This window comes from Planomonospora sp. ID91781 (genome assembly GCF_015711595.1).
In the GTDB taxonomy this organism is placed as follows: domain Bacteria; phylum Actinomycetota; class Actinomycetes; order Streptosporangiales; family Streptosporangiaceae; genus Planomonospora; species Planomonospora parontospora.
The window spans coordinates 562,663-620,333 of sequence record NZ_JABTEY010000001.1 but is presented as its reverse complement, the minus strand read 5'-3'; the positions used below and the strand labels follow the sequence as shown (position 1 = coordinate 620,333).

Genomic DNA, 57,671 nt, shown 5'->3' with positions numbered 1-57,671 from the left:
CGGGAGATCCCCGTGGTCGCCTCCGCGGCCCCGAGGGGACACGGCCGCGCAGGGGTGCCGACGAGTCCGAGGACGCCGGTGCCCACGGGGAACCCCGCATCCCCGGAGACCTCCGACCGGGCGGTGCGCGTCCTGGTCGTCGACGACCAGCGGCTCATCCGGGAGGCCGTCGCCTCGCTGCTCGGCATCCAGCCCGGCATCACCGTGGTCGGCACGGCGGCGGACGGGCACGAAGCGGTGGAGCAGACGGTCGCGCTGGCGCCCGACGTGGTGCTCATGGACGTCAGGATGCCCGGGATGGGCGGGGTCGAGGCCGTCGCCGCCCTGCGTGACCGCGCCCCCGGCATCCGGGTGGTCATGCTCACCACCTTCGACGACGAGGAGTACGTCGTCCAGGCGCTGCGCGCGGGCGCGACCGGCTACCTGCTCAAGGACGTGCCGGCCCGGGAACTGGCCGCCGCCGTACGGCTCGCGCACGCCGGCATCGCCCAGCTCGACCCGGCGGCGGCGGCGCGGCTGGCGTCGGTCCTCGCGGTCCGGCCCGGCGCCGGGCCGGACGCCTCCCTGACCGCCAGGGAGCTCGACGTGCTCCGGCTGATCGCCCGGGGCTCGACCAACCGGGAGATCGCCGAGCGCCTGTTCCTCAGCGAGGGGACCGTGAAGAACCACATATCGCGCATCCTCCACCGGCTCGGTCTCCGCGACCGCACCCAGGCGGCCGTCTACGCCCGTGACCACGGCCTGGGGTGACGCCGGGCGCCGTCCTCCGAACCAGGCCCCCGGCAGCGGCGTCCGCGCCGGGCTCCGGCGCCGTCCTCCGCACCGGGTCCCGGCGCCGCCCCTCGCATCAGGCTTCGGCGATGGCGTCCGCACGGGCCCCGGCGGCGGGCCCGGCATCGGCCCCTGCACCGGACCTCGGTGGCGGTGCCCGGTGCCCGGCGGGCCACGCGGCGGATCCCCAGCCAGTGATCTTTCCTATTGATTACATGATTACAGATCATGCATAGTGGACCGGAGGATTCGATCCCGCCCTCCGGAGGACGACCATGATCGTGGAGTACATCCGCTACCGCATCCCCGACGACCGGTCGGCCGCGTTCGAGGAGGCCTACGGCAGGGCGGCGCTCCTCCTCGCGCGGGCGCCGCAGTGCGCGGACTACGAGCTCAGCCGCTGCGCCGACGACCCCGCCTCCTACATCCTGCGGATCACCTGGACCTCGGCCAAGGACCACCTGGAGGGGTTCCGGGGAGGCGAGCTGTTCCCCGGCTTCCTCGCGGAGGTCCGGCCCTACGTCGGCATGATCGAGGAGATGCGCCACTACGAGCCGGCCGCGGTGCGCGGCACCGGCGGCGCCGTCCCCACCCTGTACGACTGGATGGGCGGGACCGAGGCGCTCGAACGCCTCACCGAGCGGTTCTACGAGACGGTCCGGGTCGACGACGTGGTCGGGCCGCTCTTCGCGCACATGGACCCCGGCCATCCCCGCTACGTCGCCATGTGGCTGGCCGAGGTCTTCGGCGGCCCGGCGCGCTACACCGGCGAGCGCGGCGGTTACGCGCACATGCTGGGCATGCACCTGAACCGGGCGATCACCGAGGCCCAGCGCCGCCGCTGGGTGAGCCTGCTGGCCGACGCCGCCGACGAGGTCGGCCTGCCCGACGACCCGGAGTTCCGTGCGGCGTTCATGGGTTACATCGAGTGGGGCACCCGCCTGGCCCTCGCCAATTCCCAGCCCGGGGCCGCACCCGTGCGGCAGGCGCCGGTGCCGCGGTGGGGCTGGGGCGTCGCGCCGCCGTACCAGGGCTGAGACGCCGCGGGACCCCCGCGGGAATTTTCCGCGGGGGTCCCGCCGTGTGGTGCCGGCGGCGGTCGGCGCGTCACCGCCGGGTGCGTGCGACGGGCTCCGGGCGGAGGGGCGAGGGGGAGCGGCTCGGCGCCTCAGGTGAGGGCCGTGGCCGTCAGGGCGAGGACCGATGCGCCGAACACCACGGTGTGCCGCAGGTTCTGCAGGGTCCAGGTCCAGGCGGGGAAGTCGTCCTCGGCCGCCTTGAGGAGGGCGGGCACGTCGATGCGGGCCAGCGCCGGGTCGCCCTTGCGCCGGAAGGCGGTCTGCACGGACTTCGCGGCGGTCAGCTGGCTGTACAGGATGAGGCCGTTCGCGACCAGGACCAGCGACTGGAAAATCCAGGTCAGGGGCCGGGCCCAGTCGCCGCCGGACAGGTTGAGCGCGGCCAGCGCCGCCATCACCGCGGCCACCGCGGCCGGGGCGGCGGTCTCGTGCCCGCCGGCGTCGAACCGCATCCCGTTCTCGGCCAGGACCGTGGTCCGCACGCCCTGACGGGCCAGTTCCGCCTGTGCGCCGGCCATCGCGACGGCTCCGTAGCGGTGCCGGACCAGCGGGATGCTCAGAAAGGCCGCGGCGACGAGCGACTGCATGACGGCGGTGAAAACGCTCACGGAAGCTCTCCTTCATCGGGCGCCCCGGAGGCGCCGTCTTTACTTTCACTAAGTTCAAGTGAACCGTAACCCGCCGATTGAACTAAGTGCAAGACGCTTCTTGAACTTTGTGCAAGAACGGTTGGATGCCCTATCGTGAGCCCATGCCGCGCGACACGCTGACCAAGGAGCAGATCGTCCGGACCGCGATCGAGCTGCTCGACGACGAGGGTCTGGACGGCCTGAACATGCGCAGCCTGGGCAGGCGGCTGGGCGCCGCGGCCACCGCGGTCTACTGGCACGTCAAGAACAAGGACGACCTCATCCTGCTCGCCGGCGACCGGGTCTGGGACGAGATCGACCTGCCCGACCCGGATGCGGCCGGCTGGCGCGCCGCGGCCACCGCGATGGCCACCGGCCTGCACGCCATGCTCAGCCGGCACCCGTGGCTGGTGCAGGCCTTCGGCACCCATCTCTTCCACGGTCCCGGCAAGGCGCGCCACGACGACCGCAGCCTCGCCGTCTACGAGGCGGCCGGCTTCACCGGGGAGCAGGCCGACCGCGCCGCCGCCGCCGTCTTCACCTTCGTGCTGGGCGACGTCCTGGGCGCCTCGGCCATGGTCTCCCTGACCCGGCGGCTGAGCCGCGACGGCGCGGACGCCGAGGCGCTCATCGCCGACACGATGGTCAGGGCACGCGAGGTCGCCATGGACTTCCCCCGGCTGCGCGCCCGCCTCGAGACCCCGATGGCCACCGACTACGCCGCCGCCCCCGAGCGGACCTTCGAGTACGGCCTCCAGGCCCTCCTCGACGGCCTGGAGGGCCGGCTCGGCGGCCTCCACCCGGACGCCTCCCGGGCATAGCGTGCCGGACCGGCGACGCTAGGCGGCGGGTTCGAGGAGCACGCAGCAGTTGTCCGGGCAGGGCCGCAGCCGGGCGGTGAACCGTTCCGAGGCGTTCAGGCCGTCGAGGCAGCCCCGGGCCAGGGCGGCGTTCACCGAGCAGACCAGCTCGGTGTCGACCGCGCGCATCCGCTGGAACGGGCAGTTCGTCAGCAGCACGGAGCCGCCGTCGGCGGCGGGCTCGTAGCCGAGCCGGCCGAGGAGGTCCCAGAGCGCGTCGGGGGCGCCGGAGGCGGCCTGCTCGGCGGCCAGCCCGCGGCCGAGCCGTACGGCCGCGCGGACGGCGGCCTCGGTGAACGACTCGGAGGGCAGGTGCTCCCGGGCGGCGCGGAGCAGGATCTCGGCGAGCAGCTCGTAGCGGCGCGGCGGCACCGAGGCGTTCAGCTCGCGCCGGGCGGCCCGGTAGCGCTGGGCGGGACGGCCGCGGCGGCCGGTGCCCGCCGGTTCGTCGACCGTCGTGACGAGCCGGGCCTGTTCGAGCTTGAGCAGGTGGAACGCGACCAGGGTCCGGCCCATGCCGAGGGCCTCGCAGACCTCCTGGCGGGTGCACGGCCCGTTGGCGGCCAGGAACTCGTAGAGGCGGGCCCGTTGCGGCTCGGACAGCAGGCCGAGTGCCTCGAGGTCCCCCGACGTCGCGTCCATGGACTCCACCGTAGCCGAATCTCAAATTTCGCCAATTCTGGTTGACGTAATTGGGGGCCGACGGAATATTGAGCACGGCAGTTGGCGGAAATGGCACGAGCGATGGGGGAAGCGATGCGTCCGACGCACCGGGGACGAGAGGTGAGCCGATGAGGGACGAACCGATCGGCGCCGGACCGGCGATGGGGCTCGACCGGTTCTGCGGGCCGGTGCTCTCGCTCTTCCGCGCCGTGACGGGCCTGCTGTTCCTGTTCCACGGGCTGGCGTCGATCTTCGGCGTCCTCGGCGGCAACCGCGGCACCGGCCAGGCCGTGGAGTTCGGCGCCTGGCCCGGGTGGTGGGCGGCGCTGATCCAGCTGGTCTTCGGGGCCCTGGTGCTCACCGGGCTCCTCACCCGCATCAGCGCGCTGATCTGCTCCGGCTCGATGGCGTACGCCTACTTCGTGGTGCACCAGCCGGACCACCTCCTGCCGCTGCTCAACGGCGGAGAGCTCGCGGCGCTGTTCTGCTGGTCGTTCTTCCTCGTCGCGGTGCTCGGCCCGGGGCCGTGGGCGCTCGACGCGCTCCTGCGCCCCCGGGGCCGGAGCGGGCCGGCGGTGGCGGTGGTCGCGCGGGACGGCCGGTCCGCCGCGCGGTTACGGGCCGGCGGAGGCGGGCGGCGTCCTGACGGTCCCGGGACGAGTGACGGAGGTCACATCTGAGACCGTGAAAGCGGATCGGCGGATCGGGCGATAAGAAGCGACCGCCGATCCGTCTTCGAGAGGGTGCACATGCCGGGGAGACCATCGTGACCGCGCCGCCCCGGGCCGCCCTGTCCGCGGAGGGGACCGGTCGGACCCTGCCCGCGGTGGAGGCCGGTCGGACCCCGCCCGCGGAGGGCACCGGGACCGGCCCGTTCTCCCTCGACGACCCGGAGGCGTTCGGCGCGGTCTTCGACGCCTGCTTCGCAGAGATCCACCGGTACGTCGCCCAGCGCCTCGGCCCCGACCACGCCGAGGACGTCGTCGCCGAGACGTTCCTCACCGCGTTCCGCAAGCGGGCCTCCTACGACCCCTCCCGGGCCGGCGTGCGGGCGTGGCTGTACGGCATCGCCACCAACCTCGTCGGCAGGCACCGCCGCCTGGAGGTGCGCACGCTGCGCGCGCTCGGGCGCCACGGCCCGGACGCCGACGCCCCCGGCCACGACGAGCACGTCGCCGCGCGGGTCAGCGCGCAGAGCCTGCGGCCGGAGCTCGCGGCGGCGGTGGCCGGGCTCGACCGGCGCGACCGCGACGTCCTGCTGCTGGTCGCCCTGGCCGGGCTGAGCCACGAGGAGATCGCCACCGCACTGGGCATCCCGTACGGGACCGTCGGGTCCCGGCTCAGCCGGGCCAGGAAGAAGCTGCGCGCCGCGCTGGGCGGCGGCAACCCGATGCTCGACCCTGAGGAGACCGGCCGTGGATGAGCTGAGGACGCTCCGCGAGCTGTACGGCGAGCCGCAGGCCGACCCGTTCCTCAAGGCCAGGGTCCGCGGCCGGGTCGAGGCAGGGGTCCGCGACCTGCCGGACGCCGGTGCCCGCCGGGGCCCGGTGGCCTGGTTCCGCCGGGGCCGGGGGGCCGGGCGTCCGGGCGTCGGACTCCTCCGGGGCCGGGGGACCGGGAATCCAGCGGTCGGACTCCGCCGGGGCCGGGGGGCCGGGCGTCCGGGGACCGGACTCCTCCGGGGTCCGGGGGCGGGATCGGGACGGAGCCGTCTGCGGCGGCCGTGGGCGCCGGTCGCGGCAGGGCTCGCCGCCGCCGTGGCGGTGGCGCTCGTGGTCCCGGGGGCGACCGGCGGTGAGCCGGGCGGCCCGGGCGGGCCGGACCGGATCACGACGGTCTCCGGGCGGTCGGTGCTGCTGGCGGCGGCGAGCACGGCCGCCGCCGAGCCCGCGGCGACCGGCGCGTACTGGAGGGTCAGGAAGCTGCACCGGCAGACCCATCCGGAGCCGCTCGGCCGGGGCGGGAACCGCTACCGGCTGGTGGAGTCGCGGGTCACCGAGCAGTGGGTGGCCAGGGACGGCCGGGTCTGGTCGGGTTCCCGGGCGCTGGGGGCGCACCCGGCCGACGAGGACGCCTGGCGACGCGACGGCTCGCCCGCCGAGTGGTCCAGCCGGGGACGCCTGCTGTCCACCGCGGCGGAGGAGGGGCGGCTCACGGCGGCCACGGGCAGGGTGCCGTTCAGCATGGCCGGCCGCGCGATGACCTTCGAGCAGATCCAGGGGCTGCCGACCGATGCCGCCGCGCTGAAGGAGTGGGTGAGCGGGGCGGTGCGGGAGGGACGGGCGGCCGGCGCCTCCGGGGCCGATCCGCTCGACTCGTTCGACGGCGTCGTCGCCGACGCGCTGAGCGGCCTGCTGTGGAGCAAGCCGTCGCCGCCGGCCGTGCGGGCGGCCGCCTACCGGGCGCTGGCGGAGCTGCCGAACGTCCGCTACCTGGGCGAGGCGACGGACGAACGGGGCCGCAGGGGCGCCGCGTTCTCGTTCGACCTGCGGGCCGCTCCCGCCGTCCGGCGGACGCTGATCATCGATCCCGGCGACTCGCAGGTGCTCTCCGCCACGGTCGCGGGCCCGCCGGGGTCCGGAGGAGACCAGGTGGAACTGGTGCTGGAGGCGGGCTGGACCGACGACGAACCGGCCGCGCCCGGCCTGCCGTAGCCCGCCTCACCGGGTGGTCTCCGGGGCCGGCCCGTCCCATCGGGCCGTTCCCTCGTCCCGGCCCGCCCGTGCGGACCCCCGGCGACCCGCGGGCACGCGGGCGCAGTCCGCGAGCGCGCAGGGGCCGCTCGCGCCGTTCATTGGAGCAAGCATTTGTTCAAGCACGTCATCACGGTGCCCGGCCCCGCCGTGTACCGGCCCGCCGTACCGGTCCGGCTGCGCCGCGCGGGCGCGGCCTTCCTACGGGCCTTCCCGCGGGCCTCCGGGCAGCGGTCCGCGCTGCCGTCCCTCCGGGCGGGCGAGGGCCCGGCCGTCTGCGTGCCCGGCGGTTTCCCCGCGATCGACGCCGCGGAGGTCCTGCGGGGCCGGGTCGTGTTCGCCGGCCTCCCGCCCGTCGACCTGGGCACCGGGGGGATCGACTGGCTCGCCGACCCGCACCGGAGCCGCTCCTGGGCGCTCAACCTGCACGCGCTGCGCTGGATGGGCGGCCTGGTCGTGGAGTACGAGCGCTCCGGGAACCGGGAGTTCCTCGACCGCGCCGCCGCGATCGCCGAGGACTGGGTGCGCGGCAACCCCCAGGGCGGGGCCGGGGTCAGCCCGTGGGCCTGGGCCGAGCACCCGGTCGCGCTGCGCGGCCCGGCGCTGGTCTGCCTCAGCGCGCACGTGCGCGCCGGCTGGCTGCGCCGGAGCCTGGCCGAGCACGGCCGGGTCCTGGCCGATCCGGCGCTCTACCGCCGGGGGCACAACCACGGCCTGGACCAGGACATCGCGCTGCTGACGGTCGGACGCCGCCTCGGCCACCGGCCCTGGCAGGATCTGGCCGTCCGGCGGATGACCGCCTCGGCCCTGCTCGCGATCGACGGGCAGGGCGCGCTGCACGAGCAGGCGCCGCGGTACGGCCTCTACGTCCACCGGCGGCTGGGGGTCGCGCTGGAGACGATCACCAGGTGCGGGATGGAGGTCCCGCCCGCCCTGGCCGCGCGGCGCGCGGCGCTGGAGTCCTACGTCGCCCACGCCACCCAGCCCGACGGCAGCCTGGTGCCGATCGGCGACGGCCCGGCCGGGGTGCGCCCGGTGGGATTCCCCGCCCGGCGGGAGACGGTGCGGGTGTTCGACGCCGGCTACGTCTTCGCCAGGACCGCCTGGGACGACCCGGCCTCGGCGTACTACTCGATCAGGTTCGGCCCCGGGCGCAGGCTGCACGGCCACGAGGACCACCTGGGCGTCACCTACCACGCCCGGGGCCGCGCGGTCCTGGTCGAGGCGGGCTTCCACTCCTACGAGCGCACGCCGTACCAGCGGTGGACGGCCTCGCCCGAGGCGCACAACGTCCCGGTCGTGCCGGGAGCGACGTTCCGGGAGGGTACGGCGACGCACCTGGTGAGCGCGTCCACCGGCCCGGAGCGGCAGTGCTTCCGGCTCACCGACGACGCGTACGGCGTCCGCCGCACCCGCTCGGTCCTGGTCGTCCACGGCGCCGACCTGATGGCCGTGCTCGACGAGGTCCCGGCCGGGTCGGCGCTGCGCAGCCTCTGGCACTTCGACCCGTCGCTCACCGTGGTCTCCGTCCGCGACGGGCGGGTGGTGCTGGCCGACGGGGAGCGGCGGGTGACGCTGGTCCAGCTCTCCCCGGCCTCGGGCCTGCCGCTCGGCGGGCAGGAGGTGGAGCACCGGGAGATCGCGACCGGGCACCTCCGGACGGCGCGGTCGGCGACGGTGCTCTCGCCCGCGGCGCGCTCCGTGCTGACCCTGATCGTCCCCGGCACCGGTGATCCCGAGGTCACCTGCGCCGGCGGCCGGGCGACCGTCCGGACCCCCGGCGGCCCGGTCTCCTTCCCGCTCTCGCTCGACCGGTGACGGCGTCCGGCCGGAGCCCCGGGAACCTCGACCGGTGACGGCGTCCGGCCGGCACCCCGGGAACGAGGACGTCCGGGCCGGCCCGCGCGGGCCGGCCCGGACGCCGGGATCATCAGGCGAGGTCGAACCGGTCGAGGTTCATGACCTTGTCCCATGCCGCCACGAAGTCCTTCACGAACTTCTCCTTCGCGTCGTCGCTCGCGTAGACCTCCGCGAGCGCGCGCAGCTCGGAGTTCGCCCCGAAGACGAGGTCGGCGCGGGTGCCGGTCCACTCGATCGAGCCGGCGGCGTCGCGGCCCTCGAAGGTGCTCGCGTCGTCCGACGCCGACGTCCACTCCGTGCCCAGGTCGAGCAGGTTGACGAAGAAGTCGTTGGTCAGCACCCCGGGCGTCTTGGTGAAGACGCCGAACGGCGACTGCCCGTGGTTGGCGTTCAGGACGCGCAGGCCGCCGACGAGGACCGTCATCTCGGGGGCGCTCAGGGTCAGCAGGTTCGCCCGGTCGAGCAGGAGGTACTCGGCCGGCAGCCGGTTGCCCTTGCCGAGGTAGTTGCGGAACCCGTCGGCCGCCGGCTCGAGCGCGGCGAACGACTCCACGTCGGTCTCCTCCTGCGAGGCGTCCACGCGGCCCGGCGTGAAGGGGACCTCGACGTCGAAACCGGCGTCCCTGGCGGCCTTCTCGACGGCCGCGCAGCCGCCGAGCACGATCAGGTCGGCGAGCGAGACCCGCTTGCCGCCGGTCTGGGCGGCGTTGAAGGCCTCCTGGACCCCCTCCAGGGTGCGCAGCACCGGCGCGAGCCGGTCGGGGTCGTTGACCTCCCACCCGTTCTGCGGCTCGAGGCGGATGCGGGCGCCGTTGGCACCGCCGCGCTTGTCACTGCCGCGGAAGGACGAGGCCGACGCCCACGCGGTGAACACGAGGTCGGACACGGTCAGGCCCGAGGCGAGGATGTCGCCCTTGAGGGAGGCGACGTCGGCGGCGTCGACGAGCTCGTGGGTCCGCTCCGGGAGCGGGTCCTGCCAGATCAGCACCTCGCTCGGGACCTCCGGGCCGAGGTAGCGCGCGACCGGGCCCATGTCGCGGTGGGTCAGCTTGAACCACGCGCGGGCGAAGGCGTCCGCGAACTCGTCGGGGTTCTCCAGGAAGCGCCGCGAGATCTGCTCGTAGATCGGGTCGAACCGGAGTGCGAGGTCGGCCGTGGTCATCCCCGGGGCGTGGCGCTTCGACGGGTCGTGCGCGTCCGGGACGGTGCCGTCACCGGCGGCGCCCTTCGGCTTCCACTGGTGGGCGCCGGCGGGGCTCTTGGTCAGCTCCCACTCGTAGCCGAACAGGATCTCGAAGAAGCTGTTGTCCCACTGGGTCGGGGTGTTCGTCCAGGTGACCTCGATGCCGCTGGTGATCGTGTCGCCGCCCTTGCCGGTGCCGAAGGTGCTCTTCCAGCCCAGGCCCTGCTGCTCGATCGGGGAGGCCTCGGGGTCGGGGCCGACGTGCTCGGCCGGGCCCGCGCCGTGGGTCTTGCCGAAGGTGTGGCCGCCCGCGATCAGGGCGACCGTCTCCTCGTCGTTCATCGCCATCCGGCGGAAGGTCTCACGGATGTCGCGCGCCGAGGCGAGCGGGTCCGGGTTGCCGTTCGGGCCCTCCGGGTTGACGTAGATGAGGCCCATCTGCACCGCGGCGAGGGGGCTCTCCAGCTCCCGGTCGCCGCTGTAGCGCTCGTCGCCGAGCCAGGTGGTCTCGGGGCCCCAGTAGACGTCCTCGTCGGGCTCCCAGACGTCCGCGCGGCCGCCGGCGAAGCCGAAGGTCTTGAAGCCCATCGTCTCCAGGGCGACGTTGCCGGTGAGGACCAGGAGGTCGGCCCAGGAGATCTTCTGGCCGTACTTCTTCTTGACCGGCCAGAGCAGGCGGCGGGCCTTGTCGAGGTTGGCGTTGTCCGGCCAGCTGTTGAGGGGGGCGAACCGCTGCTGGCCGGCCCCGGCGCCGCCGCGGCCGTCGGTGATCCGGTAGGTGCCGGCGCTGTGCCAGGCCATCCGCACCATGAGCGGGCCGTAGTGGCCGAAGTCGGCCGGCCACCAGTCCTGCGAGGTCGTCAGGACCTCCGCGATGTCCCGCTTCACGGCCGCGAGGTCGAGGCTGTTGAACGCCTCGGCGTAGTCGAAGTCCTCACCGAGGGGGTTGGCCACGGCGGGGTTCTTCGCGAGGATCTTCAGGTTGAGCCGCTCAGGCCACCACCGGTGGTTCCCGCCGCCCTGGGCGGGGTGCGAGGCACGGCCGTGCGCGACCGGGCAGCCGCCGCCCTCCTCCGCCTTCGGGTCGGTGACGATCGCGTCGTGGTTCTCGGACATGGAAATCCTTCCGGACTGAGGGACGAGAGGTGTTCAGGAGTCGCTGGTGGAACAGGCGGGGCACAGGCCCCAGTAGATGACCTCGGCCTCGTCGATCGAGAAGCCGTGGGCATCGGACGCGGTCAGGCAGGGCGCCTCGCCGACCGCGCAGTCGACGTCGGCGACGACGCCGCATGACCGGCACATGACGTGGTGGTGGTTGTCCCCGACGCGCCCCTCGAACCGGGCCGGGCTGCCGGCCGGCTCGATGCGGCGCAGGAGTCCCGCCGCGGTGAGCGCGTGGAGGGCCTCGTACACGGCCTGGAGGGAGATGTGGCCCACACGGTCGCGCACCCCGGAGGCGATCGCCTCGACGTCGAGGTGGTCGCCGGCTCGGACGGTCTCGAGGAGCGCGACGCGGGCGGCCGTGACCCGCAGGCCCACCCCGCGCAGCTCCTCGGCGGTGGTCGGAGTCTCGGGTGCGGTCATGGCGCCAAACCTACCTCCATAAACACGAATGACTCAAGAGAGCGAATGACTTAAGTCTAATGTCCAACCGAGCGGGGTTCGTCCCGTTCCGCTGAGCGGGGTTCATCCCGTCCCGTCCCGTCCCGTCCCGTCCCGTCCCGTCCCACCGCGGCGCGGTACGGCACGGCGCGGTGCGGCTACGATCGTGGCGGCGGTGACGTCCCGGACCGCCTCCCCCCGCCCGCGGCGACCTCGCGGCGCCTCATCCCACCCGCACGTGCCTTAGGAGAGCCTCGCCCATGGGCGCCGACCATTCCCACGGTTCGCACGGCCACCTCCCGGCGGGTTCGCGGGCGACGGTCCGGGCGATCCTGGCCGTGATCATCCCGTTGGCGGTCGTCACCGTGGCGGCGCTGGTCTGGCTGTGGCCGGCCGGACCGGTCTCCACCGCGCAGCAGCCGGCACTGCAGCGGGTGAACGGGACCATCACCGCGATCACCCTCACCCCCTGCCCGGAGGAGCCGCCCATCGAGGGGGAGCCGCAGGCCGCGCCGCCCGCGCCGGACCCGGCCACCTGCGGCGACGCCCGCGTCCGGCTGACCAGCGGCCCGCAGGCCGGCGGGGACGTCGTCTCCCCGCTGCCCAGCGGCCCGGGCGCGCAGCGCTTCGCCGCCGGCGACGACGTGGTGCTCATCCACACCCCCGACAGCGAGCTGGAGGTGCCGCCCTACCAGATCTCCGATCACGACCGGTCCTCGCCGCTGCTGCTGGCCGGCGCCGCCTTCGCGCTGGCGGTGATCGCGTTCGGCCGCTGGCGCGGGGTGATGGCCCTGGTCGGACTGGGCATCACCTTCGTGCTCCTGCTGGCGTTCGTCATCCCGGCGATCCTGGCCGGTGAGCCGCCGCTGCTGGTGGCCGTCGTCGGCGCCGCGGCGATCATGTTGACCGTGCTGTATCTCACCCACGGGTTCACCGTCACCACCTCGGTGGCGATCGTGGGCACCGTGGCCAGCCTGACCCTGACCGGCGCGCTGGCCTACGCCGCCATCGGCGTCGTCCAGCTCAACGGCATCACCGACGAGAGCTCCTTCTACCTCGACACCAGCCACCGCATCAACACCCAGGGACTGCTGCTGGCCAGCATCATCATCGGGTCCCTGGGCGTACTGGACGACGTCACCGTCACCCAGGCCGCCACCGTCGCGGAACTGGCCCACGCCAATCCCGGGTACGGGTTCGCCCGGCTGTACCGGGCCGCGGCCCGGGTCGGCCGCTCCCACATCGCCTCGGTGATCAACACGATCGTGCTCGCCTACGCCGGCGCGTCGCTGCCGCTGCTGCTGCTGATCAGCGTCGGCGAGCAGCCCCTGGGCGAGGTGCTGACCAACCCGGTGCTCGCCCAAGAGATCGTCCGCAGCGTGGTGGGCACCCTCGGGCTGATCGCGGCCGTGCCGATCACGACCGCGCTGGCCGCCCTGACCGGCGCCCGCCGCGCCGACTCCGACCACGACCACGGCGACCCGCCGCGCCGGGCCCGTCACCGGCGGCCGCCGCAGCCGCTGTCCGACCCGGTCACCTGAGCCGGTCCGGCCGCCGGACGGGTTCCGGAACCGTACAGGACGTGCCGGAGGCCGGGCCGTACAGGACGCCCGGAAGGCCGGCCGGGCGGTTCACCGGGTGTCCGGCCCGCCGCGGGGGCGGGCGGAAAACCGCTCGCTTCCTCCTCGTACGCTGCGGCAACATGGCCACGGTGGGGTCGGCGTTCGGGAGGGCTGATGACTGTGCTCGGATCGCCGGAGGGCTCCGGAGACGGCCCGCCCGTGCGGAGATCGGCGGTTCTGCTGGCGCTGCGCCACTACTGCGGTGAGCTGAGGCGTCAGTGGCGGGTCGCGGTTCCCGCGCTGACGCTGCCGGCGATGGGGAACATCTGCCTGTATTACCTGGCGCCGCTGGCGGTGGCCGGGCTCGTGGGGCACCTGTCGGGCGGCGGGGACGGCTCCGTCGACGCGCTGCTGCCCTACGTGCTCGGGTTCGGCGCGCTGCTGCTGGCGGGCGAGGTGCTGTGGCGGGTGGGGCTGCACTTCCTGAACCGCACCGACGCCCGGGGCATCGAGAGGCTCGGCGTGGTGGGCATGGACGCGCTGCTGGCCAAGGACGCCGCGTTCTTCCACGACAACTTCGCCGGATCGCTGACCAAACGGGTGCTCGGATTCTCCTCCAGGTTCGAGGACTTCGCCGACACGCTCACGTTCTCGATCATGGCCAAGGTGGTCCCCCTGGCCTTCGCCTCGGTGGTGCTGTGGCGGTACCACCCGCTGCTGGTCGTCGTGCTCCTGGGCCTCATCGTCTTCACCGCCGTCCTCGTCGCCCCGCTCATCCGCCGCCGCCAGGCGCTGGTCGACGAACGCGAGGCCGCCAAGGTGCGGGTGTCGGGCCACGTCGCCGACGTGCTGTCCAACATGGACACGGTCCGCGCATTCGCCGCGGAGGAGCGCGAAGCCGTCGAGCACCGGGCCAGGCTCGCCGAGCAGCACCGGTTGTCCCTGCGCTCCTGGGACTACGGCAACCTCCGGGTGGACACCGTGGTCGCCCCGCTGTCGGTGCTCACCAGCACCGCGGGCCTGCTCCTCGCCGTGGCGCTCCGCGGCGGCCTCGGTGTGGAGGCCGTCGTGGTGACGTTCACCTACTACTCGAACGCGATCAACATCATGTTCGAGTTCAACCAGATATACCGGCGCATGGAGAGCGTGCTCACCGAGGCGGCCCAGTTCACCGAGCTGCTCCTCGTGCCGCCGACCGTGGTGGACCCCCCCGACCCGCAGCCGCTGCGCCCGGCCGACGCGGGCGTCCGCTTCGAGCGGGTGAGGTTCGCGTACGCCGACGGCCCGCCGCTCTTCGAGGACCTGGACCTGGACATCCCCAGCGGGACCAAGATCGGCCTGGTCGGCCAGTCCGGCGGCGGCAAGAGCACCCTCACCCGGCTGCTGCTGCGTCTCATGGACGTGGACGGGGGCAGGATCCTGGTGGGCGGGCAGGACATCTCCCGGCTGCGCCAGGCCGACCTGCGCGGCCTCATCGCCTACGTCCCCCAGGAGCCCGCCATGTTCCACCGGTCCGTGCGGGACAACCTCGCGTTCGCCCGGCCGGGCGCCACCGACGCCGAGATCCTCCGGGCCGCGCGGGCGGCGCACGTCACGGAGTTCGTCGAGTCCCTGCCGGACGGGTTCGACACCCTGGTCGGGGAGCGCGGCGTCAAGCTCTCCGGCGGCCAGCGGCAGCGCGTCGCGCTCGCGCGCGCCATCCTGCGCGACGCCCCGATCCTGGTGCTGGACGAGGCGACCAGCGCCCTGGACTCCGAGAGCGAGATCCTCGTCCAGGAGGCCCTGTGGCGCCTGATGCAGGACCGCACCGCGCTCGTGGTCGCGCACCGCCTGAGCACCGTCGTCCGGATGGACCGGCTCGTCGTCCTCAACCGGGGGCACATCGTGGAACAGGGCAGCCACGCCGAGCTGCTCCAGGCCCGGGGCCCCTACGCCCGGCTCTGGCACCACCAGTCCGGGGGCTTCCTGGCGGAGGACGACGCTCCGGACGCGGTCCACCGCTGACCGGCACCGTGTCAGTACAGCTTCGCGGCGGTGCGCTGGACGACGGCGGGGGCCAGGCGGACGCGTCCCGCCGTGGCCCGGCGCCCGTGGGTGTCGGTGACCCGCAAGGTGAAGGGACCCCGGCCTGCGCCGGAGGCGGCGATCCAGTGGTTGTGGTCGGCCCGGGCCAGTCTGCGCCACGCGCCGCCGGCGGCCTTCACCTCCACCGAGGCGAGCGGGTTGCCGTGGTCGATGACCAGCACGGCCAGCCACCACCGCGACGACCCCTCCTTGACACGGAATGAGAGCGGTCTGCCGATCCGCGGGTCGCGGACCGGGCGGTAGGCGACCCGCGCCGTGCCCCTGCCGGAGCCGGCCACCCGGGTGAAGGCCCTGCGGCTCAGGTCGATGTGCCCCACCGGGCACTCCGGGCACTGGTCGACGACCTTGACCCGGACGGAGCCCTTCGGCCCGGTGACGTCCAGATAACCGCCGCAGGAGGCGGCGGCGGCGTACTCGCGGGGGGAGAGCGCCACGTAGAGGCCGTCGGCCGGAGGCGAGGGATACGAGCAGTTTCCCCCTCCGGACCGCAGTTCGTAGAAGGTCGCCTTCCCCCTGACCGCCTTCCCTTCGATCGCTTCTCCTCCGATCGCCTGCACCGGTCCGCGGGCGGTCGCGGTGCTCTCCCCGCTCCGGGCGGACTGCGCCAGGACGGGGGACGGGAGGAGCGAGCTCGCGGCGAGCACGGCTACGAGGGCGGGGGGCAGGCGTCGCATCCGGGGTTTCCTCTCAAGGGGGACGGAGAGGACGGTAGCGAATCGGCCCCGGGCGCCGCGCGCCCGACCGGTGCCCGCTCTGCCCCGGCACCCGTGGGCCTGAGGTTCGCCGGCCGCGGGTTCACCAGGGGACGGCGGGCCCGGAGCCCGGCGCCGCCGGCGTTAGGCGAGGTTGCGGTGGGCCCGCGCGTGCAGGGCGATCCCCACCGAGACGGAGACGTTGAGGGACTCGGCCTCGGGGTTCATGGGAATCGACGCCGACTCGGCGGAGATGCCGGAGAACTCGCCCGACGCGCCGGTCTTCTCGCTGCCGAACATGAGGACGAGGCGCTCGTCGATGCCGCCGAGGTCCCTGACCGTGAGGGCTCCGCCGGCCTCGAAGGCCATCAGGCGCATGCCGTTGTCCTGGAAGTGGCGGAGCGCCTCGGCGCGGGAGGCGAGGACGATCGGGAGCGAGAACACGTAGCCGCGGCTCGCCCGGATCAGGCGCCGGTCGGCGATGCTGACGAGATCGCTGTCCACGAGCACGATGCCCGAGGCGCCGAGTGCGAAGGAGGTCCGCACGATGGCGCCGATGTTGCCGACGATCTTCACCCCGTCCAGCAGGACGAGGTCGCCCTTCCGGCCGGTCAGGTCGGCGAAGCCGCAGGGACGCGGGACCCGGCAGATGCCGAACGCCTTGGGCTTCTTCTCGGTCTTGAAGACCTGGTTGGCGATCGCGGGGGAGAGCAGGCGGACCGGGACGCCGCGCTGCTCGCACGCGGCGAGCAGGTCACCCGGCAGGGGAACGGTCTCCAGGCCGTAGACCTCGATGAGCTCGACCCCGGCGCGGATGCTCTGCATGAGCGGCTCGGAGTCCTCGATCAGCGCCGTGCGGACGACGGACCTCGAAGGCTTCGTGACATCGATGATCCGTTGTACGGCGGGATCGGAGCGCTCGGTGATGACGTCAAGGCTGGTCACGGCGAAGAGGCTAACACGAGTGTCACCGGGTCTCCGGGCCGGTCAGGACGGTGCAGGGAAGCGCGGTGCAGGGGAGCGCAGTGCAGGGGAGCGCAGTGCAGGGCGCTGCGGTGCGGGGTGCAGGGGCGAGCGGTATCCACCGTTCGGTGGATTTCCGGATCAGCACCATCCGCCGCCGATCACGACCGGCAGGTCGATTCGCCCCGGGCGCGGGCGGAAGATGCTTGAGCCATGGCAGTCATCGAAGTCACAGACCTCCGCAAGCGGTACGCGGACCTGACCGTGCTGGACGGGGTGTCGTTCTCGGTGGAGGAAGGCGAGATCTTCGGCATCCTCGGGCCGAACGGCACCGGCAAGACCACCACCGTGGAGTGCGTGGAGGGTCTGCGGCGGCCCGACGGCGGGACGATCAGGGTCCTCGGGCTCGACCCGGTCGAGGACGCGCGCAGGGTGCGTGAGCAGATCGGGGTGCAGCTCCAGCAGACCCAGCTGCCGGAGAACATCAAGGTGTGGGAGGCCCTCGACCTGTACGCCTCCTTCTACGCCGCCCCGCGCGACTGGCGGGAGCTGCTGGAGGAGTGGGGGCTGGCGGACAAGCGGAACGCCCGGTTCGGCAAGCTCTCCGGCGGCCAGAAGCAGCGGCTCTTCATCGCGCTGGCGCTGGTCGGCAACCCGCGGGTGGCCTTCCTGGACGAGCTGACCACCGGGCTGGACCCGCAGGCCCGCCGTGCCACCTGGGAGCTGATCAAGCAGGTCCGGGCGGGCGGTGTGACGGTGGTCCTGGTCAGCCACTTCATGGACGAGGTGGAGGAGCTGTGCGACCGCGTCGCCGTCTTCAACCGCGGCAGGGTCGTGGCGATCGACACCCCGGCCGGACTGGCGGGGGGCGAGCACCGGATGCGGTTCACGCTGATGGCGGGGGACCCGGCCGGCGTCGAGGGGCTGCTCGGGGTGACCCGTGTGTCCAGGGAGGGGAACCGGATGGTCGTCACCGGGACGGGTGACTTCGCCACGGCGGTCACCGCGCACCTGGCCCGCCACCAGGTCCTCGTCAGCGACCTCCGGATCGACAAGCGCACCCTGGAAGACGCGTTCACCGCCCTGACCGGCCGGTCCTTCGACTAAAGGAACACGATCATGATGAAACTCGCCTTCGTCGAGACCAAGCTGCTGACCCGGGAGCCCGGGGCCCTCTTCTCCCTGCTCATCCCGCTGTTCATCCTGGTGGTGTTCGGAAGTTCGATCGAGCCGGGCGACACCGTGCTGCTGCCGATGGCGCTGGCCATCGCCGTGGGGCTGGTGGCCCTGTACATGCTGCCCACCACCCTGGCCACCTACCGCGAGCGGGGCATCCTGCGGAGACTGTCGGTCACGCCGGTGCGCCCGGGCAACCTCCTGGCGGTTCAGCTGCTGCTGCTCCTCGTCCTCGCGCTGGCCGCCTGCGGGCTGCTGCTGGCCGTCGCGGGCACCGTCCTCGGCGCCCGCCTGCCCGCCGGGGGGCTGCCCGCCGCAGCGGTCTTCATCCTCGGTACGGCGAGCATGTTCGCGGTCGGCCTGCTGATCGCGGCGCTGGCGCCGAACGGCCGGGCCGCCAACGGGATCGGGGTCCTGCTGTACTTCCCGATGGCCTATCTCGCCGGGCTCATGCAGCCCGTCCACCTGATGCCCGATATGTTGATCCGCATCGGGGAGTTCACCCCTCTGGGTGCTTTCGCGCAGAGCATGCGGGAGGTCTGGGCGGGCGGTGCCCCCAGCCCCCTGCTGCTCGGTGTGATGGCCGTCTACGCCCTGGTCGTCAGCATCGCGGCGGCCAAGTTCTTCCGCTGGGAGTGACGGATGACCGGCCGGCTCGACCGATGGGAACGGCTGCTGGAGCGCCAGATGGCGGCTGCGCCGTACGTCCTGCTGGTGATCTCCGCGGTGCTCTCCCTGGCCGCCGGCGGCAGCCCGTGGATCACGTCCGGCCTGACCGCGCTCGCGGCCGCCTGGATGTGGCTGGCGCCGCGGGGCGCGGCCGGCGGTGCGGTCTACGTGGCGGGGCTGGTGGTCCTGATCGGCGCGCTCTGCACGCAGGGCGTGTGGTTCGCGAGCTTCTTCGGCTTCACCGGCTATCTCCACTCCTGGCAGTACCTGAAGGGGAAGTGGCGGGCGGCCGGGGTGACCGCCACGGCGGCGATCAGCGTCACGGCCTACGGCGGCGGCCTGCCCGAGCCCACCCCGTCGGAGATCCTCACCCGGCTGTTCTTCACCGCCGCCATCGTCGCGGCGGTGAGCCTGTTCAGCTTCGTCGGAGAGGTCACCGCCGAACGGAGCACCGAGCGCAAGCGCATGGTGGCGCGGCTCGAGGAGACCATGCGGGAGAACGCCGGCCTCCAGGCCCAGCTGCTGGTCCAGGCCCGCGAGGCGGGCGTGCTGGACGAGCGGCAGCGCATGGCGGCCGAGATCCACGACACCCTCGCCCAGGGGCTGACCGGCATCATCACCCAGCTCCAGGCGGCCAAGCAGGCCGAGGACTGGCAGGGCCACGTGGACAACGCGGTACGGCTGGCCCGGGAGAGCCTCGCCGAGGCCCGGCGCTCGGTGCACGCGGTGGGCCCCGGCCAGCTGGAGGCGGCGCCGCTGCCCGAGGCGCTGGAGGGCGTCGTGGCCCGGTGGGGCGAGCTCAACAAGGTTCGTGCGGATTTCACCGTCACCGGTACGGTTCGTCCCATGCATCCGGAGGTCGAGGAGACGTTGCTGCGCACGGCGCAGGAGGCCCTGGCCAACGCGGCCAAGCACGCCGGCGCGTCCCGGGTCGGGCTGACCCTGTCGTACATGGAGGACGTGGTCACCCTGGACGTGCGTGACGACGGCGCCGGGTTCGACCCGGAACGCGTCCGCGACGGCGGGGGGTTCGGCCTGACCGCGATGCGCAAGCGGGTGAGCCGGCTGGCGGGCACGCTGGAGGTCGAGTCAGAGCCCGGCACGGGCACCGCGATCTCCGCGAGCGTCCCGGCGGTGGCCCGTGGCTGAGCCCTCCACGACCCCCATCCGGCTGCTGATCGCCGACGACCACCCCATCGTCCGCGACGGCATCCGCGGCATGTTCGCCGGCGACCCGGACTTCGAGGTGCTCGGCGAGGCCGCGGACGGCGCCCGGGCCGTCGAGCTCGCGCGGGCGCTGAGCCCCGACGTGATCCTCATGGACCTGCGCATGCCGGGGACGGACGGCGTCGCGGCCATCAAGGAGCTCGCCCGGCTGGGCAGCGCGGCCCGCGTCCTGGTGCTGACCACCTACGACACCGACCGGGACGTCCTGCCCGCCATCGAGGCGGGGGCCACCGGCTACCTGCTCAAGGACACCGGCCGCGACGAACTCGTCCGCGCCGTGCGCACGGCGGCGCGGGGCGAGGCCGTGCTCTCCCCGTCGGTCGCCACCCGCCTCCTCGGCCAGGTCCGCACCCCCGCCGACCCGCTGAGCACCCGGGAGCTGGAGGTCCTCCGCCTCATCGCCGAGGGCGGCACCAACCGGGAGATCGCCGCACGCCTGTTCATCAGCGAGGCCACGGTCAAGAGCCACGTGCTGCACATCTACACCAAACTCGGCGTCAACGACCGCGCGGCCGCCGTCGCCGCCGCCTTCCGGCGCGGCCTGCTCACGACGGACGGCGCCTGACCGCGGCCGGTCACCGCCCGGCCGTCACCGCCCGGCCGTCGCGGGTCCCGGTCCCCGGCCACCGCCGCCCGTTCCCGGCCGCGGTCAGGCGCCGACGTAGGCCGCCAGGTGCTCGCCGGTGAGGGTGGAGCGGGCGGCGACGAGCTCGGCGGGCGTGCCCTCGAAGACGATCCGCCCGCCGTCGTGGCCGGCGCCGGGGCCGAGGTCGATGATCCAGTCCGCGTGCGCCATGACCGCCTGGTGGTGCTCGACGACGATGACCGACCTGCCGGAGTCGACGAGCCGGTCGAGCAGGCCGAGCAGCTGCTCGACGTCGGCGAGGTGCAGGCCCGCGGTCGGCTCGTCGAGGACGTAGACGCCGCCCTTCCCGGCCAGGTGGACGGCCAGCTTGAGCCGCTGCCGCTCGCCGCCGGACAGCGTGGTGAGCGGCTGGCCGAGGCCGAGGTAGCCGAGCCCGACGTCGGCGAGCCGGGTCAGGATCGCGTGCGCGGCGGGGATCCGCGTCTCGCCGGCACCGAAGAACTCCACGGCCTCGGTCACCGGCATCGCGAGCACCTCGCCGATGTCGCGGCCGCCGAAGCGGTGCTCCAGCACCGCCGCCTGGAACCGCCTGCCCTCGCACTCCTCGCAGGGGACGGCGACGCCGGCCATCATCCCCAGGTCGGTGTAGACGACGCCGGCGCCGTTGCAGTCGGGGCAGGCGCCCTCGGAGTTGGGGCTGAACAGCGCCGGCTTCACGCCGTTGGCCTTCGCGAACGCCTTGCGGATCGGGTCGAGCAGGCCGGTGTAGGTCGCCGGGTTGCTCCGTCGCGAGCCGCGGACGGGCGCCTGGTCGACCGCGACGACACCCGCGGAGGCGGGGATGGAGCCGTGCACGAGCGAGCTCTTGCCGGAGCCGGCGACGCCGGTGACGACGCAGAGCACGCCGAGCGGGATGTCGACGTCGACGTCCCGGAGGTTGTGGCGGGTGGCGCCGCGGATCTCCAGCGTGCCCGTGGGCGTGCGGACCGTCTCCTTGAGGGCGGCCCGGTCGTCGAGGTGGCGGCCGGTGACGGTGCCGGCGGCCCGCAGGCCCTCGACGGTCCCCTCGTAGCAGACGGCGCCGCCCGCCGTACCGGCGCCGGGGCCGAGGTCGACGACGTGGTCGGCGATCGCGATCACCTCCGGCTCGTGCTCCACGACGAGCACCGTGTTGCCCTTGTCCCGCAGCCGCCGCAGCAGCCCGTTCATCCGCTGGACGTCGTGGGGGTGCAGGCCGGCGGTCGGCTCGTCGAAGACGTAGGTGGTGTCGGTGAGCGGGGAGCCGAGATGGCGGATCATCTTGACGCGCTGCGCCTCGCCGCCGGAGAGCGTGCCCGCCGGCCGGTCGAGCGAGAGGTAGCCCAGCCCGATCTCCGCGAACGAGTCGAGGGTGTGCAGCAGTTTGGCGAGCAGCGGCGCCGCCGACGGCTCGCTGAGGCCGCGGACCCATTCGGCCAGGTCGCTGATCTGCATCGCGCAGGCGTCGGCGATGCCGACGCCCCCGATCCGCGAGGAGCGGGCCTCCTCGCTGAGCCGGGTGCCGTCGCACCCGGGGCAGGTGGTGAAGGTGACCGCCCGGTCCACGAAGGCCCGGATGTGCGGCTGCATCGCCTCCCGGTCCTTCGACAGGAACGACTTGCGGATCTTCGGGATGAGGCCCTCGTAGGTGAGGTTGACGCCGTCGACCTTCACCTTGACCGGCTCCCGGTACAGGAAGTCGCGGAGCTCCTTCTCGGTGTAGTCGCGGATGGGCTTGTCCGGGTCGACGAAACCGGACTCGGCGTAGACCCGCACGGTCCAGAAGCTGTCCGACTTCCAGCCGGGGATGGTGAACGCGCCCTCGGTGAGCGACTTGGAGTCGTCGTAGAGCTGGGTGAGGTCGATGTCGGTGACCGTGCCCCGGCCCTCGCACCGTGTGCACATGCCGCCGACGCGGGTGAAGCTCACCTTCTCGGCCCTGCGGGCGCCGCGGTCGACGGTGATCGCGCCGCTCGCCCGGACCGTGGGGACGTTGAAGGAGAACGCCTGGGGCGAGCCGATGCGCGGCCGCCCGAGCCGGCTGAAGAGGATGCGCAGCATCGCGTTGGCGTCGGTGACGGTGCCGACCGTGGAGCGGGGGTCGGCGCCCATCCGCTGCTGGTCGACGATGATCGCGGTCGTCAGCCCTTCGAGGACGTCGACCTCCGGCCGTGCGAGCGCCGGCATGAAACCCTGCACGAAGGCGCTGTAGGTCTCGTTGATCAGCCGCTGCGACTCCGCGGCGATCGTGCCGAAGACCAGTGAGCTCTTGCCCGAGCCGGAGACGCCGGTGAACACCGTCAGCCGGCGTTTCGGGATCTCGACGCTGACGTCCTTGAGGTTGTTCACGCGCGCGCCGTGCACGCGGATCAGGTCGTGGCCGTCGGCGGGGTCCGGCACGGGCGGCTGCGCGGCCGTCTTCGCGGTCGGGGTCATCGGGTCTCCATCCGTCGGGCGGGGCCGCCTCCGCGCTCTCCGCCGGTGCCGCCCCCGCAGGTCGTGGCGGCGGTCTCCAGGCTAGGCGCGGTCCGGAGAGCGGCGCTTCTCGATTCCTGACCGGTCCGGGCGCCTGCCCGGCCGCGTCCGGCGGGATCTCCGACGCCGCGTGCGCCGCCCGGCGGGCCTGACCGCGGACGGCACCGGCTCCCGACGGGGCGGAGGCCGGGCGGCGGGGCCGTTCCGGCGTCCGCGGCCCGGCGGCCGGTGCCGCCCGCGATCAGGCCCTGAGATAGGCGAGGACGGCGAGGACCCGGCGGTGATGGGCGTCGTCGGGCGGCAGGCCGAGCTTGGCGAAGACGTTGCCGATGTGCTTCTCCACCGTGCTGGCGGAGACCACCAGCCGCTCGGCGATGGCCGCGTTGGAGCGGCCCTCGGCCATCAGCGCCAGGAGCTGCCGTTCGCGCGGGGTCAGGGCCTCCAGTACGGCGTCCCGGCGCTGCCCCGCCAGCAACTGCGCGACGACCTGGGGATCGAGCACCGTCGCGCCCCGGGCGACCCGGTCCAGGGCGTCCAGGAACTCCTCGACCCTGGCGACCCGGTTCTTCAACAGGTACCCGACCGCACCCGTGCCGTCCGCGAGCAGATCTCCGGCGTAGGACGCCTCCACGTACTGGCTGAGCACCAGTACGGGGGCGCCGGGCAACCGCGAGCGGGCCGTGATCGCCGCACGCAGGCCCTCGTCCGTGTAGGTCGGCGGCATCCGCACGTCGACGATCGACACGTCCGGGCGGTGTCCGAGCACCGCCTCGACCAGGGCCGGACCGTCCCCGACCACGGCCACCACCTGGTGACCGTCCTCGGCGAGCAGGCGGACCAGGCCCTCGCGCAGCAGTACCGCGTCGTCGGCCAGGACGATCCGCAGCGGACCGCGGGCCGCGCGGTCCGGTGGCGGTCCGGGCGGGTTCAGCAGCACGGCAGCTCCGCGGTGACCGTCGTCGGGCCGCCGGGGGGACTGGTGACCCGCAGGCGGCCGCCGACCGCGTGCAGCCGGTCCTCCAGCCCCCGCAACCCGTGCCCCTTGTCCGGCGCGGCGCCGCCCACCCCGTCGTCCGCCGCCCAGACCCGCAGGGTCCCCCCGCCGTGGCGCAGTCCGATCGTGCACCGGCCGGCGCGGCTGTGCTTGGCCACGTTGGTCAGGGCCTCGGCGATCACGAAGTACGCGGCCGTCTCGACGGCGGCGTCCAGCCGGCGGTCCAGGGGGTCGGCATCGAGCTCGGCGGGCACGGTCGAGCGCGCGGCGAGGGCGGTGAGCGCCACGCGCAGGCCGCGGTCGGCGAGGATCGGCGGGGCGATGCCGCGCGACAGGGCCCGCAGCTCCTCCAGTGCCTCCTCGGTCTGGACGATCGCGTCGGTGAGCGCCGCGCGGACGACCTCCGGCCTGCTGTCGAAGTGGTGCTGGGCGCGGCCCAGTTCCATCGCCAGGCGGACCAGCCGCTGCTGGGGGCCGTCGTGGATGTCGCGTTCGAGCCGGCGCAGCGCGGCGGCCTCGGCCGTCACCGCGGCGACGGTCTGCGCGCGGGCGGTGTCCCGCTCCTGCTCCAGTCCGCTGATCCTGCGGTGCAACGCGGAGGCGTCGGACAGCAGCGTCCGCCCCAGCCCGGCCTGGACGGCGACGCACGCCCGGGTCACCAGCGGCAGGGTGAGCAGCAGCAGCAGGCCGGTCGCGGTCCCGAAGGCGAGCCGCTCGGCCGGCGACGTCAGTCCCAGGCTCAAGGCGATGTGGGACCGGTCGTCGCCCACGGTCAGGGTCATGGGCCGCATCCGGTCGGCGGACGAGTAGAGGCCGCGCAGGGCGGACGTGCTCCCGCCGAGGCCGGCGAACCACCACAGCACCGTCACCGCCGAGGTGGCCAGAGCGACGGGGAGCACCACCACCGCGTGCACCACGCCGAGCCACAGCCCCGGGTCGGACGTGGCGGCCGCCGCCTCGGAGCCCCGCCACCGGTCCGCCCCCTCCGCTCCGGCGGAGGGCCGCACCCTGGCGATCCGCCACCGCTCCACGCCGGCGGCCCACCGCACCGGCGCCAGCGCGCCGGCCGCCACCGGAGACCCGCCCGGCAGCAGTGAACCGGCCGCTCCGGCGCACAGACCGGTGAGCACCAGCAGCAGGCCGGCCGCGGCGGTCACCGGCGCGGTGAGCAGGTAGAGCGACTCCACGGTCGTGCGGCGCCCCACGCGGAGGACGAACCTGACGCCCGGCCGCGACCGGCGCGGGACCGCGGCGGGGAGCGATCCGATCATGGACTCAGCCTAGTCCTCCGCCTGTCCCGGCCCCGCCCCGTCCGCCGGGAGGTGGGGCAGACCCCACCTCCGGATGTCCGGCCCGCTCCGGTGACCGGGTGGCCGCCGGTGCGGAATGGTGATCGGAACGGCGACGGCGCCACCGCCCACCAGCGGATACGCCGTCCGCGTCCCCGATCGAACCGGAGGAGTCCCCTTGCCCGGTCCCACCGTCCCGCCGCGATCCGCAGGTGCCCCCGGCAGCGTGATCGCCGTGCTCGCGGTCCTCGCCGCGGCCCTCGCCGCCGCCTTCGTCGTCGCCCCGCGCACGCTGGCGGGGGCCGGGCCGGGCGACGGCTTCGCCGGCCAGCGCGCCCTCGCCGGAGCCTTCCGCGAGAGGTTCACCGAGTACTGGGGTTCCGGCGGCCGGGACCTCCCTCCCGGCTTGGCGGGGATCGTCGATCACTGGTTCCGCTACCACGTGGCCAAGGCCGTGATCGCCGCGATCCTGCTGACCGTGCTCGCCGCACTCGGCGTCCTTCTCTGGAAGGCGTTCCTGAGGGCCGGCGGCACCGGGGCGGGAAGGAGCACGGCTCTCGCGTCCGCCGGCGTCCTCGTCACGGTGCTCGCGCTGGGCTCGACGGCGGCGGTGATGGCCAACATCCAGGGCGCGGTGGCACCCTTCTCCTCGCTGCTGCCGATGCTGACGACCGGCGAACCCGGTGGAGCGCTCGCGGACACGCTCGACCAGGTCAGGCGGGGGCTGGCCGGCCACCTGAGCACGGGCGGCCCGACCCCTCCCGCCCTCGAGGTGATGATCGACGACTTCGCCCGGTACCACGTGGCGCTGGCCGGGGTCGCCGCGGTCGTGGCGGTCGCCCTCGTCGGCATGAGCGCGGCGTCGTGGAGGGGGTTCGCCGGAACGGGGCCGTCCGGCGGGCGGGCGAGGCGCGTGCTGGGATCGTTCGGCGTCTTCTCGGCGTCGGCGGCGCTGCTCGTGATCGTCATCGGGGCGGCGAACACCGCCACCGCGGCGGACCCGGCGCCGGCGCTCCTGGCCTTCTTCGAGGGCGGATGGTGACGCATGGCCTTCTTCGAGGGCGGATGGTGACGCACCCCGCGGGCGGCCGGGAACGGGTGCTCGGGGCCGGCTCGGCGAGGCCCTTGCGCGCGGTGACCGGGTCGGTCGGGTCGGCTCGGGGAACAGCGGGACGAACGCCTCCGGTCCGGCATCGACGCCGGCCGTCCTCACGGCCGCCGCTCCCCGGATCATCCGCCGTCCGTCGCGCATCCCGTGCCGATCCCGCGGAGGTCGGCGCGCCTCCTCCATGCCAGGAGGACCTATCCTCCTGGCATGGAGGCAGTGGCCGAACGGCTGTCGCACCTGGACCCGCAGGCAGGGGGCGCGATCCGGGTCGTCATGTTCTACGACACGCTGATGCGCCGGCGGGTGGACCTCCCGGCGCTCGCCCGGGCCTCGGCGGGCCTGGCCGAGTGCGTGGCCGGGATCCGGCTCCACGGCACGGGACGGGCCATCCGCTTCTCACCCGGTGACGGGCAGGTGTCCGCTCCGTCGTCCCCAGCGTCCAGCACGGCGCCGATCACACTCGACGAGGAGGAGATCGGCACGGTCTGGCTGGAACGCCCCGGCCCCCCGGGCCCGCTCGACGAGGTGTTGCTGGACCGGCTCGCCATCGCCGCCGGAGCGGTCGTCGAGCGGTACGGCCCGGCCCGCACCACCATGGCCGATCCAGCCCTCGTCGAACTGGCGATCAGCTCCGGCAGCGACGAGGCGGCCAGGGCGCGGGCGCTGCAGCTCCTGGGTTTCGCCGCCGGCCTGCCGGTCCACGTGGTCGCCGTACGGTCGCGGCTCCCGCTCGGCCAGGTCGGCGGCCTGGTCTGCCCGGCCCGCCTGGTGAAGGCGGCGCCGCTCGCCGACGCGGGCGTCATCCTGGCAGCCACCGTGGACCCGGCCCGGTTCCCGGCGGGCGTGCGGGCGGGCATCGGCGCCGCCGGCAGCCCCGACCGATCGTGGCGGGAGGCGCGCACCGCCCTCCGCTTCACCACCCCGCGCCGGCCGGTCGTCCACCACGACGAGCTGGGCGCGATCGCGCTGCTCGCTCGGATCCCCCGGGACGCCACGCGCGACAATCCCGACGTGGCCGCGGTCACCCGCCTGGCCGGCGATCCGGAAGACCTGGAGACCCTGGACGCCTACTGCGCCACCGGCTCCCTGCGCCGCGCCGCCGACCTCCTCCACCTGCACCACAGCAGCGTCGCCCGCCGCGTCGAACAGCTCGGAAGGATCCTGGGCATCGACCTCACCGAGCCCACCGGGCTGACCCGGGCCAGGATCGCCCTCACCGCGTGGCGGCTGCTCGACGACTGAGAAGGACCCGCCCCGCCCTCCCCGGGGCCGGGGATCCGCTCCGCCCTCTCCGGGGCCGGGGACCGCCTCGCCCTCCCCGGCGCCCGGACCCGGCGGCGCGCCCGGCGCCGGGTCCGCCGGGCACGGCGGGCCTCAGGCCACCGCCTGCTTCACCAGCGCGGCGATGCGCGCCTCCACCTCGGCCGTCACCTCGGTCAGGGCGAAAGCGGTCGGCCACATCGTGCCCTCGTCCAGCTTCGCCGGGTCGTTGAATCCGAGCGTCGCGTAGCGCGCCTTGAACTTCTCCGCGCTCTGGAAGAAGCAGACGATCTTGCCGTCCAGCGCGTAGGCGGGCATGCCGTACCAGAGCTTCGGTGCGAGGACCGGGGCTTCGGCCTTGACGACCGCGTGGACGCGCTCGGCCATGACCCGGTCCGAGTCCTGCATCTCGGCGATCTTCGCGAGCACGTCCCGCTCCGCCTCCGCCGCCTTTTCCGCCTGCGAGGCGCGCCGCGCCGCCTTCTTCAGCTCCTGGGAGTGCTCCTTCATCGCGGCCCGCTCCTCGGCCGTGAACCCCTCGTACGTGCTGCTTCCGGTGCCGCTCATCGTGTTCTCCTCCGTCGTCTCCGTTATGGGACAAGGATGCCTGCCCGGATTGATACATCCGCTATGCGATGACGATGCGAGGGCACCGGGGGGAGGCCGGGAGCCCGGCCGCGGGCACCGGCCCGTCCGCCCCGCGGGCGGGGGTACCCGCCCGCACCTGTGGTTTTCCGCAGCCCGGGACGGTCATGCGCCTCATTCCGGGACCACCATGACCGTTCATAGCCTTCGGGGCATGACGGACTGGCTGATCGAACTGATGGAGGTCCTCGGCGCGCCGGGGGCGGTGACCATCGGAACCGCCCTGCCCGGCCCTGTCGCCCCGGGACTTGGCGCGGTCCGCCGAGATGGCACCATGGTCGTCGTGCGAGCACAGGACGACGGCGTGGGCGGGACGGACCCGGCGGGCGGCGGTCTGCCCGGGCCGGCGCGGCGGCCGGCCGCGCCGGACGGCCGTTCCACCGCGACCGGCCCGGTCGGCGGGCCCGTCACGATCAGTGCGGAGCCGTCGTGCGGGTGATCCTGGCCGAGGACTCCACCCTGCTCCGCGAGGGCCTCGTGCGGCTGCTGGAGGAGGAGGGCCACGAGGTGCTCGCCGCCGTCGGCGACGGCCGGGCGCTGGTCGAGGCGGTGGAGGCGCGAGAGCCCGAGGTGGTCGTCGTGGACGTGCGGATGCCGCCCACGCACACCGACGAGGGCCTGCGCGCCGCCCTGGAGATCAGGCACCGCCGACCGCGGGTGAAGGTGCTGGTGCTGTCGCAGTACGTGGAGAAGAAGTACGCCACCGAGCTGATGAGCGGGGACATCGACGGTGTCGGCTACCTGCTCAAGGACCGGGTGGCGCAGGTCGGTGACTTCCTGGACGCGCTCGAGCGGGTGGGCGCCGGGGGCACGGCCTTCGACCCGGAGGTGGTGCGGCAGCTCCTGGCGCGCACCACCCACGCCGACCCCCTGGCCCGGTTGACCGGCCGGGAGCGCGAGGTGCTGGAGCTGATGGCGCAGGGCCTGACCAACGCCTCGATCGCCCAGGCGCTGCACGTGTCGCAGAGCGCGGTGGAAAAGCACGTCAACGCGCTGTTCGACAAGCTGTCGCTGTCCCACACCACCGGCTACAGCCGCCGGGTCCTGGCCGTCCTGCGCTACCTCGGTTCCTGAGGCCGTACGGCGAGCGCCGCGGAGCCCGGCGGACCGGCGGGTGGACCGGCGGACGGATCGGCGGACCCCGCTGCGGCGCCGTCGCGCGGGGTCACCTCACCTCGGCGGGGGTCCGTTCGTCGCCCAGGGACTCCTCGGACCTCTTGTTCCGGGTCAGGTGGACGTAGGCCAGCGCGCCCAGGAACAGGGCGATCGACGTCCACTGGTTCAGCCGCATCCCGAGGATCTCGTTGGCCGGGTCGACGCGCAGGCCCTCGATCCAGAACCGGCCCGCGGTGTAGCCCGCCACGTACAGGGCGAAGAGCCGGCCGTGCCGCAGCGCGAAGCGGCCGCCGATCCAGACGAGCGCCAGCGCCAGGCCCAGGTTCCACAGCGACTCGTACAGGAACGTCGGGTGGTAGGTGGTGACGCCCGGCACGGTCCCCGGGCGGCCCGCCTCGATGACCAGGCCCCAGGGCAGGTCGGTCGGGCCGCCGAACAGTTCCTGGTTGAAGTAGTTGCACCACCGGCCGACGGCCTGACCGATGGCGACGGCCGGGGCCACGGTGTCGGCGACCGCGCTCACGGAGATGCCCCGGCGGCGGCAGGCGATCCACACGCCCACCCCGCCCAGGGCGATGCCGCCCCAGACGCCCAGACCGCGCCAGCCCGGCCCGGAGTCGCTCCAGACCAGGATCGCGTCGATCGGCCGATGGGGGGCGCCGGGCCCGAAGTACAACTGCCAGTCGGTGATGACGTGGTACAGCCGCGCGCCCACGATGCCGAACGGGAGTCCCCACGTCACCAGGTCCACCATGGTTCCCGGAGCCCCGCCCCGGTTCCGCCAGCGGCGCTCGGCGACGACGACGGCCACCACGACACCGAGCATGATGCAGACCGTGTAGCCGCGGACGGGCAGCGGCCCCAGGTGCCAGACGCCTTCGGAGGGGCTGGGGATGCCGGCGAGCGACACGGCGGATGACACGGTGGGTGACATGGCGGGCAATCTAGCCCGGCCCGTCTCGACCGCGCATCCGACCGAAGTTCATACTTCGCCCGCCTCCACCGCCCGGGTGGTCGCCGTCCGGCGGGGCGTTCGGCGGTTCGGAGATATGGCGTGATCCGGCTTGACCTTGACACGGTGACAAGGCCTTCACTGTGCTCGGGGAGGTGGTCCCGATGACCATGCCGGAAGAGGACGCGAACATGATGAGGACCCTCCGGGGGCTGGACGACGGCGACCCGTCGCTGCGGCTGCGGGCGGCGATGGCGGCCGGCACGGCCCCCGACCCGCGGTTCGTCGGCGAGCTCGTCGAGCGATGCGCGGTCGAGCCCGAATTCCACGTGCGGGATATGCTGACCTGGGCGCTCACCCGCCATCCCGCGTCCGTGACGGTTCCGGCGCTGCTCGGCGAGCTCCGCTCGGAGCGTGCGCAGGCACGGAGCCAGGCGCTGCACACGCTGTCCAAGATCGGAGACCGGCGGGCCTGGCCGGCGATCACACCGGCGCTCCTGACCGACGCCGACGACGAGGTGGCGCGGAGCGCCTGGAGGGCGGCGGTCGTGCTCGTGCCCGAAGGCGAGGAGCCCGGGTTGGCCGGCGTGCTGGCGACGCAGCTCGGGCGCGGCGGGCGCGAGACGCGGCTGAGCCTCAGCCGGGCGCTGATCGCACTCGGCGAGGCGGTCACGCCGGTCCTGCACGCCGCGATGACGGATCCCGACCCCCGCGTGCGGCGGCACGCGGCCGCCACGGAACGACTGCTGCGCGACCCCGACGCCGGATTCGAGTTCGCGATCGAGGAGGCCAAGCGCGTCGTCGCCCTCGGCGGCGCCGGTGAGGACGGGTGACGGGTGCGGCGAGGGGCGGTGACGGGCGGGGTGAGGACGGGTGACGGGTGCGGTGAGGACGGGTGACGGGTGCGGCGAGGGGCGGTGACGGGCAGAGTGAAGAGGAGTGACGGGCGGAGTGAAGAGGAGTGACGTCCGGTGCTGATCGGTGACGTGGCACGGCGCTCCGGGGTCAGCGCCCGGATGCTCAGGCACTACGACTCGCTCGGCCTGGTGCGGCCGACGGACCGCAGCGGCGCGGGCTACCGGGAGTACTCCGACGAGGACATCCGGCGGATCTTCCACATCGAGAGCCTGCGGTCCCTGGGGTTGTCGCTGCGCGACGTCGGGCGCGCGCTCGACGACCCCGGCTTCACGCCGTCGGAGCTCGTCGACGGCCTCATCCGCCGGACCCGGGAACGCATCGCGGCCGAGACGGAGCTGCTCACGCGGCTGCGCCGGATCGACGCCGCGGAGCCCGCCGGCTGGGAGGACGTCCTCCAGGTCGTCGCCCTCCTCCGGGCGCTGGGGTCCAAGAGCGCCGGCAGCCGCCAGCGCGCGGCCCTGTCCTCGGTCGACGAGGGTCCGGCACCGGTGGAGGCACTGGTCGAGGCGGTGCTGAGCGAGACGGACCCGAACGTCGCCGGAGCCCTCCGCTGGGCGCTGGTGCAGTCGGGTGGCGAGGGCCTGGCGCTGCTGGCGGAGGGCCTCGGCTCACCGGCGGCCGAGGTGCGCGAACGCGCCGTCCGGTCCATCGCCGAGATCCCGGGCGGCGAGGCGACCGCGCTGCTGCGGGACTCCCTCGCGAACCCCGACGTCGTGGTCCGCAGGCATGCCGCTCTGGCGCTCGGGGCACGCGGAGTGGCCGACGCGATCCCGGCGCTCATCGACGTCGTCGTCGAGGGGACGAACGACGTCGACGCGGCCGACGCCCTGAGCGCGCTGGCGGGCCGCCCCGCGCTGGCGGATCGGATCGCCGCCGGGCTCGTCGGCCGCCTCTCCCCCGGAGGCGCCGGATCGCCCGCACGGCTGCGGCTGGCCCAGGCGCTCGCGGACATCCCGGGGGACACGGCGTCACGGGCCCTCGCCGATCTGTCCCGTGACGAGGACCGCGCCGTCGCGCTCACCGCGGCGTACATCCTCCGGATACGCGACGCACGGTGACGGGTTGTCGCCGTCGCCGTCGCCGTCGCCGTCGCCGTCGCCGTCGCCGTCGCCGGCGGTCCGGCGGGTCGTCGCGGGCGCCAGTGGCCAGGCGGGTCGTCGCGGGCGCCGGCGGTCCGGCAGGCGTCACCGGCGCCAGTGGCCCGGCTGGACGAGGCCGGACTCGTAGGCGCAGATGACCGCCTGGATCCGGTCGCGCAGGCCGAGCTTGGACAGCACTCCGCTGACGTGGCTCTTCACCGTGTGCTCGCTGACCACCAGGGCTTCGGCGATCTCGGGGTTGGACAGGCCGCGGCCGAGGAGGGCCAGGGTCTCCCGCTCGCGACCGGTCAGGGTGTCCATGCCCGGCACCGCGACCGGCGGGCGGGCGTCGCGCCGGATGATGTCGTCGACGAGCTTGCGGGTCACGGCGGGGGCGAGCAGTGACTCCCCGGCCATGACGACGCGGACGGCGTGGACGAGGTCGTCCCGCCGCACGTCTTTCAGCAGGAAGCCGCTGGCCCCCGCGTGCAGGGCCTCGTAGACGTACTCGTCGTTGTTGAACGTGGTCAGGATGATGATCTTCGCAGCGGTCTCGGCACAGATCATCCCGGCGGCCCGGATGCCGTCCATGACGGGCATGTGGATGTCGAGCAGGACCACGTCGGGCGCGTGGAGGCGCGCCGCCTCCACCGCCTGGGCGCCGTCGCCGACCTCCGCGACGACCGTGATGTCCGGTTGCATGTCGAGGATCAGGGCGAAGCCGCTGCGCACGAGCTCCTGGTCGTCGGCGACCACGACGCGGATGGTCACGCGGCGGCTCCCGGCAGGCGGACCGAGACGGTGAAACCGCGCCGGCCCGGCCCGTGGCCGAAGGACGCCGAGCCGCCGCAGGCCGCCGCGCGCTCGCGGATGCCGACGAGTCCGTGCCCCGTTCCGCCGGTGTGCCCGCGGCCGTCGTCCGTCACGTCGATCACGAGCGCGTCCGCCCGCCAGCCGAGCTCGATGGAGACCTTGCTCGCGCGGGCGTGCTTGACGGCGTTGGTGAGCGCCTCCTGGACCACCCGGTAGGCGGCGGCCTCCACGTCCGGCGGCAGGGGGCGCGGTGTCCCGCTGACGACCAGGGCGGCGGGCTGCCCGGCGCGGTCCACGCTCTCGACCAGAGCCCCGATGCGGGCCACCGTCGGGGTGGCCTCGGCGGAGTCCTCCCCCAGCAGGCCGAGCAGGCGGCGCAACTGGTCCATCGCGTCGCGTCCGGCCGCGGCGATGGCGTCGAAGGCCGCTTCGGCACGGCCGGGATCGGGCCGCACGATCAGCGGGCCGGCCTCCGCCTGCACCACCATCAGGCTGATCGCGTGGCCGAGGATGTCGTGCATGTCCCGCGAGATCGCCGCCCGCTCCCGCTCGACGGCCCGGCGCGCCTCCATCTCCTTCTCGCGTTCGAGCTGGCGGGCGTGGGCCTGCCGGTTGGCCGTCGCCCGCCCCATCGCCCAGGCCGCGACGTACATCACCAGCGCGCGCACCGTCGTGTCCGCGCTCGGCGTGCGCAGGATCAGTCCGGCGAGCTGGACGGCGGCGCCGACGGAGAGGATGGCCAGCCCCCACGCCCGCTCGCGCCGCGAGCCGTGCACGGCCACCGTGTAGAGCGCGATCAGCAGCGCGTACGGGACGGGCTGCGGCGCGGTGTCGGGATCGTTCAGCAGGTAGGCACCGGTCGCGGCCATCGCCGCGACCAGGACCGCCAGCGGTGCGCGCCGCCGCCAGAGCAGCGGCAGCGCCTGACCGAGCACGGGAAGGTACTGCTGGACCGTGTAACCCGTCACCGGGTCGGCCTCCCGGACCGTCAGCAGGAAGGGAGCCGAGTGGGCGGCGAGGACGGCCAGGGCGACGGCGATGTCCGCGGCGAGTGGCGGGATGCGGCGGACGACACGGACAGTGGAGCTCATAAGTGAATGGATCATAGTTCAGGTGTGGGAGAGGCCGGCGAGGTTGTACGTGACCGCCACGACGGCGAACGCGGTCACGCCGAGGGCGACCAGGGTGTAGGCGATCCTGCCCGGCGCCCGCCACCAGCGCCGCCACCAGGCCATCGCCGTGCAGACCAGCAGGGCGGCGGCCAGCGGCACCGTGAGCGACGCCAGCACCAGCAACGCGATCAGCACCGGAGCCCCCTCCAGGACCAGCGGCAGCGCCCGGCCCTGGTCGGCGAGCAGGCTGCCGAACCCGGCGGTGAAGGCGACCACGGAGGCCGCGGCGAGCCAGGCGAGCAGGCGCGGGGCGCGAGGTCCGGCGGGCGGCGGGGACGACCGCCTGCGGGCCGCCCGCACCGCCGCCGCCACGGGGAACCCCAGCAGGGCGGCCAGGGAGGCGAGGAGCGCGGCGGCCAGCAGGGCGAGGTGCAGGGACGGGTGGTCCAGCGGGCCGATCCGGTCGAAGACGGCCGTGCTGCGGCTGATCGCCAGCTGCCCCGGCTCGGGGAAGGCGATCCGGTCCCAGCCGCCCTCCTCCTGGAAGACGCCGGGCTCGAACTGGACCCAGCGCACCTGCCTGCCCTTGAGGCCGGTGGTGAGGACGCCGCCGTCGGCGGTCGCGGTGACGTGCACCGGCGAGTCCGTGAGCGCCTGCACCTTCAGCAGGCTGCCGTGGCTGGTCCGGCTGCTCTGGTACGAGCCCTCGTACCGCTCCGCGGAGGCGCCGGGCAGAGCCTGGACGGCCGGCGGGCGCGCGCCCGGGAGATAACGGTCGATGATCTTGTGGGCCAGCTCGAACCCGTCCAGCCCGTGCCGTCCGGTGCCGTCGCCGTTGGACATGACGTGGATGCCGATGCCCCGCTCCGGCAGCAGGAACATGTAGGTGTGCATGCCGGGCATGTCACCGGCCTTGAAGAGCATGCGATGCCCCTTGTACGGCGACTCCTCCCACATGAACCCCATGCCGGGCAGCCGGGGGTCCTCGGTGTGCTGGCGCCGCTGCATCTCGGCCGCCACCCCGGTCCCGAGGCGGGGGTCCAGTTCCAGCTGGGCCTGCAGGTAGGCGGCCATGTCCGACGCGGTCGACGCGGGCCCCGCACCGGAGGCGGCGAAGTTCGCGCAGTCGGCCGTGGTCGTCGAGCCGTCCGCCAGGTAGGCCTTGGTGTCCCCGAGCCCGCCGCAGGCGATCGTCGAGTCCTTCATGCCGAGGGGGGCGAACACGTGCCGTTCGACGTACTCCTCGAACGGCATCCCCGAGACCGTCTCCACCACGTGTCCGGCCAGGGCGACGCCGTAGTTGCTGTAGGAGACGCCGGTGCCCGGCGGGCGGAGCCGGGCGGGCTGGGTCGCGGCCAGCGCCTCGCCCAGCGGCCGGACGTCCGCGCCGCTGCCCAGGATGTGGTCGTCGTCGAATCCGGCCGTGTGCGTGAGCAGATGCCGCAGGGTGACCGGACGGCCCGGATAGGTGTCGCGGATCTCGAAGGCGGTCAGGTAGGAGTTGACGTCGGCGTCCAGAGCCAGCTTTCCCTCCCGGACCAGCTGCAGGGCCGCCTGGGCCGTGAACAGCTTCGTCTCCGACCCGATCAGGAAACGGGTGCTCTCGGGATCGACCGGAAGGCGGCGCTCCACGTCGGCCCAGCCGTACCCCTTGTCGACCACCCGCCGGCCGTCCGCCACCACCGTGACGGTCACGCCGGGGATCTTCTCCTCGGCCATGACCGAGGAGACGTGTTCGTCGACGAGCGCGCCGATCCCCGGGAGGTCCGACGGCTGAACGGCCTGAGCCGGGGTGGTCGCGAGGACCAGCGCGGCGATGAGTTCCAGCAACATGCCGTAAGGCTCCCGCGGACCCCCCTTCCGGCACATCGCCGACGCCGCCCATTCCGCCGTCCCCCGCGCGGGGGAGTGGGGAGCGGGGAAGGCCCGATCGGCGGCGCCCCGTGGGAAAAACCGGCAGGGGCGGGTCTCGGACCCACCCCTGCCGGCTGCGGTGACATCGTCCCCGTGTTCCGGGACCGCCGATCCGCTCATCGGCGGTTTCCGGGAAGCCTATTCCCAGCGGAACCAGCGAACCGCGACGATCGTGCACCCGGCCGCGTAGGCCGCCAGGGTCAGCAGGGGGGCGGCGGGCGGGAAGGAGCCCAGGTAGGCCTCCTGGAAGGCCTGCATGCCCGCGCCGAGCGGGGTGTAGTGGCTGATGGTCCGCAGCACCTCGGGCATCTGCGCGACCGGCACCCAGAGCCCGGCGAAGAACATCATCGGGAAGAACAGCACCGTGCCGATCGCGGTGGCCGGGCCGCGTCCGGGCGCCAGCGCGGTGATCATCAGGCCGATGGCGAGCAGTGCGGCGGTCGCCAGCAGCCAGGCCAGGACGAAACCGGCGGGGTGCCGGGGCAGGTCGACGCCGAAGCCGAGTCCGGCCACCGCCAGGAACAGGACCGTCGCCACCAGCGCGATGGCGGAGTTGGCCGCCAGCTGGGCGCTCAGCACGCGGGCCGGGCCGATCGGGGTGGTCCGCATGCGCCGCAGCACGCCGTTCTCCCGGTAGCCCGCCAGCGTGGTCGGCAGCGCCGTCATGGCCAGGATGGCCAGGTTGAACAGGATCAGGACAGGCACGTACAGGTCGAAGTAGGTCAGGCCGCCGGCGGTCGGCACGGGTTCCCGCAGGGCGGGCACGATGCCCAGGATGATCAGCACGATCAGCGGGCAGCCGACACCCCACAGGGGACCGACCTTGTCGCGGATGCTCAGCCTGCTCTCGGCCTTGATCAGCCGCCACGTCGCCGAACCGTGCGCGGCGGTGACGGGAGCGGCGGGGGCGGGGGCGGCGGGGGCGGGGGCGGGGTTCAGGACTGACATGGAGGTGGCCTTTCGTTCTCTGTCTCGTGGCGGGGGTCGAGGCGTGCTGCGGGCGGTCGGTCAGCGGGGGTCGAGGCGTGCGCGGGCGGTCGGTCAGCGGGGGTCGAGGCGTGCGCGGGCGGTCGGTCAGCGGGGGCCGAGGCGGCCACCGGTCAGCTGGACGAAGGCCTCCTCCAGGCTCGCCTGCTCGACGCGCAGCCGTTCGGCCACGATCCGGTTGCGGGCCAGCACGGTGGTCACGGCGTTGAGCGCGTTGTCGTTGCCGCTGACGACGACCAGCTCGCCCCGGCGGGTGAGGCCGGAGACGTCGGGCAGGCTCGTCAGCAGGTGGTCCTCGATCGGCCGGGACGGGCGGAAGCAGATGCGCTGCTCGATGCGGGCCCGCTCGGTCAGGCCGGCCGGGGTGTCCACCGCCACGACGCGGCCGGCGTCGATCAGCGCCAGCCGGTCGCACAACCGCTCGGCCTCCTCCATGAAGTGGGTGACCAGCACGATCGTCACCCCGCTCGCGCGCACGCCCTCGATCAGCTCCCAGGTGTCGCGCCGGGCCTGCGGGTCCAGGCCGGTGGTGAGCTCGTCCAGGATCGCCACCCGGGGGTTGCCGACCAGCGCCAGCGCGATCGACAGCCGCTGCTTCTGCCCGCCCGAGAGCTTGCCGTAGGCGGTCCTGGCCTTGTCCGCCAGGCCGAGCCCGTGCATCAGTCCGCGCCAGTCGGCCGGGGCGGGGTAGAAGGAGGCGTACAGCTCCAGGGCCTCGGCGACCCGCAGCCGGTCGGGCAGCCGGCCGGCCTGCAGCTGCACGCCCAGGCGCCGGGTCAGCTCGGCGCGGTCCCGGTGGGGATCGAGCCCGCACACCGTGATCGTGCCCCGGTCCGGAGTGCGCAGGCCCGCGATGCACTCCACGCTCGTGGTCTTGCCGGCGCCGTTCGGGCCGAGGATCCCGAAGATCTCGCCCTCCTGCACCGTCAGCGAGACGTCCTCGACCGCGACCTTGTCGGCGTAGCGCTTGTGGAGGTCGTGCACCTCGATCACTGCTGGCATGTGCGTGTCCTTTTCGGAGCGGGATCAGAGCGGGAACCGCCGGTGTTCGGCTGCACCAAGCGTGCTATGACCAGCGCTTCTGCAACACCGACCGGCAGACGGGACCCGCTCACCGGACGGTGGGGGCGCCGGATCAGCCGATCGGTGGATCGCCGCCCGGCCGGATGTGTGCTCGCACGGCGGTCGCGGCGCCGGCAGCGTCCTGGCCGCTCTCCTGACGGGCGCGCAGCGGGCCCGGAGGCCGCGCTCCCGGATCCGCAGGCCTTCGGCACGGGCCTTCGCCGCTTCCGCGGTTCGCCGACTGCACGGCCGCAGTGCAGGACCGCAAGTTAAGCTTCCAGGGGCCTTAAGTTAGACCGTCGGCCCCGACTGGATCGTGAAACTTTCACAGGCGCGGGCGGAGCGGTGTGATCCCGGAGCGGAAGAAACCACAGGTCGGAAAGTGTTCCGGCGGTGACGTCCGGGCCGGCGAGGACCACCCACCCGTTGACGCCGGGCCGAGGCATCGGATGTACTCCGCGGAAAGCGCTCACCTCAATCGGTAGAGCAGCCCTGCACGATCATATGTTAGCGCTAACAATTCGCGAGGACGCATCTTCGACCAGTCAAGGAGCCCTGGATGTCCCCCCCATCCCCGGCGCCCGTGCGCGCCAGACCACTCACCCGCCCGCCGGTGAACCGAGGCGCCGACGCCTCCACCCGGGCCGGCACGGTACGGCGTGCGGTCGCGGTCCTCGCGGCCCTGCTCCTCCTGGGCGTGTTCCTCACCCCCCAGGCGTCGGCCGCCACGGTCGACACCAACGCGTGGTACGTCCTGGTCAACCGCAACAGCGGCAAGGCGCTGGACGTCTACAACCTGGCGACCAACGACGGCGCCCGCATCACCCAGTGGAGCCGTAACAACGGCAACCAGCAGCAGTGGCAGTTCGTCGACTCCGGCGGCGGCTACTACCGCATCAAGTCCCGCCACTCCGGCAAGGTGCTGGACGTCTACAACTTCTCCACCGCCAACGGCGGCTCGATCGTCCAGTGGGCCGACCTGAACGGCGCCAACCAGCAGTGGCGGCTGGCCGACTCCTCCGACGGCCACGTGAGGTTCATCTCGCGGCACAGCAACCGGGCCCTGGAGGTGCAGGGCGCCTCCACCGCCGACGGTGCGAACATCGTGCAGTACGACGACTGGGGCGGCGCCAACCAGCAGTGGCAGCTCGTGAAGGTCGGCGGCGGCTCCGGTCCGGGCGGCGACTACACCAACCCGGTCGTCTGGCAGGACTTCGCCGACGGCGACATCATCCGGGTCGGCGACGCCTACTACTACTCGGCCTCGACGATGCACTACTCGCCGGGCGCGCCGATCCTGCGCTCCTACAACCTGGTCGACTGGGAGTACGCCGGGCATTCGGTCCCGAGGCTCGACTTCGGCTCGGGCGCCTACGACCTCAACGGCGGCCGGGCGTACGTGAAGGGCATCTGGGCCTCCACCCTGAACTACCGGCCCCGCAACAGCACCTACTACTGGATGGGCTGCGTCGAGTTCAACCGGACCTACGTGTACACCGCCTCCGCCGTGGACGGCACGTGGACCAAGCGCTCGCAGATCAACAACTGCTACTACGACGCCGGCCTGCTGGTCGACACCGACGACACCATGTACGTCGCCTACGGCAACGGCACCATCAGCGTCGCCCAGCTCTCGGCCGACGGCCTCAGCCAGGTGCGCGCCCAGCAGGTCTTCCAGACCCCCTCGAGCGTCGGCACGCTGGAGGGCGCCCGCTTCTACAAGCGGGGCGGCTACTACTACATCTGGCTCACCCGCCCGGCCAACGGCCAGTACGTGCTCCGCTCCACCTCGCCGTGGGGCCCGTACGAGATGCGCCAGGTCCTGCTCGACATGCCCGGTCCCATCTCCGGCGGCGGCGTACCGCACCAGGGCGGGCTGGTCCAGACCCAGGCCGGCGACTGGTACTACATGTCGTTCGTCGACGCCTACCCCGGCGGCCGGGTCCCGGCACTCGCACCGATCACCTGGACCGGCGACTGGCCGACCGTCCAGACGGTGAACGGCGGCTGGGGCGTGAACTACCCGCGGCCGAACATCCCGACCAGCCGCACGGTGGCCCCGATGACCGGCCCGGACACCTTCACCTCGGGCGGCCTCGGCCACCGGTGGGAGTGGAACCACAACCCCGACACCGGCCGCTTCTCCACCGGCAACGGCCTGCGCCTGCAGACCGCCACCGTCACGGGCGACCTCTACAACGCCCGCAACACCCTGACCCACCGCATCCAGGGCCCGTCGTCGACCGCGACGATCGAGCTCGACTACTCGCAGATGGCGAACGGCGACCGCGCCGGGCTGGCGATGCTGCGCGACCAGTCGGCCTGGATCGGCGTCAGGCGCGACAACGGCGCGTACCGGGTCGTGATGACCAACGGGCTGACCATGAACGGCTCGTGGCAGACCACCGGCACCGGCACCGAACAGGCGGGCGCGAACATCTCCGGCGGCCGGATCTGGCTCAGGGTCAACGCCGACATCCGCCCGGGGTCGGGCAGACAGGCCCGCTTCTCCTACAGCACCGACGGGACGAACTTCGTCGGCCTCGGCCCGGCCTTCACGTTGAACAACGCCTGGCAGTTCTTCATGGGCTACCGCTTCGGGATCTTCAACTACGCCACCCAGGCCCTCGGCGGCGCCGTGACCGTGCGCCGCTTCGACCTGACCACCCCCTGACCACCACCCCCTGACCGGATCCGCCGTCCGGCCGAGGTCCGGAACACACCCCCCAACGCAGAAAGGCATCCCGGTCGGCCGGCCCCTCGCGGGCGGCACAGCAACACAGCCCTGATGAAATCGGAGCACGAAGTGAGAATCAGACCCCTAGCCATCCTCACGACCATGGCCGCGCTGCTGGCGAGCCTGTTCGTGGCAGCCCAGCCGGCGAACGCGGCCACGGTCGACACCAACGCGTGGTACGTCCTGGTCAACCGCAACAGCGGCAAGGCGCTGGACGTCTACAACCTGGCGACCAGCGACGGCGCCCGCATCACCCAGTGGAGCCGTAACAACGGCAACCAGCAGCAGTGGCAGTTCGTCGACTCCGGCGGCGGCTACTACCGCATCAAGTCCCGCCACTCCGGCAAGGTGCTGGACGTCTACAACTTCTCCACCGCCAACGGCGGCTCGATCGTCCAGTGGGCCGACCTGAACGGCGCCAACCAGCAGTGGCGGCTGGCCGACTCCTCCGACGGCCACGTGAGGTTCATCTCGCGGCACAGCAACCGGGCCCTGGAGGTGCAGGGCGCCTCCACCGCCGACGGTGCGAACATCGTGCAGTACGACGACTGGGGCGGCGCCAACCAGCAGTGGCAGCTCGTGAAGGTCGGCGGCGGCGAACCCGACCCGGGCGGCACGTGCAACCTCCCGTCGACGTACCGCTGGACGTCGTCGGGCCCGCTGGCGCAGCCGAGGTCGGGCTGGGTTTCGCTCAAGGACTTCACCGTCGCCCCCTACAACGGCAGGCAGCTCGTCTACGCGACGACGCACGACACGGGCACGCGGTGGGGCTCGATGAACTTCGGCCTGTTCACCAACTGGTCGGAGATGGGCTCGGCCAGCCAGAACGCGATGAACTTCTCCGCCGTCGCGCCCTCGCTCTTCTACTTCGCCCCGAAGAACACCTGGGTGCTCGCCTACCAGTGGGGCAGGACCGCCTTCTCCTACCGGACGTCGAGCGACCCCGCCAACCCGAACGGCTGGTCGTCGGAGCAGACGCTCTTCTCCGGAAGCATCTCCGGCTCCGGAACGGGTCCCATCGACCAGGCGCTCATCGGTGACGGCTCGAACATGTACCTGTTCTTCGCCGGGGACAACGGCAAGATCTACCGGGCCAGCATGCCGATCGGGAACTTCCCCGGCAGCTTCGGCACGGCCTCGACGGTGGTCATGAGCGACACGACGAACAACCTGTTCGAGGCCGTCCAGGTCTACAAGCTCCAGGGCCAGAACCGCTACCTCATGATCGTCGAGGCGATCGGCTCGCAGGGGCGCTACTTCCGCTCGTTCACGGCCACCAGCCTGAACGGTTCGTGGACGCCGCAGGCCGCGACCGAGGGCAACCCCTTCGCCGGCAAGGCCAACAGCGGCGCCACCTGGACCAACGACATCAGCCACGGTGAGCTGATCCGCACCAGCGCCGACCAGACCATGACCGTCGACCCCTGCAACCTGCAGCTGCTCTACCAGGGGCGCAGCCCCAACTCCGGCGGCGACTACGGCCTGCTGCCCTACCGGCCGGGTCTGCTGACACTGCAGCGCTGACGGCGTGACCCGGGTCCGGCTCGGGTGGAGCCGGCGCGGCGGGCTCGGTGGAAGGCCGAGCCCGCCCGGGTCGCACAGGCATACCGGCGCCCGTACGGCGGCGCCTCGTGCGGCGACGGTGTGCGAGGTCGGGCAACGCTTCCCGGCCCGAGGTCCCACCTCGAAAGGAACGCCATGAGATCTGCACCATCACGCCGCCTGGCCTGGATCATGAGCGTGCTCTGCGTCATGACCCTGCTGCCCGCGACACCGGCCGGAGCGGACAACCCGATCGTCCAGACGATCTACACCGCCGACCCCGCACCGCTCGTCCACAACGGCCGCGTCTACCTCTACACCGGCCACGACGAGGACGGCTCCACGTACTTCACGATGCGCGACTGGCGCGTCTACTCCTCGGCCGACATGGCCAACTGGACCGACCACGGCTCGCCCATGAGCCTGGCCACCTTCGCCTGGGCCGACGCCAACGCCTGGGCCGGCCACGTCACCCACCGCAACGGCAGGTTCTACTGGTACGTCCCGGTGCGGAACCGGGCGACCGGCGGCATGGCCATCGGCGTCGCGGTCGGCGACAGCCCGACCGGGCCGTTCCGCGACGCGCTGAACCGCCCGCTGGTCGAGAACAACGAGATCGACCCCAACGTCCTCGTCGACGACGACGGCCAGGCCTACCTGTACTGGGGCAACCCCCGCCTCGCGTACGTACGCCTGAACAGCGACATGGTCTCCTACTCCGGCGGGATCAACTACGTCCAGCTGACCGCTGCGGGGTTCGGCGCGCGCAGCGGCAACCCCGGCCGCCCCACGCTCTACGAGGAGGGGCCCTGGGTCTACAAGCGCAACGGCCGCTACTACAACGTGTTCGCCGCGGAATGCTGCTCGGAGTTCATCGCCTACTCCACGGCCCCCAGCGCCACCGGGCCGTGGACCTACCGGGGGACGGTCATGCCCCGGCAGGGCGGCAGCTTCACCAACCACGCGGGGATCATCGACTACGCCGGGGGGTCGTACTTCTTCTACCACAACGGCGCGCTGCCGGGCGGTGGCGGTTACACCAGGTCGGTGGCCGTGGAGAAGTTCACCTACAACGCCGACGGCACCATCCCGACGATCAACATGACCACCGCCGGCCCGCCTCAGGTCGGCACCCTCGACCCGTTCGTCCGGCAGGAGGCCGAGACCATCGCCTGGTCGTCCGGGGTGGAGACCGAGGCCTCCAGCGAGGGCGGCGTCAACGTCGGCTTCATCGAGAACGGCGACCACATCAAGGTCAAGGGCGTCGCCTTCGGCAGCGGGGCCACCGCCTTCACCGCCCGCGCGGCCTCGGGCACCGCCGGCGGCCGGATCGAACTGCGGCTCGGCGGCCCCACCGGCACTCTCGTGGGCACCTGCACCGTCAACGGCACCGGCGGCTGGCAGAACTGGACCACGGTCACCTGCCCGGTGTCCGGCGCGACCGGCACCCGTGACCTCTACCTGCGTTTCACGGGCGGCGGCGGCTACCTGCTCAACCTCGACTGGTGGCGGTTCACCGGCGGGGGCGACGGCGGCGGGAACCTCCTGACCAACGGCACGATGGAGGACGGCACGACCGGCTGGACGAGCTCCGGCGGCACCCTCTCCTCCGCGACCGACGTGGCCCACGGGGGCAGCCGGTCCCTGCTCAACTCCGGCCGCACCTCCGCCTGGCAGGGCCCGCACCAGGACGTGACCGCCCGGCTCACCAACGGCAGGAGCTACACCACCGACGTCTGGGTCCGCTCGCAGAGCGGCACTCCCGGTGCGAAGGCGACCCTGGCCCTCACCGCGAACGGCACCACGAGCTATCTCCAGCTCACCCCCGCGCAGACGGTCGGCACCGGCGGCTGGACCCGGCTCACCGGCACCGCGACCGTCTCGTGGACCGGGACGCTGACCAACGCCTCCTTCTACGTCGAGACGACCGCGGGCACCGACGGCCTCTACGTCGACGACGCCTCCTTCCGCTGACGGGGGCCGCGCCGTGGCCGGGCACCGACCACCGCTGACCGCTGACCGCTGACCGCTGACCGCTGACCGCGGCCACGACCGCGGCCACGCCGTCCTGTACGCCCCGGACCGGCCCCCGCCGGAGACCCGGCCTCCGACTCACCGAGGAGAGACCTCCATGAGCAGGAAACGAACCCGCGCGTTGCTGACCACGGTGGCCCTGGCCGTGGCGCTCACCCCCGCCGCCCAGGCTCAGGCGCTGGAGAACGGCGTGGGCCGCACTCCGCCGATGGGGTGGAACACCTGGAACACCTTCGGCTGCAACATCAACGAGACGCTGATCCGCCAGACCGCCGACGCGATGGTCAGTTCAGGCATGCGCGACCTCGGGTACGAGTACGTCGTCGTCGACGACTGCTGGTTCGACCCGGCCCGCGACTCCGCCGGGAACCTGCGGGCCAATCCGTCGAGGTTCCCGAGCGGCATGAAGGCGCTCGGCGACTACCTGCACGCCCGGGGCCTGAAGTTCGGCCTCTACCAGGCGCCCCTGGACCGCACCTGCGCCCAGTACTTCGGCTCCTATCCGGGCGCCACCGGCAGCCAGGGCCACGAGGCGCAGGACGCCCGGCAGTTCGCCGCCTGGGGCGTCGACTACCTCAAGTACGACTGGTGTTCCCCCACCGGCACCATCGACGACCAGGTCCGCGTCTTCGCGAAGATGCGCGACGCGCTGGCGGCCACCGGCCGGCCGATCCTCTACAGCATCAATCCCAACAGCATCCACGAGAAGACCGGCCCGCGGCGGAACTGGGGCGACGTCGCCAACATCTGGCGCACGACCGAGGACATCACCAACGTCTGGAACTCCGGTCAGACCAACGGCTACCCGATGGGCATCCAGAACATCGTCAACGTCAACGCGCCCCTGTCGGGCTACGCCAAGCCGGGGCAGTTCAACGACCCCGACATGATGGTGGTCGGCCGGGGCGGCATGACGGACACCGAGATGCGCAGTCACTTCGCCCTCTGGGCGGTCATGGCCGCACCGCTGATCGCGGGCAACGACATGCGGAACATGGACTCCGCGACCGCCACGATCATGAAGAACCAGAACCTGATCGCCATCAACCAGGACCCGCTCGGCCTCCAGGCCACCCAGATCAGCAACGACGGCACCCGCCGCATCCTGGCCAAACGGCTGAGCAACGGCGACATCGCGGTCGCACTGTTCAACCAGGGCGGCGGCACGACGACGATCAGCACCACCGCCTCGGCGATCGGTCTGTCCGGTGGCTCCTTCAGCCTGCGCGAGGCCTGGACGAACGCCGTCACCTCGACCACCGGGGCCATCTCGGCGAGCGTGCCGCCCCACGGCACCGTCGTGTTCCGGGTCAGCGGCGGGACGCCCGCCCCCGTGTCCCGGATCCAGGGTGCGGGGTCGGGAAGATGCCTCGACGTCACCGAAGCCTCCCAGGCCAACGGGACCCGGGTGGGGATCTGGGACTGCCACGGCCAGAGCAACCAGCAGTGGACCTCCACGGCGGCCGGTGAACTGCGCGTCTACGGGAACAAGTGCCTCGACGTGCACGAGAACGGCACCGCCGACGGCACCAGCGTGATCATCTGGGACTGCAACGGCCAGAACAACCAGAAGTGGCGCTTCAACCCCGACGGGAGCATCACCGCCCTCGGCGCGGGCAAGTGCCTGGACGTGCCCGGCAACTCCACGGCCAACGGCACCCGCCTCCAGATCTGGACGTGCAGCGGCGCCGCCAACCAGCGCTGGAACCGCATCTGACGCACTGCGGTCCGGACGGTCCGGGCGGTCCCCGGGGAGACCGCCCGGACCGCAGGGTGCGTCAGGCGGCGCCCAGGCTCCATTTCTGGTTGGCGCCGCCGTGGCAGGAGTAGAGCTGGAGGCGGGCGCCGTTGCCCGTCCCGGCGGCGTCCAGGCACAGCCCCGACTGCACGCCGACGATCGTCCCGTCCGGGCCGACGCGCCACTTCTGGTTGGCGCCGCCCCAGCAGGAGTAGAGCTGGATCCTGGCCCCGTTGCCCGTCCCGGCCGCGTCCAGGCACTTGCCGCCGAGAACCCGCAGCTCCTGGGAGGAGGTGAGGGTCCACCGCTGGTTGGCGCCGCCGTGGCAGTCCCAGAGCTGGGGCTGCGTGCCGTCAGCGGTGCTCGAGTTCGGCACGTCCAGGCAGCGCCCGGAGGCGACGCCCCTGATCCGGCCGTCACCGCCGGGGGTGGCGCTCGGAGTGGGCGTCGGGGTCGGGGTCGGTGTGGGCGTGGGACCGGTGCCGTCGAGCCCGAAGAACCGGATCGCGTGCGCGGCCATGCCGGGATGCGGCAGGTTGTGCCCGGCTCCGCTGACGGTGTAGGCCTCGACCTGGCCGGACCCGTAGACCCTCCGCGTCCAGCCCGACTGCGGGCTGGTGGTCGAGGTGGGCGTCCGGCTCACCCCGTGCACGTCGGTCCACTGGTCGACCTCCTTCTGCAACATGCTGAAGTTCAACACGTCGTCCGCGGTGCCGTGCCAGGCCATCAACCGGGGCCGGGGACCGGTGTAGCCCGGGTAGGCGTTGCGGACCAGGTCGCCCCACTGCTGCGGTGCCCGGTCGTTGCAACCGGGCGGGCCGAGACAGCCGAAGGGCACGCCGGCGAAGGGGGCGCCGGCCCTGAACACGTCGGGATAGGTGGCGAGCAGGTTGACGGTCTCCATCGCGCCGGAGGAGAAACCGGTGGCGAACACCCTCGCGGGGTCACCGTTGTGGCGCCGCACGACGTAGTCCACCATCGACACGATCGAGACGGGGTCGCTGCCGCCTCCGTGCCGGAGCGCTTCGGCGGACCACACGTCGAAGCAGTTCGACAGGCCGTTGGCGCTCTTGTTGGCCTGCGGGTAGATGACGACGAAGCCGTAGCGGTCCGCCAGGGACGCGAACTCCGTCTGCTGGTGGAAGTCGGTCGCCCGGCCGTTGCAGCCGTGCATCGCCACCAGGACGCCGGGCCGCGCGGCCACGTTGTCGGGCACGTAGAGGTGCATCTGGATGTTGCCGGGGTTCGCTCCGAAGTCGCCGATCCGGGTCAACGTCGCCGCCCTCGCCTTGGGCGCCGCGACGACGAGACCGGCCAGGACGGTGATCAGCGCAGCGACCACTGCGGCGACCACCGTCCCGGCCCCGATCGGCACCGGCTGGTGCCGTCTCATGATCCGACCTCTCAGCCTCGGTTCCAGGCCCACTTCTGGTTGTTGCCGCCCCAGCAGGAGTAGGTCTGCAGCAGGGCGCCGTTAGCGGTGCCGGCGGCGTCGAGGCACTGGCCCGACTGGACGTTCACGATCGAGCCGTCCGAGTTGACGCGCCACTTCTGGTTGTTGCCGCCCCAGCAGGAGTAGATCTGCACCTTGGCGCCGTTGCCGGTGCCGGCGGCGTCGAGGCACTTGTTGCCGTAGACGCGGATCTCCTGCGCGGAGGTGTAGGACCACTGCTGATTGGAGTTGGAGTGGCAGTCCCACAGCTGGACCTGCGTGCCGTCGGTCGTCGTGGCGTTCGGCACGTCCACGCACCGCCCGGAGGCCGTACCCCGGATCTGTCCGGCGCCCGGGTTCGACGTGGGAGTGACGGTCGGCGTGGGGTCCGGGTCCGGGTCCGCACTGTTGAGCGCGTTCAGGACGGAGTTGTACGCGGCCTTCTTGTTGCCGTTGCCGTCGAAGAGCAGCGCGGTGGCGCTGGCGCCGAGCCAGGAGTCGCTGTCACGGACTCCCCAGACCGTGATGCCGGTACAGCGGGACACCGCCAGGCAGTCGTTGACGACGTTGGCGTACGTGGTGGCCGAGCCGCCCTGGATGTCCAGCTCGGTGATCTGCACGTCGACGCCCAGGGCCGCGAAGCTCTGGATGGTCGTGCGGTAGTTGCTGTTGTAGGGGCTGTTGCTGTTGAAGTGCGACTGCAGGCCGACGCAGTCGATCGGCACGCCGCGCTGCTTGAAGTCGCGGACCATGTTGTAGACGGCCTGGGTCTTGGCCCAGTTCCAGTTGTCGATGTTGTAGTCGTTGTAGCAGAGCTTGGCGGCCGGGTCGGCGGCCCGCGCGGTGCGGAAGGCCACCTCGATCCAGTCGTTGCCGGTCTGCTGGAGGTTGGAGTCGCGTCGGCCGCCGGAGTTGCCGTCGGCGAAGGCCTCGTTGACGACGTCCCAGGCGTAGATCTTGCCCTTGTAGTGCGCCATCACGCCGTTGATGTGGTTGATCATCGCCTGGCGGAGGCTGCTGCCGCGGAGGTTCCGCATCCACTCCGGCTGCTGGGAGTGCCAGGCGAGCGTGTGGCCGCGCACCCGCTTGCCGTTCTGCACCGCCCAGTTGTAGATCCGGTCGCCGTTGCTGAAGTTGAACTGCCCCTGGTTGGGCTGCAGGGCGTCGATCTTCATCTCGTTCTCGGCGGTGATCATGCCGAACTCGCGGTTCGCGATCGAGGTGTAGGTCGAGTCGCCCAGCTTCTGGGCGGCGATGGCCGTGCCGAAGTACCGGCCGCTCTGCTGGGCGGCGGCGTGCAGCGTGTTCTCCGCCGCGTTCGCCGGGGTCGACACCATCAGCGCCGCGCCTACGATGCCCACGGCGCCCACGGCGCCGATGATCCTGCCGAGGGCGCCGAAACGTGCGGATGCGGATGAGGGTAAAGGCTTGCTGTCCATGCCTGACTCCACACTGAAATCACGGAAGGGGGGATGTGCGGGAACCCGGTGGACGACGCCGCACCCCTGACCGGAGGTGCACACCACGACGGCGTCATGACCGGCGGCCCTCGCCGATCACCACATCGGGCAGGGCCGACCGCCTCGGAGATCAGTGTGGAAACGTAACCGAAACATGTCAACACCTCAGCGAAAATTTCGGAGCGATCAGTCTGGGGTTGAGGCTCGGATATCGGTGTTGTGGAGCAGCTGGAGGCCCCAACGGGAGTGATCGGGCAGAAAATTACCGATGTCTGGCCATGAAAGTTTCAGATCGAATCCGCAAGTTGCGGCCATGGAGGCCGACTGTGAGTGGAGCGGCACCCGCCCGGCGCGGCCGGCGCCCGGGGCCGTACCTCTTGACGACATCCGGGTCGGCTGTATTTACTCGCCGCCATCACCACCAAGGGCGCGGGGTGTCGAAGGAGGGTCGTACCGCCGGATGATAGCGCTAACATGGCTCCCCGCCCATGAGACGCGCAAGGTCGTCGAGCCTGGGTGACACCACGCGCCCGGGTCGCTCCGTGTCCGCCGCTCCGCCTCCGCACGGGGGCGGGCCGGCCGGGCGGACCGAAAGGGGTGCCGCGGGAAAGGGCCGGCCCCGCGCCGAGGCCTGGGGTGTGGATATCCGAACCCCGGATTCGGGTGTCACCACGATCGTCCGGGACGGCGGCCGTGCCGAGAATCGAGACATGTCACTCTTCGGAAACGAGCAGGAGTACGGTGTCCGGCCGGAAGGCGGTGGCGTCGGCCGGGAGATCCGGGTGCGGGGACTGCGCCGCGAGTTCGAACGCGGCGGCGGCCGGGTGCACGCGCTCCAGGGAGTGGACGTCACCTTCGCCCCCGGCTCGTTCACCGCGGTCATGGGCCCGTCGGGATCCGGCAAGACCACCCTGCTGCAGTGCGTGGCCGGTATGGACCGCCCCACCCGGGGCTCCGTCCACTGGGGTCCGACCGAGATCACCAGGCTGCGGGAGCACAGGCTCGCCCGGCTGCGGCGCTCGACGGTCGGCTTCGTCTTCCAGGCCTACAACCTGATGCCGGCCATGACGGTCGCCGAGAACGTCGTGCTGCCCACCCGCCTGATGGGCGGCCGGACCGACCGGGCGCGGGTCGGCAGGGTGCTCACCCAGGTCGGCCTGGGCGGCTGCGAGAAGGAGCGGCCGGGCAGGCTCTCCGGCGGGCAGCAGCAGCGGGTGGCGATCGCCCGGGCGCTCTACAACCAGCCGGAGATCCTCTTCGCCGACGAGCCGACGGGCGCCCTCGACCGCAACACCGGCCGGGAGATCCTCCGGCTGCTGCGCGAGGGGGTGGAGGAGCACGGGCGGACCTGCGTCATGGTCACCCACGACCCGCTGGCCGCCGGTTTCGCCGACCGGGTGCTGATGATGACCGACGGTGAGCTGGTGGAGGACCTGACCCGGCCGTCGGCCGCGGTCATCGCGGAGAAACTGGGCGGACTCTCATGATCAAGATGGCCTGGGGAGCTCTGCGCACCCGTCCCGCCTCCTTCGCCGGACTCGCGACGGCACTGTTCCTGGCGGTGTCCGTGATCACCATGTTCGGGTCGATGGTCGCCGCGGCGACCACGACCGAGGGCGGTTCCGACCTCGCGTTGATCGGCGGTGCGTTCGGCGAGATCGCGATGATCATGGCGATGTTCGTCGCGGTCACCACGCTCGGCTTCGCGATCCGCGGGCAGTACCGCGACCTGGCGCTGCTGCGCACGGTGGCGGCCACGCCGCGGCAGGTGCGCCGGCTCGTCCGTTTCCAGGTCGCCGGCCTGATCCTGCTGGTCTCGCCGCCCGCCTGGGCGGCCGGCGCGGTCGCCGCGCGGAGCTTCCTGTCCGCCCTGGTGGACCGCGGCCTGGCACCGGCCGGCGCCTTCGTGCCCGGCAACCCGCTGCCCCCGCTCATCGCCACGCTGGCCACGGTCCTCGTCGGCCTGCTCGCGACGGTCTTCGCCACCTGGCGGATCTCGCGCGGCACACCGAGTGCGGCGATGGCCGGGACGTCGGCCGAGACGGGCCGGATCGGCTGGCTCCGGACGCTGCTCGGGCTGCTCGCCGTCGGCGGGGTGGGGGTGCTGTGCGGTTTCCTGGTCGACCAGGAGCCGGACGAGGCCGCCCAGGCCGCCCTGCTCGGAGCACTGGCGTCGATGGTCGCGCTGGCCCTGCTCGGGCCGCTGCCGGCCCGGATCGTCGTCACGCTGCTCGGTCTGCCGCTGCGCCTGCTGCGCGGCGGTGAGTCGGGCGGCTGGCTGGCCGCGGTCAACACGCGCGGCCACGCCCACCGGCTGTCCTCCGCGGTCGTGCCGATCGCACTGCTGGTCGGCCTGTCGACCACGTTCATGGTGATCACCGACACGATCCGCCACCACATGGCCGGCGTGCTGCCGGACGCGGTGTCGGATGACGACGTCTGGCTGCGCGGCGTGGAGGTGGCGATGCTCGCCCTGTTCGGGACGGTGGCGACGCTCAACACGCTGATCTCGCTCACCACGGCCCGCAAGCGGGAGTACGCGCTGCTCACCCTGATCGGCGCGACGAAGCGGCAGCTCGTCCGGATGCTCGCGGCCGAGTCGGTGCTGACCGCGCTGACCGGCGTCGTGCTCGGTGTCGCCGTCGCCGCCCCGGTCAGCATCGCGTTCGCACTGTCACTGGCCGACGACCCGATACCGTACGTCTCCATGGGCGACTACGCACCGATCCTCATCGGCGCGGTGCTCCTCGCGGTGACCGCGGAGATGGCCGCCGGTCTGCGGACCATCGCACTCGACCCGGCCACCACGGTGACGGCGCCGTGACCGGCGGAGCCGGCACGCCGGCGTCCGCCGGGACCGCGGTCCCAGCGGACGGTCTCCCCGTCCCGCGGTCCCGGGCGGCGCGGTCCCGGGTGGCGCGGTCGTGGCCGCGGCTGCGCGCAGGCGAGGTCGCGTTCGCCATCGCGGGTTTTCCGGTCGCACTGCTCGGCCTGGCCGCCGTACTGCTGGGCACGTACGCCGGAGCCCTGCTCGCCCTGACCGTCGTCGGGCTTCCCGTCATCGCCGGCGAACTGCGGGCCGCCCGGCTCACCGGGCGGTTGCACCGAGGGCTGCTGCGCTCGCTGCTGGACGTCCGGATCGAGGCGCCGGCCGGCATCGCGGCGTCACCGACCGCGCTCTCCTGGGTCCGGGCCGGTCTCGCCGATCCGGCCGGCTGGCGCGCCGTGGGCTACCTGTTCGTCCGCTTCCCGCTCGCGGTGCTCGGCCTGTTGGCCGCGGCGGGCCTGCCGGCCCTGGGCGGCCTGATGATCGGGATGAGCGTCTGGCTGCTGACGGCCCAGCCCGCGGGGCGGCCGCCGGCGTGGCTGACCGGTCTGGCCGTCCCGGCCGGGCTCCTGGTCCTGCTGGCGGTGCCCTGGGCGGTACGGGGCACCACCCTGCTGAACGTGTGGGCGGCGCGGCAGCTGCTCGGGCCCAGCCGCGCCCAGCGGGAGCTGACCGATCTGCGCCGGGCGCGCAGCACCGCCATCGCCGAGCACACCCGCAGCCTGCGCCGGATCGAACAGGATCTGCACGACGGCACCCAGGCCCAGCTGGTGGCGATCGCGATCACGCTGGCCCTGGTCGCCGACTCGGTGGACCCGCGGGACGAGCGGGTGCGGAAGCTCGTCGGCCGCGCCCGCGAGCAGACCGACCACACCATCGCCGAGCTGCGCCGGCTGGTCCACGGCATCGATCCCACCGCCCTGCAGGACGGCCTGCCCGCGGCCCTCCGGGCCCTCGGCGAGGACGCGGCGCTGCCGGTCGAACTCTCCCTGCGGATGCCCGAACGGGCACAGCCCGGGATCGAGCGCGTCGCCTACTTCTGCGTCGTCGAGCTGCTCACCAACGTGGTCAAGCACAGCGGGGCGAGTGAGGTACGGCTCGACGCGTCGGCCGAGGGCGGCCTGCTGCGGATCGCGGTGACCGACGACGGCCGGGGCGGCGCGGAGATGGGCACCGGTACGGGTCTGGCCGGGCTGCGGGAACGGCTCGCCTCGGTCGACGGCACGCTGACCGTCGACAGCCCGCCCGGCGGTCCCACCCGGGCCGAGATCAGGTTGCCGACGAGCCTCTGAGCCGGGCTCAGGCGCTCATCCGGGCCGGGACCAGGCTGGCAGCGGCATCCGAGCCGTGCTCAGGCATCCATCCGGGCGGAGGTGAGGTCGCCGACGAGCCTCTGAGCCGTCCTCAGGCGCCCACCTCGGTCAGATAGGTGACGACGGCCTTGACCCGGCGGTTGTCGGTGTCGGTCGACGGCAGCTCGAACTTGCCGAAGATCGCTGCGGCGTGCTTCTCCACCGCCCGCTCGGTGACCACCAGTCGCGCCGCGATCGACTTGTTCGAGTAGCCCTGCGCCATCAGCTCGAGCACCTGCCGCTCCCGGCCGGTGAGCCGGTCCAGGCGCCGGCGGCCGCCGCGCATCATCTTGTCGACGATCTCCGGGTCGAGCGCGGTGCCTCCGGCGGCGACGCGGTGCAGCGCGTCGACGAACTGCGAGACGGCCGCCACCCGTTCCTTGAGCAGGTATCCGGCACCGTGCGCACCGGTCGCCAGCAGCCTGGTGGCCCACGCGGGCTCGGCGTGCTGGGAGAAGACCAGCACGCCGAGATCCGGATGATCGGCACGCAGTCTCTCGGCGGCCCGGATGCCCTCGTCGGTGAAGGAGGGCGGCATGCGGATGTCCACGATCACCACGTCCGGCCGATGGGCGCGCACCGCGTCGTGGAGGCCCTCCGGGGTGCCGGTCGTGGCGACGACCTCGCAGCCGCGCCCGGTCAGCAGCTCCACCATGCCGTCGCGCAGGATGACGTGGTCTTCGGCGATGACCACGCGCAGCGGCCGGTTCTCCTCCACGAGCACATGATGGCACGCGGCGGCGAACGGGTGAGGAACACGGCGGGGCCCGCACCTGCGATGTGGTTCTCGGCAGGTGCGGGCGGAGCCGGTGGGGGCGCGGATGCCGGGCCGGTGAGGTGGGTTCCGTGCTCACCGGCGCCGGCCGGGGTGGTCATCCCCGCGGGCCGAAGCCCGTCATGAGGACGTGGACGGCGATGAGGACGACGGTCCAGATCATGGCGCGCCGGGTCGGTGCGGGGCCGTTGCGCAGCAGCGAGACGCCCAGGGGGATGAAGGCCAGGCACAGGCCGCCCACGGCGATGAAGGACTGCGGCTCGGTGCCCTTGAGGGGGCCCAGGGCCAGGGCCGACATCAATCCCAGGGCGACGGAGCGGCCCAGGCCCAGGGCGCCGGAGCGGTAGGCGCCGACGGCCAGCACGATCCAGCCGAAGAAGGCCGGTCCGGACATGGTCTTGAAGGGGTGCCACAGGGTCTCGCGCCAGGCGTCGTAGTAGCCGGTGACGCCCTCCAGCATGGTGGACAGGCCCAGGACGTCGGTCAGGTGGAAGGACATGTGGTCGATGCCGAACTGGAAGGTCCGGGTGAACAGGCCGATCATCACCAGGCAGCCGCCCCACATGCCCCACAGCGGGTTGGTGACGGAGATCCGCTGGGCCAGCGTCATGACCGCCGGCCACAGCAGCACGAATCCGAGGGCGAAGCAGGTGTAGGCGGCGGTGATGAGGGTGGGGTGCTGGCTGTAGGCGCGCAGCTGGTAGGGGACGAAGTAGTAGAACTCCGAGCGCAGCAGGGTCCCGGCCAGGATCAGGGTGGGGCCGACGATCAGCGAGATGCCACTGATCCATCGGCCGGGAAACGCCGGCCGACGGTCCAGGTCGGCGGCGGAGTTGGCGGCCCTGCGGTCCGCGCCGGCCTGCCGCCATCCGGTGATGCGCCCGCGAAGATCGGTGGTCATGGGGTGCCGTCCCTTTTCTCGTCCGTGTCGGTGCGCCCTGCCCGGTGCGGCGGGGCACATGAGAATGGTGCGGTTCGGGACGGGGTTCGCGCGTCTGGCCGGGGTCGCATCTCGACGGGCGGGCCCGGGCGGGTGGTGCGACCCCGGACAGAGGCGGATGTCCGACCGTGGTCAGATGCCGTACGGCCTGCCGGACGGGTAACGTCGCATCACGGGCCCGCGCCGGGCGGACGGGCGGCCTCGGCGCTGCCGATCTCGTGGAACAACCGCACGCTCCGGTTCCTGTAGGAGCCGGCGTCGGCGCCGGAGGCGGCCTCACCGAGCGTGCGGAGGACGCGGGCCTCGCCCAGCCGATGGCCGGTCTGGCGGTGGATCTCCAGAGCGGTCCGGGCCTGCCGTACCGCCTCGGGGCGGTCTCCCGCGGCCAGCGCGATGTCGGCGAGCGCGGTGCGGGCGAGCCCCTCCATCAGGCGGAAGGACCGCTCGCGGGCGAGCCGCAGAGCCTGCTCGGCGAAGGAGACGGCCTCGGCCGCGTCGAGGCCGCGGGTCGCGTTCGCCAGCCCGACGAGAGCGGCGGTCTTCTCGAACACGTGGGTCTCGTCGGCCAGCTCCACCGCCCGGCGGTAGTGCTCGGCGGCCTGGACGTGGCGGCCGGTGCTGTGGGCGAGCCTGCCCAGCGCGTTGTGCGCGATCGCCTCGAAGTAGGGGTCGGCGATGTCGCGGCTGCGCAGCAGCGCCCGTTCCCCGTGGGCCAGCGCCGCCTCGTACCGGCCCAGGTCGCAGTGGACCTCGGCGAGGTAGGCCAGGGAGTGCAGCTCGACGGCGTGGGACCCGGCCTTCTCGGACAGCGAGAGCGCCCGGCCGAGATGCCGGAGCGCGTCGTCGAACCTCCCCTGCAGATAGCAGACCTCTCCGAGGTTGAGCGCGGTCATGCCGTCGGTGTCCGGGTGGAGCTCGAAGCCCCGGTCGAGGTGGCTGAGCGCGGAGTCCAGCCGGCCCATCTGCGCGTACACCTGGGCGAGGTTGATGTGCTTGATGCCCAGCATGCCCGACCGGCCGGCCTCCTCGTCCAGCTCGATGCCCTCGGCCAGCCAACGGGCCGCGTCGTCCAGCCGCCCGGCGCGCAGGTAGTAGCCGGCGATGTTGTTCCGGATGGCGGCGGTGCCCTCCGTCCAGCCGCCCCGGTCGGCGAGCGAGCTGGCCCTGGTGAACAACGAGAGCGCGTCGTGCCGTCCCTGGAACGCGTGCGCGTTCGCCAGGGTCAGCATGGCCGCGGCCATGCCCGGCACGTCCCCCTCCTCCTCCGCGGCCGTCACCGCCGCCTGCGCGCACGAGAGCCAGTCGCTCATGCTCCCGCTGGCCCAGAAATGGCTGCGCATCGCGTCGGTGAGGAGCCAGGCCGCCCGCCGCGGGCCGGACCGGGCCGCATGGTGGACGGCGGCGACGAGGTTGCGGTGCTCGGCGGCCAGCCATCTCGCCGCCGAGGCCGGATCGGCGAACGAGGCGGGCGTCACGCCCTCGGACGTCGCGCCCGGCGGAAGCTTGACCCAGTGGGGATGGCCCTGCTCGACGGCCGCCCGGACGCTCAGCAGATACCAGTCGTAGAGGCGCTGCCGGGCCTTCGCGGCATCGTCCGGGTGCTCCTCCTCGGCGGCGCGTTCCGCGGCGTACAACCGCAGCAGGTCGTGGAAGCGGTAACGGCCGGGCTCGTACCGGTCGACCAGGTGCGCGGTGGCCAACCGGGTGAGTTCCCGCCTGGTCTCGGCCGCGCCGGACCCGCTGAGGGCCGCGGCCGCGTCGAGGGTGAAGTCCACCCCGGGTACGAGGCTGATCAGCCGGAACAGCCGTGCCGCCCGCGGCGGCAGCGCGGCGTAGGAGAGGGCGAACGCCGCCTCCACCGCCGTGCTCCTGGTGTCGTCGATCGCCAGCTCGGCGATCCGGTCGCCTGCGCGGAGCGCCGTGAGGTACTCCTGCACCGTGCCGTAGGCGCCCCGGCTGATGTTCGCCGCCGCGATCCGCAACGCGAGCGGCAGCCGGGCGCACAGCCGGGCGAGTTCGCCCAGCAGCTCCGGTGACGCGTCGTGGGTGCCCGCACCGAGCAGCCGCGTCAGCAGGGCCACGGCCTCTCCGTCGTCGAGCACGTCCAGCTCGACGATCAGAGCGTCGCCGTGGACCTTCAACCCGGACAGGTCGTTGCGGCTGGTGACGACGACCGCGCTGTGGCGGTTGGCCGGAAGGAGCGGGCGGACCTGGTCGGGGCCGGTCACGTTGTCGAGCACCAGCAGCAGCCGGCGGTCCGCCGTCATGGTGCGGAACAGGGAGATCCGGGCGTCGACGTCGAGCGGGACGTTCGCCGGCGGCACTCCGAGGGCCGTCAGGAAACCGCTCAACGCGTCGGCGGCCGTTTTGGCGGCGCTGTCGGAGTAACCGTGCAGGTTGTAGAAGAGCTGGCCGTCGGGGAAGCGGTGGCGCACGCGGTGGGACCAGTGCACGGCGAGCGAGGTCTTGCCGACGCCGGCCGTACCGCTGATCACCGACAGCCCGGCCGCGGCGGGACGGGCGTCCGCAGCGGTCAGATGGTCGTTCAGCCGGCTGATCTGCCGCTCGCGGCCGGTGAAGGTGGCGATGTCGGCGGGGAGCTCGGCCGGAACGGCATCGGGGCGGAGGCCGGAAGGGGGAGGGGCGGACGCCTGCGCCGCGGCCTCCTGACCGAGGGCCCTGGTGTGGGCGTCCCGCAGCTCGGGGCCCGGCTCGATGCCGAGGTCGTCCCTGAGCCGGTCACGGAGGTCGCCGAAGGCGCGCAGCGCCGCGGCCCGCTGCCCGGACGCGGC

Annotated in this window: 47 protein-coding genes (1 of these 47 running past the window's edge); 26 read left to right on the top strand and 21 right to left on the bottom strand. The window is 73.0% G+C overall.

What is annotated here, in order from left to right:
• Positions 1-78: 78 nt before the first annotated feature.
• Together HS048_RS02840 and HS048_RS02835 are read left to right on the top strand one after the other, a co-directional pair.
• Positions 79-750 carry a response regulator transcription factor gene (locus HS048_RS02840; protein WP_196466066.1) on the top strand — a complete coding sequence of 224 codons (672 nt, stop codon included), beginning with the start codon at positions 79-81 and terminating at the stop codon, positions 748-750.
• A 296-nt stretch (positions 751-1,046) separates the two neighbouring features.
• Positions 1,047-1,808: a group II truncated hemoglobin gene (locus HS048_RS02835; RefSeq protein ID WP_068902624.1), complete on the top strand. Its 762-nt coding sequence runs from the start codon at positions 1,047-1,049 to the stop codon at positions 1,806-1,808.
• A 131-nt stretch (positions 1,809-1,939) separates the two neighbouring features.
• Here HS048_RS02835 and HS048_RS02830 read toward each other — a convergent pair whose 3' ends face one another.
• Complete coding sequence (locus HS048_RS02830) at positions 1,940-2,458, bottom strand: hypothetical protein (protein WP_196466065.1); 519 nt, start codon at positions 2,456-2,458, stop codon at positions 1,940-1,942.
• A gap of 143 nt (positions 2,459-2,601) precedes the next feature.
• On the opposite strand from HS048_RS02830, the gene HS048_RS02825 reads away from it, so the two are divergent.
• Positions 2,602-3,300, top strand: coding sequence for a TetR/AcrR family transcriptional regulator C-terminal domain-containing protein (locus tag HS048_RS02825; protein ID WP_196466064.1), 699 nt, complete (start codon positions 2,602-2,604; stop codon positions 3,298-3,300).
• Between the two features lie 18 nt (positions 3,301-3,318).
• Here HS048_RS02825 and HS048_RS02820 read toward each other — a convergent pair whose 3' ends face one another.
• A complete protein-coding gene (locus HS048_RS02820) occupies positions 3,319-3,981 on the bottom strand; it encodes a metalloregulator ArsR/SmtB family transcription factor (protein ID WP_068902904.1) in 663 nt (220 codons plus the stop codon).
• Between the two features lie 149 nt (positions 3,982-4,130).
• Here HS048_RS02820 and HS048_RS02815 point away from each other — a divergent pair, with 149 nt between their 5' ends.
• From HS048_RS02815 to HS048_RS02800, 4 genes are all read left to right on the top strand, one after another.
• Complete coding sequence (locus HS048_RS02815) at positions 4,131-4,682, top strand: DoxX family protein (RefSeq protein ID WP_230880701.1); 552 nt, start codon at positions 4,131-4,133, stop codon at positions 4,680-4,682.
• Between the two features lie 86 nt (positions 4,683-4,768).
• A complete protein-coding gene (locus HS048_RS02810) occupies positions 4,769-5,425 on the top strand; it encodes an RNA polymerase sigma factor (RefSeq protein ID WP_307832345.1) in 657 nt (218 codons plus the stop codon).
• Complete coding sequence (locus HS048_RS02805) at positions 5,418-6,656, top strand: CU044_5270 family protein (RefSeq protein ID WP_196466063.1); 1,239 nt, start codon at positions 5,418-5,420, stop codon at positions 6,654-6,656. The genes HS048_RS02810 and HS048_RS02805 overlap by 8 nt, the downstream gene beginning before the upstream one ends.
• 153 nt (positions 6,657-6,809) lie before the next feature.
• Positions 6,810-8,513 (top strand): heparinase II/III family protein, encoded by a 1,704-nt coding sequence (locus HS048_RS02800; RefSeq protein ID WP_230880700.1) that lies wholly within the window; start codon positions 6,810-6,812, stop codon positions 8,511-8,513.
• Positions 8,514-8,625: 112 nt separating this feature from the next.
• Here HS048_RS02800 and katG read toward each other — a convergent pair whose 3' ends face one another.
• Positions 8,626-10,854: a catalase/peroxidase HPI gene (gene katG / locus HS048_RS02795; protein WP_196466062.1), complete on the bottom strand. Its 2,229-nt coding sequence runs from the start codon at positions 10,852-10,854 to the stop codon at positions 8,626-8,628.
• Positions 10,855-10,887: 33 nt separating this feature from the next.
• Positions 10,888-11,322 carry a Fur family transcriptional regulator gene (locus HS048_RS02790; RefSeq protein ID WP_068902639.1) on the bottom strand — a complete coding sequence of 145 codons (435 nt, stop codon included), beginning with the start codon at positions 11,320-11,322 and terminating at the stop codon, positions 10,888-10,890.
• Positions 11,323-11,600: 278 nt separating this feature from the next.
• Between HS048_RS02790 and HS048_RS02785 the strand changes: the two genes are divergently transcribed.
• Positions 11,601-12,881, top strand: a complete 1,281-nt coding sequence (locus HS048_RS02785) for a YibE/F family protein (RefSeq protein WP_196466061.1) — start codon at positions 11,601-11,603, stop codon at positions 12,879-12,881.
• A 195-nt stretch (positions 12,882-13,076) separates the two neighbouring features.
• Complete coding sequence (locus tag HS048_RS02780) at positions 13,077-14,906, top strand: ABC transporter ATP-binding protein (RefSeq protein ID WP_230880699.1); 1,830 nt, start codon at positions 13,077-13,079, stop codon at positions 14,904-14,906.
• A gap of 11 nt (positions 14,907-14,917) precedes the next feature.
• On the opposite strand, the gene HS048_RS02775 is transcribed toward HS048_RS02780, so the two are convergent.
• Both HS048_RS02775 and nshR read right to left on the bottom strand, forming a co-directional pair.
• Positions 14,918-15,661 (bottom strand): expansin EXLX1 family cellulose-binding protein, encoded by a 744-nt coding sequence (locus tag HS048_RS02775; RefSeq protein WP_196466060.1) that lies wholly within the window; start codon positions 15,659-15,661, stop codon positions 14,918-14,920.
• Between the two features lie 162 nt (positions 15,662-15,823).
• Positions 15,824-16,624, bottom strand: coding sequence for an NshR/TsnR family 23S rRNA methyltransferase (nshR, locus tag HS048_RS02770; protein WP_196466059.1), 801 nt, complete (start codon positions 16,622-16,624; stop codon positions 15,824-15,826).
• Positions 16,625-16,855: 231 nt separating this feature from the next.
• Between nshR and HS048_RS02765 the strand changes: the two genes are divergently transcribed.
• The 4 genes from HS048_RS02765 to HS048_RS02750 are packed head-to-tail and all read left to right on the top strand — an operon-like array spanning position 16,856 to position 20,279.
• Positions 16,856-17,749 (top strand): ABC transporter ATP-binding protein, encoded by an 894-nt coding sequence (locus HS048_RS02765; RefSeq protein ID WP_196466058.1) that lies wholly within the window; start codon positions 16,856-16,858, stop codon positions 17,747-17,749.
• A 12-nt stretch (positions 17,750-17,761) separates the two neighbouring features.
• Positions 17,762-18,457 carry an ABC transporter permease gene (locus HS048_RS02760; RefSeq protein ID WP_068902655.1) on the top strand — a complete coding sequence of 232 codons (696 nt, stop codon included), beginning with the start codon at positions 17,762-17,764 and terminating at the stop codon, positions 18,455-18,457.
• 3 nt (positions 18,458-18,460) lie between these two features.
• Positions 18,461-19,636 carry a sensor histidine kinase gene (locus HS048_RS02755; protein WP_196466057.1) on the top strand — a complete coding sequence of 392 codons (1,176 nt, stop codon included), beginning with the start codon at positions 18,461-18,463 and terminating at the stop codon, positions 19,634-19,636.
• Positions 19,629-20,279, top strand: coding sequence for a response regulator transcription factor (locus HS048_RS02750; protein ID WP_068902659.1), 651 nt, complete (start codon positions 19,629-19,631; stop codon positions 20,277-20,279). The genes HS048_RS02755 and HS048_RS02750 overlap by 8 nt, the downstream gene beginning before the upstream one ends.
• A gap of 84 nt (positions 20,280-20,363) precedes the next feature.
• Here HS048_RS02750 and HS048_RS02745 read toward each other — a convergent pair whose 3' ends face one another.
• The 3 genes from HS048_RS02745 to HS048_RS02735 all read right to left on the bottom strand — a co-directional run bounded on the left by HS048_RS02745 (position 20,364) and on the right by HS048_RS02735 (position 25,058).
• On the bottom strand, positions 20,364-22,754 hold the full coding sequence (locus HS048_RS02745; RefSeq protein ID WP_068902661.1) for an excinuclease ABC subunit UvrA: 2,391 nt from the start codon (positions 22,752-22,754) through the stop codon (positions 20,364-20,366).
• A gap of 280 nt (positions 22,755-23,034) precedes the next feature.
• A complete protein-coding gene (locus tag HS048_RS02740; RefSeq protein WP_068902909.1) occupies positions 23,035-23,679 on the bottom strand; it encodes a response regulator transcription factor in 645 nt (214 codons plus the stop codon).
• A gap of 41 nt (positions 23,680-23,720) precedes the next feature.
• Complete coding sequence (locus HS048_RS02735) at positions 23,721-25,058, bottom strand: sensor domain-containing protein (protein WP_196466056.1); 1,338 nt, start codon at positions 25,056-25,058, stop codon at positions 23,721-23,723.
• A 196-nt stretch (positions 25,059-25,254) separates the two neighbouring features.
• On the opposite strand from HS048_RS02735, the gene HS048_RS02730 reads away from it, so the two are divergent.
• Both HS048_RS02730 and HS048_RS02725 read left to right on the top strand, forming a co-directional pair.
• A complete protein-coding gene (locus tag HS048_RS02730) occupies positions 25,255-26,118 on the top strand; it encodes a hypothetical protein (RefSeq protein WP_196466055.1) in 864 nt (287 codons plus the stop codon).
• 273 nt (positions 26,119-26,391) lie between these two features.
• Positions 26,392-27,426 carry a CdaR family transcriptional regulator gene (locus HS048_RS02725; RefSeq protein WP_068902665.1) on the top strand — a complete coding sequence of 345 codons (1,035 nt, stop codon included), beginning with the start codon at positions 26,392-26,394 and terminating at the stop codon, positions 27,424-27,426.
• A gap of 132 nt (positions 27,427-27,558) precedes the next feature.
• Here the strand turns inward: HS048_RS02725 and HS048_RS02720 are convergent, their stop codons facing one another.
• Positions 27,559-28,011 carry an iron chaperone gene (locus HS048_RS02720; protein ID WP_068902667.1) on the bottom strand — a complete coding sequence of 151 codons (453 nt, stop codon included), beginning with the start codon at positions 28,009-28,011 and terminating at the stop codon, positions 27,559-27,561.
• A gap of 232 nt (positions 28,012-28,243) precedes the next feature.
• Here HS048_RS02720 and HS048_RS02715 point away from each other — a divergent pair, with 232 nt between their 5' ends.
• Both HS048_RS02715 and HS048_RS02710 read left to right on the top strand, forming a co-directional pair.
• Positions 28,244-28,528, top strand: a complete 285-nt coding sequence (locus HS048_RS02715) for a hypothetical protein (protein WP_196466054.1) — start codon at positions 28,244-28,246, stop codon at positions 28,526-28,528.
• Positions 28,519-29,163: a response regulator transcription factor gene (locus tag HS048_RS02710; protein ID WP_068902672.1), complete on the top strand. Its 645-nt coding sequence runs from the start codon at positions 28,519-28,521 to the stop codon at positions 29,161-29,163. Before HS048_RS02715 ends, HS048_RS02710 begins: the two co-directional genes overlap by 10 nt.
• A 91-nt stretch (positions 29,164-29,254) precedes the next feature.
• On the opposite strand, the gene lgt is transcribed toward HS048_RS02710, so the two are convergent.
• Positions 29,255-30,139, bottom strand: a complete 885-nt coding sequence (gene lgt / locus HS048_RS02705; RefSeq protein WP_068902674.1) for a prolipoprotein diacylglyceryl transferase — start codon at positions 30,137-30,139, stop codon at positions 29,255-29,257.
• A 182-nt stretch (positions 30,140-30,321) separates the two neighbouring features.
• Between lgt and HS048_RS02700 the strand changes: the two genes are divergently transcribed.
• Complete coding sequence (locus HS048_RS02700; RefSeq protein ID WP_068902913.1) at positions 30,322-30,990, top strand: HEAT repeat domain-containing protein; 669 nt, start codon at positions 30,322-30,324, stop codon at positions 30,988-30,990.
• 138 nt (positions 30,991-31,128) lie between these two features.
• Entirely contained in the window at positions 31,129-32,133 is a 1,005-nt protein-coding gene (locus tag HS048_RS02695) for a MerR family transcriptional regulator (RefSeq protein WP_068902676.1), read from the top strand.
• Between the two features lie 126 nt (positions 32,134-32,259).
• Here the strand turns inward: HS048_RS02695 and HS048_RS02690 are convergent, their stop codons facing one another.
• From HS048_RS02690 to HS048_RS02670, 5 genes are all read right to left on the bottom strand, one after another.
• A complete protein-coding gene (locus HS048_RS02690) occupies positions 32,260-32,925 on the bottom strand; it encodes a response regulator transcription factor (RefSeq protein ID WP_068902678.1) in 666 nt (221 codons plus the stop codon).
• A complete protein-coding gene (locus HS048_RS38665) occupies positions 32,922-34,058 on the bottom strand; it encodes a sensor histidine kinase (protein WP_068902680.1) in 1,137 nt (378 codons plus the stop codon). Before HS048_RS38665 ends, HS048_RS02690 begins: the two co-directional genes overlap by 4 nt.
• A gap of 18 nt (positions 34,059-34,076) precedes the next feature.
• Positions 34,077-35,912: a serine hydrolase gene (locus HS048_RS02680; RefSeq protein WP_196466053.1), complete on the bottom strand. Its 1,836-nt coding sequence runs from the start codon at positions 35,910-35,912 to the stop codon at positions 34,077-34,079.
• 219 nt (positions 35,913-36,131) lie between these two features.
• Complete coding sequence (locus tag HS048_RS02675; RefSeq protein ID WP_196466052.1) at positions 36,132-36,941, bottom strand: ABC transporter permease; 810 nt, start codon at positions 36,939-36,941, stop codon at positions 36,132-36,134.
• Positions 36,942-37,067: 126 nt separating this feature from the next.
• The gene (locus HS048_RS02670) at positions 37,068-37,982 is read right to left on the bottom strand and encodes an ABC transporter ATP-binding protein (RefSeq protein ID WP_196466051.1); all 915 of its coding nucleotides are present in this window, start codon (positions 37,980-37,982) and stop codon (positions 37,068-37,070) included.
• 619 nt (positions 37,983-38,601) lie between these two features.
• Here HS048_RS02670 and HS048_RS02665 point away from each other — a divergent pair.
• The 4 genes from HS048_RS02665 to HS048_RS02650 all read left to right on the top strand — a co-directional run bounded on the left by HS048_RS02665 (position 38,602) and on the right by HS048_RS02650 (position 46,072).
• Positions 38,602-40,716: a family 43 glycosylhydrolase gene (locus HS048_RS02665; protein WP_196466050.1), complete on the top strand. Its 2,115-nt coding sequence runs from the start codon at positions 38,602-38,604 to the stop codon at positions 40,714-40,716.
• Between the two features lie 165 nt (positions 40,717-40,881).
• On the top strand, positions 40,882-42,303 hold the full coding sequence (locus tag HS048_RS02660; RefSeq protein ID WP_196467754.1) for a non-reducing end alpha-L-arabinofuranosidase family hydrolase: 1,422 nt from the start codon (positions 40,882-40,884) through the stop codon (positions 42,301-42,303).
• A gap of 174 nt (positions 42,304-42,477) precedes the next feature.
• A complete protein-coding gene (locus HS048_RS02655; RefSeq protein WP_196466049.1) occupies positions 42,478-44,295 on the top strand; it encodes a family 43 glycosylhydrolase in 1,818 nt (605 codons plus the stop codon).
• A gap of 157 nt (positions 44,296-44,452) precedes the next feature.
• Positions 44,453-46,072, top strand: a complete 1,620-nt coding sequence (locus HS048_RS02650) for a ricin-type beta-trefoil lectin domain protein (protein ID WP_196466048.1) — start codon at positions 44,453-44,455, stop codon at positions 46,070-46,072.
• Between the two features lie 61 nt (positions 46,073-46,133).
• On the opposite strand, the gene HS048_RS02645 is transcribed toward HS048_RS02650, so the two are convergent.
• Both HS048_RS02645 and HS048_RS02640 read right to left on the bottom strand, forming a co-directional pair.
• Positions 46,134-47,486: a PHB depolymerase family esterase gene (locus HS048_RS02645; protein WP_068902693.1), complete on the bottom strand. Its 1,353-nt coding sequence runs from the start codon at positions 47,484-47,486 to the stop codon at positions 46,134-46,136.
• 11 nt (positions 47,487-47,497) lie between these two features.
• Positions 47,498-48,886: an endo-1,4-beta-xylanase gene (locus tag HS048_RS02640; protein ID WP_231647595.1), complete on the bottom strand. Its 1,389-nt coding sequence runs from the start codon at positions 48,884-48,886 to the stop codon at positions 47,498-47,500.
• An 809-nt stretch (positions 48,887-49,695) separates the two neighbouring features.
• On the opposite strand from HS048_RS02640, the gene HS048_RS02635 reads away from it, so the two are divergent.
• The 3 genes from HS048_RS02635 (at position 49,696) to HS048_RS02625 (ending at position 53,104) form a co-directional block, all read left to right on the top strand.
• Complete coding sequence (locus tag HS048_RS02635) at positions 49,696-50,472, top strand: ABC transporter ATP-binding protein (RefSeq protein WP_196466047.1); 777 nt, start codon at positions 49,696-49,698, stop codon at positions 50,470-50,472.
• A gap of 5 nt (positions 50,473-50,477) precedes the next feature.
• On the top strand, positions 50,478-51,809 hold the full coding sequence (locus tag HS048_RS02630) for an FtsX-like permease family protein (RefSeq protein WP_196466046.1): 1,332 nt from the start codon (positions 50,478-50,480) through the stop codon (positions 51,807-51,809).
• A gap of 89 nt (positions 51,810-51,898) precedes the next feature.
• Positions 51,899-53,104: a sensor histidine kinase gene (locus HS048_RS02625; protein ID WP_196466045.1), complete on the top strand. Its 1,206-nt coding sequence runs from the start codon at positions 51,899-51,901 to the stop codon at positions 53,102-53,104.
• Positions 53,105-53,216: 112 nt separating this feature from the next.
• On the opposite strand, the gene HS048_RS02620 is transcribed toward HS048_RS02625, so the two are convergent.
• The 3 genes from HS048_RS02620 to HS048_RS02610 form a co-directional block, all read right to left on the bottom strand.
• Complete coding sequence (locus HS048_RS02620) at positions 53,217-53,882, bottom strand: response regulator transcription factor (protein ID WP_307832344.1); 666 nt, start codon at positions 53,880-53,882, stop codon at positions 53,217-53,219.
• Between the two features lie 154 nt (positions 53,883-54,036).
• The gene (locus HS048_RS02615; RefSeq protein WP_196466044.1) at positions 54,037-54,840 is read right to left on the bottom strand and encodes a hypothetical protein; all 804 of its coding nucleotides are present in this window, start codon (positions 54,838-54,840) and stop codon (positions 54,037-54,039) included.
• 209 nt (positions 54,841-55,049) lie between these two features.
• Positions 55,050-57,671, bottom strand: partial view of a tetratricopeptide repeat protein gene (locus HS048_RS02610; RefSeq protein ID WP_196466043.1) — the 3' portion only. It continues 906 nt past the right edge of the window; 2,622 of the gene's 3,528 nt are visible here — the last part of the coding sequence; the start codon falls outside the window, past its right edge; the stop codon is at positions 55,050-55,052.

Coding starts and splice junctions, on each gene's coding strand:
- HS048_RS02760 (WP_068902655.1), top strand. CDS start 17,762: ATGATGAAACTCGCCTTCGTCGAGACCAAGCTGCTGACCCGGGAGCCC.
- HS048_RS02645 (WP_068902693.1), bottom strand. CDS start 47,486: ATGAGACGGCACCAGCCGGTGCCGATCGGGGCCGGGACGGTGGTCGCC.
- HS048_RS02650 (WP_196466048.1), top strand. CDS start 44,453: ATGAGCAGGAAACGAACCCGCGCGTTGCTGACCACGGTGGCCCTGGCC.
- HS048_RS02735 (WP_196466056.1), bottom strand. CDS start 25,058: ATGATCGGATCGCTCCCCGCCGCGGTCCCGCGCCGGTCGCGGCCGGGC.
- HS048_RS02745 (WP_068902661.1), bottom strand. CDS start 22,754: ATGACCCCGACCGCGAAGACGGCCGCGCAGCCGCCCGTGCCGGACCCC.
- HS048_RS02725 (WP_068902665.1), top strand. CDS start 26,392: ATGGAGGCAGTGGCCGAACGGCTGTCGCACCTGGACCCGCAGGCAGGG.
- HS048_RS02660 (WP_196467754.1), top strand. CDS start 40,882: ATGGCCGCGCTGCTGGCGAGCCTGTTCGTGGCAGCCCAGCCGGCGAAC.
- HS048_RS02755 (WP_196466057.1), top strand. CDS start 18,461: ATGACCGGCCGGCTCGACCGATGGGAACGGCTGCTGGAGCGCCAGATG.
- HS048_RS02715 (WP_196466054.1), top strand. CDS start 28,244: ATGACGGACTGGCTGATCGAACTGATGGAGGTCCTCGGCGCGCCGGGG.
- HS048_RS02630 (WP_196466046.1), top strand. CDS start 50,478: ATGGCCTGGGGAGCTCTGCGCACCCGTCCCGCCTCCTTCGCCGGACTC.
- katG (WP_196466062.1), bottom strand. CDS start 10,854: ATGTCCGAGAACCACGACGCGATCGTCACCGACCCGAAGGCGGAGGAG.
- HS048_RS02665 (WP_196466050.1), top strand. CDS start 38,602: ATGTCCCCCCCATCCCCGGCGCCCGTGCGCGCCAGACCACTCACCCGC.
- HS048_RS02675 (WP_196466052.1), bottom strand. CDS start 36,941: ATGTCAGTCCTGAACCCCGCCCCCGCCCCCGCCGCCCCCGCCCCCGCC.
- HS048_RS02820 (WP_068902904.1), bottom strand. CDS start 3,981: ATGGACGCGACGTCGGGGGACCTCGAGGCACTCGGCCTGCTGTCCGAG.
- HS048_RS02670 (WP_196466051.1), bottom strand. CDS start 37,982: ATGCCAGCAGTGATCGAGGTGCACGACCTCCACAAGCGCTACGCCGAC.
- HS048_RS02780 (WP_230880699.1), top strand. CDS start 13,077: ATGACTGTGCTCGGATCGCCGGAGGGCTCCGGAGACGGCCCGCCCGTG.
- HS048_RS02615 (WP_196466044.1), bottom strand. CDS start 54,840: ATGACCACCGATCTTCGCGGGCGCATCACCGGATGGCGGCAGGCCGGC.
- HS048_RS02765 (WP_196466058.1), top strand. CDS start 16,856: ATGGCAGTCATCGAAGTCACAGACCTCCGCAAGCGGTACGCGGACCTG.
- HS048_RS02835 (WP_068902624.1), top strand. CDS start 1,047: ATGATCGTGGAGTACATCCGCTACCGCATCCCCGACGACCGGTCGGCC.
- HS048_RS02700 (WP_068902913.1), top strand. CDS start 30,322: ATGACCATGCCGGAAGAGGACGCGAACATGATGAGGACCCTCCGGGGG.
- lgt (WP_068902674.1), bottom strand. CDS start 30,139: ATGTCACCCACCGTGTCATCCGCCGTGTCGCTCGCCGGCATCCCCAGC.
- HS048_RS02775 (WP_196466060.1), bottom strand. CDS start 15,661: ATGCGACGCCTGCCCCCCGCCCTCGTAGCCGTGCTCGCCGCGAGCTCG.
- HS048_RS02720 (WP_068902667.1), bottom strand. CDS start 28,011: ATGAGCGGCACCGGAAGCAGCACGTACGAGGGGTTCACGGCCGAGGAG.
- HS048_RS38665 (WP_068902680.1), bottom strand. CDS start 34,058: ATGAGCTCCACTGTCCGTGTCGTCCGCCGCATCCCGCCACTCGCCGCG.
- HS048_RS02655 (WP_196466049.1), top strand. CDS start 42,478: ATGAGATCTGCACCATCACGCCGCCTGGCCTGGATCATGAGCGTGCTC.
- HS048_RS02825 (WP_196466064.1), top strand. CDS start 2,602: ATGCCGCGCGACACGCTGACCAAGGAGCAGATCGTCCGGACCGCGATC.
- HS048_RS02790 (WP_068902639.1), bottom strand. CDS start 11,322: ATGACCGCACCCGAGACTCCGACCACCGCCGAGGAGCTGCGCGGGGTG.
- HS048_RS02635 (WP_196466047.1), top strand. CDS start 49,696: ATGTCACTCTTCGGAAACGAGCAGGAGTACGGTGTCCGGCCGGAAGGC.
- HS048_RS02815 (WP_230880701.1), top strand. CDS start 4,131: ATGAGGGACGAACCGATCGGCGCCGGACCGGCGATGGGGCTCGACCGG.
- HS048_RS02785 (WP_196466061.1), top strand. CDS start 11,601: ATGGGCGCCGACCATTCCCACGGTTCGCACGGCCACCTCCCGGCGGGT.
- HS048_RS02680 (WP_196466053.1), bottom strand. CDS start 35,912: ATGTTGCTGGAACTCATCGCCGCGCTGGTCCTCGCGACCACCCCGGCT.